The 47,606-nt window shown below is 70.4% G+C and carries 49 protein-coding genes; 14 read left to right on the forward strand and 35 right to left on the reverse strand.

The features are described 5' to 3' along the window. A partial coding sequence (locus E1181_RS22100) for an MmyB family transcriptional regulator (RefSeq protein ID WP_456238799.1) occupies positions 1–254 on the reverse strand: 254 nt, incomplete at its 3' end. Positions 255–584: 330 nt separating this feature from the next. Here E1181_RS22100 and E1181_RS22105 point away from each other — a divergent pair. Next, positions 585–1,037, forward strand: a complete 453-nt coding sequence (locus E1181_RS22105) for a nuclear transport factor 2 family protein (RefSeq protein ID WP_132677567.1) — start codon at positions 585–587, stop codon at positions 1,035–1,037. A gap of 41 nt (positions 1,038–1,078) precedes the next feature. Beyond that, complete coding sequence (locus tag E1181_RS22110) at positions 1,079–1,684, forward strand: TetR/AcrR family transcriptional regulator (protein WP_132677568.1); 606 nt, start codon at positions 1,079–1,081, stop codon at positions 1,682–1,684. On the opposite strand, the gene E1181_RS22115 is transcribed toward E1181_RS22110, so the two are convergent. Together E1181_RS22115 and E1181_RS22120 are read right to left on the reverse strand one after the other, a co-directional pair. Then, a complete protein-coding gene (locus tag E1181_RS22115) occupies positions 1,681–2,496 on the reverse strand; it encodes an SDR family NAD(P)-dependent oxidoreductase (protein ID WP_132677569.1) in 816 nt (271 codons plus the stop codon). The genes E1181_RS22110 and E1181_RS22115 overlap by 4 nt on opposite strands. Before the next feature lie 39 nt (positions 2,497–2,535). Further along, a complete protein-coding gene (locus E1181_RS22120; protein WP_132677570.1) occupies positions 2,536–3,375 on the reverse strand; it encodes a helix-turn-helix transcriptional regulator in 840 nt (279 codons plus the stop codon). 124 nt (positions 3,376–3,499) lie between these two features. Here E1181_RS22120 and E1181_RS22125 point away from each other — a divergent pair, with 124 nt between their 5' ends. From E1181_RS22125 to E1181_RS22135, 3 genes are all read left to right on the forward strand, one after another. Further along, positions 3,500–4,225, forward strand: coding sequence for an alpha/beta hydrolase (locus E1181_RS22125; protein WP_132677571.1), 726 nt, complete (start codon positions 3,500–3,502; stop codon positions 4,223–4,225). Positions 4,226–4,419: 194 nt separating this feature from the next. Further along, positions 4,420–5,073: a maleylpyruvate isomerase family mycothiol-dependent enzyme gene (locus tag E1181_RS22130; RefSeq protein ID WP_207922252.1), complete on the forward strand. Its 654-nt coding sequence runs from the start codon at positions 4,420–4,422 to the stop codon at positions 5,071–5,073. A gap of 449 nt (positions 5,074–5,522) precedes the next feature. After that, positions 5,523–6,404, forward strand: a complete 882-nt coding sequence (locus E1181_RS22135; protein ID WP_207922253.1) for an FkbM family methyltransferase — start codon at positions 5,523–5,525, stop codon at positions 6,402–6,404. Positions 6,405–6,504: 100 nt separating this feature from the next. Here E1181_RS22135 and helR read toward each other — a convergent pair whose 3' ends face one another. Beyond that, positions 6,505–8,658, reverse strand: a complete 2,154-nt coding sequence (gene helR / locus E1181_RS22140; RefSeq protein ID WP_235876947.1) for an RNA polymerase recycling motor ATPase HelR — start codon at positions 8,656–8,658, stop codon at positions 6,505–6,507. A 361-nt stretch (positions 8,659–9,019) separates the two neighbouring features. On the opposite strand from helR, the gene E1181_RS22145 reads away from it, so the two are divergent. Further along, positions 9,020–9,229 (forward strand): hypothetical protein, encoded by a 210-nt coding sequence (locus E1181_RS22145; RefSeq protein WP_132677572.1) that lies wholly within the window; start codon positions 9,020–9,022, stop codon positions 9,227–9,229. Further along, positions 9,220–10,026: a hypothetical protein gene (locus E1181_RS22150; RefSeq protein ID WP_132677573.1), complete on the forward strand. Its 807-nt coding sequence runs from the start codon at positions 9,220–9,222 to the stop codon at positions 10,024–10,026. Before E1181_RS22145 ends, E1181_RS22150 begins: the two co-directional genes overlap by 10 nt. Positions 10,027–10,261: 235 nt before the next feature. On the opposite strand, the gene E1181_RS22155 is transcribed toward E1181_RS22150, so the two are convergent. From E1181_RS22155 to pyrR, 10 genes are all read right to left on the reverse strand, one after another. Continuing rightward, positions 10,262–10,618: a hypothetical protein gene (locus tag E1181_RS22155; RefSeq protein ID WP_132677574.1), complete on the reverse strand. Its 357-nt coding sequence runs from the start codon at positions 10,616–10,618 to the stop codon at positions 10,262–10,264. Next, entirely contained in the window at positions 10,615–11,697 is a 1,083-nt protein-coding gene (locus E1181_RS22160) for a serine/threonine-protein kinase (protein ID WP_132677575.1), read from the reverse strand. Before E1181_RS22160 ends, E1181_RS22155 begins: the two co-directional genes overlap by 4 nt. Before the next feature lie 289 nt (positions 11,698–11,986). Beyond that, positions 11,987–12,721, reverse strand: coding sequence for a hypothetical protein (locus E1181_RS22165; protein WP_132677576.1), 735 nt, complete (start codon positions 12,719–12,721; stop codon positions 11,987–11,989). A 183-nt stretch (positions 12,722–12,904) separates the two neighbouring features. Beyond that, positions 12,905–13,756 carry an orotidine-5'-phosphate decarboxylase gene (gene pyrF, locus E1181_RS22170; protein ID WP_132677577.1) on the reverse strand — a complete coding sequence of 284 codons (852 nt, stop codon included), beginning with the start codon at positions 13,754–13,756 and terminating at the stop codon, positions 12,905–12,907. Between the two features lie 6 nt (positions 13,757–13,762). Further along, the gene (gene carB, locus E1181_RS22175) at positions 13,763–17,074 is read right to left on the reverse strand and encodes a carbamoyl-phosphate synthase large subunit (protein WP_132677578.1); all 3,312 of its coding nucleotides are present in this window, start codon (positions 17,072–17,074) and stop codon (positions 13,763–13,765) included. Between the two features lies 1 nt (position 17,075). Further along, a complete protein-coding gene (gene carA / locus E1181_RS22180; RefSeq protein ID WP_132677579.1) occupies positions 17,076–18,197 on the reverse strand; it encodes a glutamine-hydrolyzing carbamoyl-phosphate synthase small subunit in 1,122 nt (373 codons plus the stop codon). 71 nt (positions 18,198–18,268) lie between these two features. After that, entirely contained in the window at positions 18,269–18,790 is a 522-nt protein-coding gene (locus E1181_RS22185; protein ID WP_132677580.1) for a PH-like domain-containing protein, read from the reverse strand. Then, the gene (locus E1181_RS22190) at positions 18,790–20,088 is read right to left on the reverse strand and encodes a dihydroorotase (RefSeq protein ID WP_132677581.1); all 1,299 of its coding nucleotides are present in this window, start codon (positions 20,086–20,088) and stop codon (positions 18,790–18,792) included. The genes E1181_RS22185 and E1181_RS22190 overlap by 1 nt, the downstream gene beginning before the upstream one ends. After that, complete coding sequence (locus tag E1181_RS22195) at positions 20,085–21,017, reverse strand: aspartate carbamoyltransferase catalytic subunit (RefSeq protein WP_132677582.1); 933 nt, start codon at positions 21,015–21,017, stop codon at positions 20,085–20,087. Before E1181_RS22195 ends, E1181_RS22190 begins: the two co-directional genes overlap by 4 nt. Further along, positions 21,017–21,607 (reverse strand): bifunctional pyr operon transcriptional regulator/uracil phosphoribosyltransferase PyrR, encoded by a 591-nt coding sequence (gene pyrR, locus E1181_RS22200; RefSeq protein ID WP_132677583.1) that lies wholly within the window; start codon positions 21,605–21,607, stop codon positions 21,017–21,019. Before pyrR ends, E1181_RS22195 begins: the two co-directional genes overlap by 1 nt. A gap of 288 nt (positions 21,608–21,895) precedes the next feature. Between pyrR and bldD the strand changes: the two genes are divergently transcribed. Beyond that, positions 21,896–22,384, forward strand: coding sequence for a transcriptional regulator BldD (gene bldD, locus E1181_RS22205; protein WP_010311046.1), 489 nt, complete (start codon positions 21,896–21,898; stop codon positions 22,382–22,384). Between the two features lie 393 nt (positions 22,385–22,777). Here bldD and nusB read toward each other — a convergent pair whose 3' ends face one another. The 3 genes from nusB to E1181_RS22220 all read right to left on the reverse strand — a co-directional run bounded on the left by nusB (position 22,778) and on the right by E1181_RS22220 (position 24,986). Then, the gene (nusB, locus tag E1181_RS22210; protein ID WP_132677584.1) at positions 22,778–23,230 is read right to left on the reverse strand and encodes a transcription antitermination factor NusB; all 453 of its coding nucleotides are present in this window, start codon (positions 23,228–23,230) and stop codon (positions 22,778–22,780) included. Further along, a complete protein-coding gene (efp, locus tag E1181_RS22215; RefSeq protein ID WP_132677585.1) occupies positions 23,227–23,793 on the reverse strand; it encodes an elongation factor P in 567 nt (188 codons plus the stop codon). Before efp ends, nusB begins: the two co-directional genes overlap by 4 nt. A gap of 83 nt (positions 23,794–23,876) precedes the next feature. Continuing rightward, a complete protein-coding gene (locus tag E1181_RS22220; protein ID WP_132677586.1) occupies positions 23,877–24,986 on the reverse strand; it encodes a M24 family metallopeptidase in 1,110 nt (369 codons plus the stop codon). 180 nt (positions 24,987–25,166) lie between these two features. Between E1181_RS22220 and E1181_RS22225 the strand changes: the two genes are divergently transcribed. Continuing rightward, complete coding sequence (locus E1181_RS22225) at positions 25,167–25,685, forward strand: methylated-DNA--[protein]-cysteine S-methyltransferase (RefSeq protein ID WP_132677587.1); 519 nt, start codon at positions 25,167–25,169, stop codon at positions 25,683–25,685. Here E1181_RS22225 and E1181_RS22230 read toward each other — a convergent pair. Then, on the reverse strand, positions 25,629–26,324 hold the full coding sequence (locus E1181_RS22230; RefSeq protein WP_132677588.1) for a spermidine synthase: 696 nt from the start codon (positions 26,322–26,324) through the stop codon (positions 25,629–25,631). The two genes, E1181_RS22225 and E1181_RS22230, sit on opposite strands and share 57 nt — an antisense overlap. Positions 26,325–26,536: 212 nt before the next feature. Next, a complete protein-coding gene (locus E1181_RS22235) occupies positions 26,537–27,826 on the reverse strand; it encodes an MFS transporter (protein WP_132677607.1) in 1,290 nt (429 codons plus the stop codon). Positions 27,827–27,906: 80 nt separating this feature from the next. Between E1181_RS22235 and E1181_RS22240 the strand changes: the two genes are divergently transcribed. Together E1181_RS22240 and E1181_RS22245 are read left to right on the forward strand one after the other, a co-directional pair. Continuing rightward, positions 27,907–28,854, forward strand: a complete 948-nt coding sequence (locus tag E1181_RS22240; RefSeq protein ID WP_207922255.1) for a GlxA family transcriptional regulator — start codon at positions 27,907–27,909, stop codon at positions 28,852–28,854. Positions 28,855–28,937: 83 nt separating this feature from the next. Then, positions 28,938–29,594 (forward strand): DUF4232 domain-containing protein, encoded by a 657-nt coding sequence (locus tag E1181_RS22245; protein WP_132677590.1) that lies wholly within the window; start codon positions 28,938–28,940, stop codon positions 29,592–29,594. 85 nt (positions 29,595–29,679) lie between these two features. Here E1181_RS22245 and E1181_RS22250 read toward each other — a convergent pair whose 3' ends face one another. The 8 genes from E1181_RS22250 to E1181_RS22285 all read right to left on the reverse strand — a co-directional run bounded on the left by E1181_RS22250 (position 29,680) and on the right by E1181_RS22285 (position 36,080). Then, complete coding sequence (locus E1181_RS22250) at positions 29,680–31,128, reverse strand: glycoside hydrolase family protein (protein WP_235876949.1); 1,449 nt, start codon at positions 31,126–31,128, stop codon at positions 29,680–29,682. Continuing rightward, positions 31,128–31,562 (reverse strand): type II 3-dehydroquinate dehydratase, encoded by a 435-nt coding sequence (gene aroQ / locus E1181_RS22255; RefSeq protein ID WP_132677591.1) that lies wholly within the window; start codon positions 31,560–31,562, stop codon positions 31,128–31,130. The genes E1181_RS22250 and aroQ overlap by 1 nt, the downstream gene beginning before the upstream one ends. Next, positions 31,559–32,668 (reverse strand): 3-dehydroquinate synthase, encoded by a 1,110-nt coding sequence (gene aroB / locus E1181_RS22260; protein ID WP_132677592.1) that lies wholly within the window; start codon positions 32,666–32,668, stop codon positions 31,559–31,561. Before aroB ends, aroQ begins: the two co-directional genes overlap by 4 nt. 212 nt (positions 32,669–32,880) lie before the next feature. After that, a complete protein-coding gene (locus E1181_RS22265; protein WP_235876950.1) occupies positions 32,881–33,396 on the reverse strand; it encodes a shikimate kinase in 516 nt (171 codons plus the stop codon). Next, entirely contained in the window at positions 33,396–34,601 is a 1,206-nt protein-coding gene (aroC, locus tag E1181_RS22270; RefSeq protein ID WP_132677594.1) for a chorismate synthase, read from the reverse strand. Before aroC ends, E1181_RS22265 begins: the two co-directional genes overlap by 1 nt. Before the next feature lie 48 nt (positions 34,602–34,649). Beyond that, a complete protein-coding gene (locus E1181_RS22275; protein WP_132677595.1) occupies positions 34,650–35,231 on the reverse strand; it encodes a prepilin peptidase in 582 nt (193 codons plus the stop codon). A 160-nt stretch (positions 35,232–35,391) separates the two neighbouring features. After that, entirely contained in the window at positions 35,392–35,847 is a 456-nt protein-coding gene (locus tag E1181_RS22280) for a PTS sugar transporter subunit IIA (protein WP_132677596.1), read from the reverse strand. Then, on the reverse strand, positions 35,844–36,080 hold the full coding sequence (locus E1181_RS22285; RefSeq protein WP_132677597.1) for a glucose PTS transporter subunit EIIB: 237 nt from the start codon (positions 36,078–36,080) through the stop codon (positions 35,844–35,846). Before E1181_RS22285 ends, E1181_RS22280 begins: the two co-directional genes overlap by 4 nt. Positions 36,081–36,324: 244 nt before the next feature. Between E1181_RS22285 and E1181_RS22290 the strand changes: the two genes are divergently transcribed. The 3 genes from E1181_RS22290 to E1181_RS22300 all read left to right on the forward strand — a co-directional run bounded on the left by E1181_RS22290 (position 36,325) and on the right by E1181_RS22300 (position 38,743). Further along, positions 36,325–37,092 carry a GntR family transcriptional regulator gene (locus tag E1181_RS22290; protein ID WP_132677598.1) on the forward strand — a complete coding sequence of 256 codons (768 nt, stop codon included), beginning with the start codon at positions 36,325–36,327 and terminating at the stop codon, positions 37,090–37,092. 88 nt (positions 37,093–37,180) lie between these two features. Then, positions 37,181–38,437 (forward strand): PTS transporter subunit EIIC, encoded by a 1,257-nt coding sequence (locus E1181_RS22295; RefSeq protein WP_132677599.1) that lies wholly within the window; start codon positions 37,181–37,183, stop codon positions 38,435–38,437. A gap of 42 nt (positions 38,438–38,479) precedes the next feature. Beyond that, positions 38,480–38,743, forward strand: coding sequence for an HPr family phosphocarrier protein (locus E1181_RS22300; protein WP_132677600.1), 264 nt, complete (start codon positions 38,480–38,482; stop codon positions 38,741–38,743). 151 nt (positions 38,744–38,894) lie between these two features. Here E1181_RS22300 and E1181_RS22305 read toward each other — a convergent pair whose 3' ends face one another. The 8 genes from E1181_RS22305 to E1181_RS22340 all read right to left on the reverse strand — a co-directional run bounded on the left by E1181_RS22305 (position 38,895) and on the right by E1181_RS22340 (position 47,595). Continuing rightward, positions 38,895–39,710 (reverse strand): shikimate dehydrogenase, encoded by an 816-nt coding sequence (locus E1181_RS22305; protein ID WP_235876953.1) that lies wholly within the window; start codon positions 39,708–39,710, stop codon positions 38,895–38,897. Positions 39,711–39,741: 31 nt separating this feature from the next. Further along, positions 39,742–40,944 (reverse strand): endolytic transglycosylase MltG, encoded by a 1,203-nt coding sequence (gene mltG / locus E1181_RS22310; protein WP_165944716.1) that lies wholly within the window; start codon positions 40,942–40,944, stop codon positions 39,742–39,744. Continuing rightward, entirely contained in the window at positions 40,941–41,414 is a 474-nt protein-coding gene (ruvX, locus tag E1181_RS22315; RefSeq protein WP_132677601.1) for a Holliday junction resolvase RuvX, read from the reverse strand. Before ruvX ends, mltG begins: the two co-directional genes overlap by 4 nt. After that, on the reverse strand, positions 41,411–44,083 hold the full coding sequence (gene alaS, locus E1181_RS22320; RefSeq protein WP_132677602.1) for an alanine--tRNA ligase: 2,673 nt from the start codon (positions 44,081–44,083) through the stop codon (positions 41,411–41,413). Before alaS ends, ruvX begins: the two co-directional genes overlap by 4 nt. A gap of 83 nt (positions 44,084–44,166) precedes the next feature. Beyond that, the gene (locus E1181_RS22325; protein ID WP_132677603.1) at positions 44,167–44,451 is read right to left on the reverse strand and encodes a hypothetical protein; all 285 of its coding nucleotides are present in this window, start codon (positions 44,449–44,451) and stop codon (positions 44,167–44,169) included. Then, positions 44,448–44,855 (reverse strand): DUF948 domain-containing protein, encoded by a 408-nt coding sequence (locus E1181_RS22330; protein ID WP_132627088.1) that lies wholly within the window; start codon positions 44,853–44,855, stop codon positions 44,448–44,450. The genes E1181_RS22325 and E1181_RS22330 overlap by 4 nt, the downstream gene beginning before the upstream one ends. Before the next feature lie 194 nt (positions 44,856–45,049). Continuing rightward, positions 45,050–46,012 (reverse strand): 2-hydroxyacid dehydrogenase, encoded by a 963-nt coding sequence (locus E1181_RS22335; RefSeq protein ID WP_235876951.1) that lies wholly within the window; start codon positions 46,010–46,012, stop codon positions 45,050–45,052. A 227-nt stretch (positions 46,013–46,239) separates the two neighbouring features. After that, positions 46,240–47,595: a replication-associated recombination protein A gene (locus E1181_RS22340; RefSeq protein ID WP_132677612.1), complete on the reverse strand. Its 1,356-nt coding sequence runs from the start codon at positions 47,593–47,595 to the stop codon at positions 46,240–46,242. Between the last annotated feature and the right edge of the window lie 11 nt (positions 47,596–47,606).

The raw sequence follows: 47,606 nt of genomic DNA on the forward strand, positions 1-47,606 counted from the left end.
AGCTTCTCGGCGCTGTCCGTTCCGGGGTCGGGGTGGAAGATGACCAGGGCTTGGCCCGGGCTGCCTTCGACGCCGAGGCGTTCCCGGTTGAGCACCAGCTCCCCGACCTGCGGGTGGTCCACGCGCATCGGCGCCGCCGCGCACACGAGAACGTCGTGCCTCGCCCAGATCTTGCTGAACCGGATGCTGGCGAGGCTGAGCTCCCCGACGATCTCGACGTAGCGGGGATCGTCGGTGTCCGGTGACGTCTTCACCCCGGACGACGCCCTGCTCGGCGTGGTGCTCAACTACGCGCTGGCCGCGTTGATCTGGTTCATCGTCGGACAGATCATCATCAAGATCATGCGCAGGTAGTCGCCTGGGTCGGCCGCTCGGACGGCGGCCAAGGCACTCGGCTTCGCGAGAGCGGTGACCACGGGGCGGTTTTGGTCCGAACCGTCCATGATCAATGCCCGTTTTGTGCCCGGTCAGTTCGGACCAAAACCACCACTTGTCGTCCCGCCCGGTCCTTCGTCCTGGATTTTCGCGACAGTTCGTCGTATTCTTTGCGACGCATCGTCGTGAAGAGCGAGAGGTTGGGGCCCATGGACGTCACGAGTGATCGAGCCGAGCTCGTCGAGCTGCTCGGGCGGTACGCCGACATCGCCGATCTCAAGGAGTTCACCGAGCTCCCCTGGCGGGTGCACACCGACCCGTTCACGCTCGACTTCTCGTCGGTGGCCGGAATCCCACCGATGACCGCGTCGCTGAGCGAGTACACCGAGGCCATCCGCGCCGCGTTCGCGCCCTACACCGCCACGCACCACACCATCACCGGACACGTCATCGACATCGACGACGACCGGGCGACCATCCACGCGCACGTCCGCGCCGAGCACTGGGTTCCGGGCGAGATCGCAGGTGAAGGCCCCCGCTGCTGGTTGGTGGTCGGCTTCTACGACAACGAGGCGGTGCGCACGGCCGACGGTTGGCGCCTCAGCCGCGTCACGCTCACCGCCACGCACCAGGACAACCAGCACCTCTCGAGTGCCTCGTAGCCCGGGTCGGCGAAACGCCGCGACGCGAGGACAATGATCGGATGCCGCGGATCCGGGGAGCCAGCATCGAGGAGCACCACGACATGGTGTGGGCCGATCTCGCCGACGCGACGCGACAGCTGCTGAGCGAACGCGACTACGACTCGATCAACGTGGGGCACATCGCCGCTCGGGCAGGCCTCGCGCGCAACACGCTGTACAACTACGCGCCGGACAAGAACGCGCTGATCGTGGCGTTGACCGAGCGGGCAGGACGACCCGCGGTGGAGAAGGTGGCCGCGATCGCCGAGCGCACCGACGAGCCGGCCGCCGACCGGATCCGGGTGATCGTCGAAGCAGTCCTGGACGCGTGCTCGGACCAGATCCTGCAGCTCATGTTCCGGCCGGGCGCCAGCGACTCGCTAACCGAGAAGGGACCCGACGCCCCGTTGCACGCGATCGTGGTCGCGGTGGAGGACCTGATCCGCGAAGGCGCAGCGCGCGGTGAGTTCCGCGAGGTCGGGGACGTACGGCTCACCGTGGAACTGCTGTCGGGGGTCATGCGGGCAGGTGCCGAACGCATCGGTCGGGACCCGGACGCATTCTCCGCAACGGTCGGCGCAGCTCAGGAGATCATCCTCGCCTCGCTGGCCGACTCGCCGCGCTAGACGAGAGCGAGGGTGCGGGCGCGGAGCGTGGACCTGGCCTCGGCGTCGTAGGCCTGGGCGTGGGCCCGAGCGGGCCGGAGGCGATCGAAGAACTGGCCGGTGACGCCTTCGGCGGACTCGTCAACGGCGAGCCTGCGGGTCGCCTCCACTCCGGTTTCCAGCGAGTCCGAACTCCTGCCGACCTCCGAAAGGACGATCTTGGTCGGCATGAAGGTGGCCGGGTGCAGGCAGGTCGCCGCCAGCTCGTTCGGCGCGAACCGCTCGGCGAGGTCGAAGCTGTGCATGATCTGCGCGAGCTTGCTCTGACCGTAGGCGCGGGAGCCCGAGTAGTCCCGTTCGAGCATGAGGTCGTCGAAGTCGAGCGGGTCCTGCGCCAGCGACGCCACGTGCACCACCCGGGCAGCACGTCCATCCCCCGCCGAGGAGCGCAGGAGCGGCAGCAGGTTCTCGGTGAGCGCGAAGGTGGCCAGGTAGTTCACCGCGAAGCGCAGCTCGTGACCGTCCGCGCTGGTCCGGCGCTCGCGCCCGTCCGGCTCGCCCGAGCCGATGCCCGCGTTGTTGACCAGCACGTCGAGCCTGTCGACGCTGCTGCCGATCGTGTCGGCCAGCATCGAGACCTGGGCGAGTTCGGCGAGGTCGGCGGTCGCGGTGACGGCAGCGGCACCGCGGGCCCGGACCTCGGCTGCGACCTGATCGACCTTGCCCGCGTCACGGCCGTGCAGGACGAGCCGGACGTCCTCGCTCGCCAGACGCAGCGCCAAGGCCCGGCCGAGCCCGTCGGTGGCACCGGTGATCGCGATCGTGCGGGGCATGTGGTCCTCCCATCGTTCGGCAGCTCTTCGCTCAGGAGATCAGCTAGCGCGCTCGGAGGCGTCGCGGGTGACCGAGGTGGTGGCGAGCAGGGTCAGCTTCTCGGCGCTGTCCGTTCCGGGGTCGGGGTGGAAGATGACCAGGGCTTGGCCCGGGCTGCCTTCGACGCCGAGGCGTTCCCGGTTGAGCACCAGCTCCCCGACCTGCGGGTGGTCCACGCGCATCGGCGCCGCCGCGCACACGAGAACGTCGTGCCTCGCCCAAATCTTGCTGAACCGGATGCTGGCGAGGCTGAGCTCCCCGACGATCTCGACGTAGCGGGGATCGTCGGTGTCCGTGCCGACCGCCTTCCGGAAACCCGCGACCGCGCTCACCGAATCGGACTCCCAATCCGGGTAGAGCGCTCGCTCGGCGGGGTCGAGGAACATGTCGCGCAGGCGGTTGGTCCCGGGCACCAGGCGTGGTGACAGCGCGGTCGCCAGGGGGTTGGCGGCGAGGACGTCCATGTAGCGGCTCTCGACGAACGCCGGAAGTGCCAGTGAATCGAGGAGTTTCGCCGTGCTCGGCCGGAGCTTCTGCACCGGTTTCGGGCGGCGGCGCTTGGGTTTGGCGGCGCCCAGGCGCAGCAGGTGGTCCGTCGCGGCCTCGTCGAGCAGCAGCACGCGCGCGAGCGACTCCAGCACCTGAACCGACGGGTTGCGGTCGCGGCCCTGCTCCAAACGCAGGTAGTAGTCGGCGCTGATGCCGGCGAGCATCGCGACCTCCTCCCTGCGCAGCCCTGGCACTCGCCGCACGCCTGTCACGGGGATCCCGGCCTGCTCAGGCGTGACCAGCTCACGGCGTGCGCGCACGAACTCGCCCAGCAGGTTCTGCTCACCCATAGCTCCAGCGTAGGCGCGCGGATGGGGGCGTGCCTGGTCCTGCGAGCCCCAGGGTCGCGGGGACTCTGGTTGAGGTGGCGGGGCAGCGGCAACGTGATCGGCACAACGACGAAGGAGTGCACGAATGTCCACGTTTCTGCTGGTGCACGGCGCTTGGCACAGCGGTCGGGCGTGGGACCGGGTGGTTCCGCTGCTCCACGACCACCGGGTGCTCACCCCGACCCTGACCGGCTACGGCGACACCACCCACCTGCTGAGCCCGGAGGTGGGGCTGCACACCCACTCCGCCGATGTCGTCCGGCTGATCCTCGCCGAGGACCTGCACGACGTCGTGCTCGTCGGGCACAGCTACGCCGGGCTCGTCATCTCCGACGCCGCCAACCAGGTCCCCGACAGGATCGCGCAGCTGGTCTACCTCGACGCGATGGTCCCCATCGACGGCGAGACCGCGGCCGACGTCATGCCGCAAGCGCGGAAGGCCATCGACCTCGCGCTCGACTCCGACAGCGGTTTCCGCGTGCCACCACCGCCCGAAACCCCGGAGGGCCTGTTCGGCGTCACCGACCCCGCCGACCTGGCCTGGCTGCGGACGATGCTGTCCGACCAGCCCGTCGGGGCGCTCCGCGAACCCGTTCGCCTGGACAACCCCGCGGTGCGGACGATCTCCCGAGTCCACATCCACTGCACCGATGTCCCCGCGGGCTTCGCCCGGCGCCCGGTCCCAGCCGTGCAACCCAACGGGAGTCCCGAAGTCGTCTGGGAACTCCCCACCGGCCACGACTGCATGATCACCACCCCGCACGAGCTGGCAGAACTCCTGCTACGCCTCGTTCCGGACAACCCGAACTGACTCAACCCGCACCCTGGTCCCGTCGCGGGAACCGGAATACGGCGGTAATCGGGTCCCCGATTACGGCGGTAATCCGGGTTCCCGCCGCGGACGCGGATGGGGTTTGGGGTGAGGACTGCGGGGTTCGCCCCGGGAGGGTTGGGGAGTTGGTGAAGTGGGGGTTCGGTGTCGGTGGGGTGTCGTACGGTCGACGCGTGAAATCGGACTTCGAGGAGCTCTTCCGGATTGCGGAGGAGAATCGTCGGCTGGCGGCCGACATGTTCGCATCGTTGACGCCGGAGCAGTGGACGACGCCGAGTCTGTGCGCGGGGTGGACCGTGCGGGAGGTGGCCGCGCACCTGCTCGCTCCGCTCGAAACCCGGTTCAGCTGGTTTCGCGTGCTGCGCACGGTCGTTCGCTACCGCGGTGACCTCGACCGGTACGTCGACGAGCAGACCCGCGAATGGGCCGAGCGTCCCACCGACGAGCTCGTGGCCGGTCTGCGCCGGCTGGCCGGGCGGCAGTTGAACGTGCCGTTCGTCGGGCCCTTCGGTCCGATGGCCGACACGTGCATCCACCTGCGCGACGCCGCCCGGCCGCTCGGCCTCGACGTCAACCCGCCGCCGAGCTCGTGGCGACCGGCGCTGGACTTCCTCACCACCACGAACGGCGCCCGCGCCTTCCTGCCCGCCAGCCGCCTCACAGGCCTGCGACTCATCGCCACGGACCAGGACTGGGCCTGGGGCGAAGGTGGCGAGATCCGCGGCCCGAGCGAGGCGTTGACGCTGGCCGTCACCGGACGAGCGGTCGCCCTGCCCGACCTGCGAGGCCCGGGCGTCGAGACCCTCGGGAACCGGATCACGAGTTGAGCTCGGACCGCACTCCCAGGATCGTCCACTTCGGACGGAAATCACGGACGTTCCTGCCGTCCGCCCGAGGAGGCGGGCTCAATCGTGCAGCCCCATGTGGTGCATCCGCGGCCACAGCTGCGACCAGGGCTGCTTCGGTCCTTCCACGATCCACACGACCTCGCCGTCGAATTGCGTCTCCGCAGGAACCGGGTGTCGATGACGCCCCACGGGCGGACGCTGTCGAAGTACCGCTCCAGCTCCGCGCGATCCGACCCCAGGTAGAGCGCACGCCTGGTGTCCTCCGGTGGGTGGCCGAAGCACCAGAAGCCGCGACCCGGGGCTGAAGTCCGGGGAAGACCGGCGGTCTTCCCCGGAATGGTCACCACCGTAAGGCCGGCACGGACGCGAAGATCGTCGATCGGGAAAGAACGCACCGGCCCTTAAGGGAAACTCAGGGCCTGTACCGCATGTCGACGCGCACCCCGCTCGTTAGACTTCGATCGTCTGAAACGACCTCGGAAATCGACAATCCCGGCGCAGTTCCCAGCGATCACCGAAGGATGAGCATCGTGCACACCACCACCGCGTCCACGACTCTGTCTCCCAGTTCACCGCGCAAGCGGCTCTCCGCAATTGCGGGCACGCTGCGCGCTGCGGCGTCGGTTTCGCTGGCGGAACCGGAATTGCAGGGGTTGTCGCAGCTGGTGCGCGCGGGTGATGTCTGCTTCGACATCGGTGCCGCGTACGGGATGTACAGCTTCAGCCTGGCGCAGCTGGTCGGACCGTCCGGTGCGGTGCACTCGTTCGAACCCCAGCCAAAACCTCGGCGAATTCTGCGTACCGGCGTCCGCGCTTCGAACCTGGAGAACGTGCACGTCATCGATGCCGCGGTCGGTGAACGATCGGGTGAACTGGAGATGTCGCTGCCGGTGAAGTTCGGTTTCGCCCCGATTCACGGGCATGCGCACGTCAACGACGGGATGCGGCAGAGCCGACCGAATTCCACTTTCACCCGCACCCGCAGCTGGTCCACCCCGATTCGATCGGTCGACGAGTTCTGCGCGGAGAAGTCGATCTCGCGCGTGGACTTCATGAAGATCGACGTGGAAGGCTTCGAACCGACCGTCATCTCCGGTGCGCGGGAGATCATCGGGGCGAACCGGCCGACCTTACTGCTGGAGATCGAAGACCGCCATCTGTCCCGGTATTCCACCACCGCCGCTGAATTCACCACCACGCTGCGGGATCTGGGATACCGAATGCACGTGTGGAATCGGCAGGAATGGGTTCCCGCCGAAACCGTCACCTCGGATCGGCGCAACTACCTGTTCATCTCCGAGCCCCTCTGACCGCGGTTGCGGCCGGGGTGATGCCGCGGCGCTGGACCGCAACGGGATTCACCTGCTACCACCAATCGCCCCGGTCGCTCACCCGCTTAACGTGGCCGGATCACGAGCTCAGCGCGGACAGAACCTCGGGGAGCGGTTCGGCGTGCACGACTCCCAACCGCTGCGTCGCCCGGGTCAGGGCGACGTAGAGCTCCGCGACACCTCGGTCGCCCTCGGCGAGGATCCGGCCCGGTTCGACCACGAGAACCGCGTCGAACTCCAAGCCCTTGGTCTCCGCGGGCGGGACCGCACCCGGGAACCCTCGCGGCCCGATGACGACGCTGGTTCCCTCGCGACCCGCCTCCTGCCGGTTGAAATCGTCGATGGCAGAAGCGATTTCGCCCTCCTCGACCTGGCGGTGCCAGGGCGCGACCCCGCATGAGCGGACCGATTCCGGAGGTGCCACGTCGGGGGCGAAGTCGGCCAGCAGCGACGCCGCCACCTGCATGATCTCCGCCGGGGTGCGGTAGTTGACCGTCAGCTCGCGGTACGCCCAGCGGCCGGGGACGTAGCGGTCCAGCATCGCGCCCCACGCCTCGGCACCGGCCGCTGAGCGGCGCTGCGCCAGGTCCCCGACGACGGTGAACGAGCGGCTCGGGCATCGGCGCATCAGAACTCGCCAGTCCATTTCGGACAGTTCTTGGGCCTCGTCGACGACGACGTGCCGGTAGGTCCAGTCCCGGTCGGCGGCAGCGCGCTCGGCGAGATCGCGGGTGTCGTGCTCGACGAATCGCTCGGCCAGATCTTCGGCGTGCAGCATGTCCTGGGCGAGCAAGTGGTCTTCGTCGTCCATCATGTCGTGCCGCTCGGTCTGCATGATCTCCAGGACCCCGGCGGCGTACTCGGCTTCGGCGGCTCGTTCCGAGGCCACCGGGTCGGACGTCTTCACCACGCCCAGCAGGTCGACGAGCTCGTCGAGCAGAGGGACGTCCGACACCGTCCACGCCTGGCCATCAGCGCGGTGCAGCGACTCCGCACCGGCCGCCCGCAACCGCTCTGCCGATGAGTACAGGTCGACCAGGAGCTGCTGCGGGGTGAGGATCGGCCACAGCTCGTCGAGGGCTTCGGTGAACGCCGGGTGCTCGCCCAGCTCGGAGAGCAGATCGGCCCGCAGGTTCTCCCACACCTCCTTGTTGTCCCTGGTCAGCCAGCCCTTCCCAATGCGGCCGATGGCGCGTTCGGTCAGCACGTAGGTGACGATGTCGGTGAACACCGCGCGGGCCTCGTTGTGCGGCAGGCCGCTGTCGCGGGCCTCCTCGCGCGCCCACTCGGCGGTCGCGGCGTCGATGCGGACCGTCACGTCCTCCAGCTCGATGTGCAGCGGCTGCTCCGGCAACCGCTGGCGGTCGGCGACCGCGGCGTTGAGCACGTCGAGGATCTTCAGCGAACCCTTGAGCCGCGCGACCTCCGGCGCGTCCTCGGCCGTGACGTGCAGGCCGGGCACCAGGTCTCCGGTGGTGGCGAACACGACGTCGGACTCCCCCAGCGACGGCAGGACGCGGCCGATGTGGGTGAGGAACGCCGGGTTCGGGCCGACGACCAGCACACCGCTGCGCTCCATCCGCTCGCGCTGCGTGTAGAGCAGGTAGGCGACGCGGTGCAGCGCCACGACGGTCTTGCCGGTTCCCGGACCGCCCTCGATGACCACCACACCCGCGTGGTCGAGCCGGATGATGCGGTCCTGCTCGGCCTGGATGGTGGCGACGATGTCGCGCATCCCCTCCCCGCGCGGAGCGTTGACCGCGGCGAGCAGCGCCGCGTCACCATCGGATTCCCCGTCCGGACGCCCCAGGACCTCGTCGGTGAAGTCGGTGATCTCGCGGCCTCGGGTGTGGAACTGGCGGCGCCGGCGCATGTTCTCCGGACTGGCCGCGGTGGCGATGTAGAACGGACGTGCCGCCGGGGCACGCCAGTCCAGCAGCAGCGGCCGGTAGTCGTCGTCCGAGTCGAACAACCCGATCCTGCCGATGTAGCGGCGCTCTCCGTCGACCGCGTCGAGCCGGCCGAAGCACAGGCCCTGGTCGGCCACGCCGAGCCGCTTGAGCTCCCTGGCCTGCGCCCGCACCTCCACGTCGCGCTCCATCGCCGACGCGCCGGTCCCCCGCAGCGCCTCCTCGTAGCGCGTCTCGACCCGCGCGCGTTCGGCGTCGAGCTGTTCGTAGAGCTCCGCGACGTAGGCGCGTTCGGACGTCAGTTCTTGTTCGTGCTGGGACACGTGTTCCTCGCAAGTGATCGATTCCCCCAGCCGGGCACCGCGTTTTCGCTGGTCTCGGCCCAGGCCGAGCATTGTGCGGCACACCCGGGGCCTTGCCGCAAGTCCCCCCACCCCCTGTAAGATGAGAGCGGGAAGAGGGGATGTGTTCTCTCCCGCTCACCATTCCACCCCAATTCTTCGGCAAGTTCGTCGCGCCTTTTGCCGATCACTCGGTCGCGTCCGATCGTTCCCGCTGATCGCGCAGCCCCGGGTTTGCCCGGAGGTCACGTCGCTGCGGTCCCCGGAACGGGATGTTGCGTGCCCGACCGTCACGCGCGCACATTCGATCCCGTCACTATTTCCACTGTGGAGGGACGAGAACATGTGCGCCAGTTGGCGAATTCCGGCGTGCGAGCGCCACGGCGAGGTCGTGGTGACGCTGCTGGTGCGGGACGAGATCTCCATCGCCCAGGAGGGCGCGGAGGTCGTGGTCGCGCGCAGCCGGCTCACCGACGTCGCCGACAAGCTCTACTTCCTCGACCAGGCGTTCCGCGCCGAGGCTCGCGACGTCGTGGAAGCGCTGTGCGACTGATGACCTGCCTGATGCTGTGGGCGCTGCTGGCGGGCTGCGCGACCGAGGCGCCGGAACGGCCCGAGGACCTGTTCTGGGAGGTCTACCGGCGGCAGGCCACCCAGCCCGTCGTGCACACCCGGCGCGAACGCTTCGACACGCCCGAGGCCGCCGCGACGCGGCGGATGGTGCTGGTCAGCGACGAGATCTTCGACCACCGGTCGGGGCACCACGTCGGGACCAGCATCGAGCACTGGCGCGGCGAGAGCGTCGTGCGGACCAGGTGCGTCGACGGCGTTCGCCACGGCTACCTGCCCTCCCGCAAGACGTGGGACGAACCCGAATCGAGCTCGTTGTGCCAGGTCAGCACACGCCCGCTGCTTGGCGATGGGATCATTCCCGGGGGCCTGTCGGACTCGCAGGCCGACGCGGTGGTGGAGTCGCTGCGCGGCGAGCACCGGTTCCTCACCCCGCTGCCGCCCACCCCGGTCGACGTCGGCGGCAAGCGCTACCTGCGGATTCCGGTGCGGGCGCGTCCCACCGAGCACGACGGCACGGCGTGGGACATGCAGCACTTGCTGTTCGCGCTGCACGACGCGGGCGTGGACCCGAGGACGTACCCGTTCCAGCCCGCGGACAACACCGGGGCCGGCGCGGACCTGACCTACTTCGTCGATCCGGCCACGCTGCTGCCCGCCTTCGTCCACCGCCAGATGCTGCCCTCACCCGGCCCGGTGGTGCGGGTCGAATACGTCCGCCCCGCACGACTTCCCGCTGATCCGCTGGCGGACGTGACCCCGTGGGCGCTGAGCTGGTGACCCCGCCGTCGTCCTCCCCGCCGCCGTCCCGAAGACCCGGATCACCGCAATCAACACCCCGAAACCGCCGTAATCAGGTACCCGGAGAACCGCAGTAATCCGGTCCCCGAAAACTCCCGTAATCCGGCACCCGAGAACTGCGGTATTCCGGGGCCCTGAAAACCGCCGTAATCGGGTGCCTGAAAACCGGGGTAATCCGGAGGTGTTGAGGGGTGGGGTGGGTCGGAGGGGATGGTCAGCCGTCGCCGCCTCGTGACTTCTTGTCCTCGCTGCGGGGTTCCGGCGGGTTGACCGTCACGGTGACCGGGGCCGCACCGGGTGCCGGGATCGTGCGCACGTCCTCGGCGACCCGGTCGGCGGCGGCCATGATGGATCCGGCGCGGTCGGAGTCCAGCGCGCCGTCGGCGACCGCCTCGGCGATCTCGCGATGCAGCGCGGCCAGCGCGGTCTCGGTGTCGAGGCGGTTCTGCGCCAGGGCCGCGGCCTTCACCTCGGCGACGCGGGCGCTCAACCGCGTCCGCACCTGGGGGTCGTCACCGCAGCCGGCCAGCACGAACCCGACCAGGAGCAGGGAGGGCAGCAACCGGTTCATCCGCGCACCAGCCTCTCCAGGTTCGCCAGGTCCTCGGGTAACCGATCGACACCGGGACTTCCGGAAACCGGTGGCAATCCGGGCGTTTCGGACCCATCGGGCCAGAAGGCGACGATGAGCGCGGCCAGGATCACCACCACGAGCAGTCCGGCCGCGACCGGTGCGAGAGGTGGGTGCGAGGGTTGCGGCTGGATCGGCATCGACTGCGTCGGCGGGCGGTGCGCCCGCTGCTGCGGGATGCGCGGTGGCGGCGCCGGCAGCGGCGGCGGGACCGGGGCGATGACCTCGGTGGTGCGGCCGTTGAGCAGGTCACCGGCCTGCTCGGCGGTGATGCGGCGCGCCGGGTCGGCGGCGAGCATCGCCAGCAGGCCGCGCCGCAGGCGGGCGGGGATGCTGAACGGGATCTGCGGCGGGCGGACCAGCCGCGCCACGGCCGCGTCCGGCCCGCCCGGGTACTCCACGCGGCCGGTCACGCACTCCAGCAGCACCAGACCCAGCGCGTACACGTCCGCCGGGAATCCCACGTCACCACCGGAGACCTGCTCCGGAGCCATGTAGGTGGTGGTGCCGACGACCATGCGCGAGTCGGTCAGCCGGCCCGCCGCGTCGGCCAGTCGCGACACCCCGAAGTCAGCCAGGTAGGCGCGGCCGTCGTTGCCGATGAGGACGTTGGTGGGCTTGACGTCGCGATGCACGACGTCGTTGCCGTGCACGTAGGCCAGCACGTCGGCGAGCTTTCCCCCGATGTCGGCGACGTCCTCGGGACGCATCGGACCGGACTCGGTGGCGTCGGCCAGCGTGCCGCCCTCGATCAACTCCATGATCAGGAACAGCTCGTCCTCGTCGGCGCTGAAGTCGTGCACCGTCACCAGACCGGGGTGGCTCAGGCCCGCCAGGATGCGCGCTTCCTCCGCGAAGCGCTTGCGCCCCAGCTCATCGGTCGCCGAGCGGAAGACCTTGGCCGCGACCAACCGCTGCAGGCGGGTGTCCATCGCCCGGTGCACGTCGGCCATCCCGCCGCCACCGAGACGAGACCCCAACCGGTACCGCGCGCCCAGCAGCGGAGCATCGTCGGTCATCGAGCCAACCCTCCGAACCCCTCAACACAGCGACCCTAACGGGTGAAGATCACCCCGCGATCACCAGCTTGCACCCCTCCAACGAGCCGGCTGGACACCGGTGATCACCGAAAGAATCCCCGCTGCTCAGGCGATTCCGGCCACGACGGGGAGGTTCGGAGCATCCACCGAACAGCGGCCAACGCCGATCACCCGAACGGAGCAGTTCACCCAAACTTCGCGCGAAGTTCGAACACCCCCACCGCACCCGCTGCGACGTCGAGGAAGATCGCCTCGGTGGTGGGACCGTCTAGATTCCTGGGAGATCGCGGTCCCGTTTGAGTTCGATAACCGAACCGTCGCGAAAGCGGCCCACGATGGCGTACAGCGATTCCGACCAGCGTCCCCGCCTGACTTCGGTGATGTCGGCCAGCTGATCGCACTGGTATTCCCAGAGCGTCACCAGCGAATCCCCGCCGTGCAGGGACTCAGCCACCGTGCTGACCGCCGAGCGGGCTTTCCCCAGCAGACCACCCAGTCCCGCTGCTTTGCCTTCGCCCTCATCGATATCGGATTTGCTGACCACGGTTTCCTCGACGACCACAGCGATGCGCAGATCGGTCTCGATGAACCAGCCTTCGGTGCCGGCCGCCACCAGCTGGTTCGCGCACGCCACTGCATCGCAGTTCGACGACTCGGCGAGCACCCAGCCCCGAATCGTGGGGTCGTGAACCCACTCATCACCGTGGATCCGACCCTCACGAACCGGGGCAGAAGGCAGCAGGGCGTTCGAGAAGTCCACATCGAGAGTTCGAGCAACAGGGCCCAATGGTGTCATCGGCGCCTTGTACTCGCCGATGACCCCGCCGAGGTGGGCAGCGGTGCGGTCACCGCCGTTGTAGGAGCGAAGCTTCTCGCTCTTCGGCTTGCCCCGCGAGTCCAGCCCTTCCACGTCGAAGCCACAGCTCAGCTGCGTGCTGTGACACCACAGGATCGACTCACCACGCCTGCACCACTGCTGGCGAACCGCAAGAACCTCGATCACTGGAAGCTCTCCCTGATCGACTTCACTGCGGGGACGGTATCCGAGGTGTCGGTGGGGGCGTGGGGGTTTCGGTGAAGGTGTTGTCCGGTCGGCTCGTCGGAGGTGGGCGGCATCGGGAATTCGACGCGAAACACCCGTCCCCGGCGCGAGAACGTCGTGCCGGGGACGGGTGTTGTGATCGGCTCAGTCGTTGAGCTGGTGGTTGATGTCGTCTGCGAGGCGGGTGTGGGTGTCTCGCAGGGACTTGACCTCCGGGCCGTGGCGGAGGACGTCTCGCGACGTGGTCGGGAGGACGTGCGGGAGGGCCCGGCCGAAGACGGCCTTGAGGTCCTTCACCGTGGCGCCCTGGGCGCCGAGACCCGGGGCGAGGATGGGGCCGTTGAGGTCGGAGAAGTCCAGCTCCCCCGCGGGGATGGTGGCGCCTGCCACCACGCCCACGTGCCCCATCGGCTCCTTGCCCAGGTTGCTCTCCGCCGCGGAGTCCACGATGTACTGACCGACCGTGTCGCCGCTGCCGTGGACCGACTGCTGCAGGCCCACGCCCTCCGGGTTGGAGGTGCGGGCCAGCACGAACACGCCCCTGCCGTTCTGCTCGGCCAGGCCGATGGCCGGGGCCAGCGAGCCGTAGCCGAGGTACGGCGAGACCGTGATCGCGTCGACCGCCAGCGGGGCGCGCTCGTCGAGGTAGGCCATCGCGTAGGCCGTCATCGTCGAGCCGATGTCGCCGCGCTTGACGTCCAGCAGCACCAGCGCACCGGCCTGCTGCGACTCCGCGATCACCTTCTCCAACACCGCGATGCCCGCGGACCCGTAGGCCTCGAAGAACGCCGACTGCGGCTTGAGCAGCGCCACCCGGTCGGCCAGCGCCTCCACCACGGTCATCGCGAACCGCTCCAAGGCCTGGGGGCTCTCCCCCAGCTGCCAGGCGTGCAGCAGCGACGGGTGCGGGTCGATGCCCACGCACAGCGGCCCGCGCCGGCTCACCGCTTCGGCGAGCCGGGCGCCGAAGCCGGCGCGCAGCGGAGCATCAGGCATCGCCGCTCACCGCCCCTGCCGCAGCGCGGCCTGCAGGGCCTGCAGCGGGCGGACGCCGATGTTGCCGCCGATCGCGGCCTCGATGCCCTGCACCGCCGCGGCAGCGCCTTGCACCGTCGTGATGCACGGGACGTCGCGGGAGACCGCGGCCGTGCGGATCTCGTAGCCGTCGACCCGCGGACCCGGGTTGCCGTACGGGGTGTTGATGATCATGTCGACCTCGCCCGCCTTGATCAGGTCGACGACATCGCGCTGGCCCTCGACCGACTCGGTGTGCTTGGCGACCACGGTGGAGGTGATGCCGTTGCGCCGCAACACCTCGGCGGTGCCCTCCGTCGCGAGGATCTCGAACCCGAGGTCGGCCAGCCGCTTGACCGGGAACACCAGCGAGCGCTTGTCCCGGTTGGCCACCGAGACGAACACCTTGCCCGACGTCGGCAGCGAGCCGTAGGCACCGGCCTGCGACTTGGCGAACGCCTGGCCGAACGAGGTGTCGATGCCCATGACCTCGCCCGTGGACTTCATCTCCGGCCCGAGCAGCGAGTCGACGCCGATGCCCTCGCGGGTCCGGAAGCGGTGGAACGGCAGGACCGCTTCCTTGACCGCCACCGGGGCGTCGACCGGCAGGTCGGCGCCGTCGCCCTCGTCGGGCAGCATGCCCTCGGAGCGCAGCTCGGAGATCTTGGCGCCCAGCATGATTCGCGCCGCGGCCTTGGCCAGCGGAGCGGCCGTGGCCTTCGAGACGAACGGAACCGTCCGCGACGCGCGCGGGTTGGCCTCCAGCACGTAGAGCACGTCGTCCTTGAGCGCGTACTGCACGTTGAGCAGACCGTGCACGCCCACACCGCGCGCGATGGCCTCAGTGGAGCGGCGGACCATCTCGATGTCCTGGCGCCCCAACGTGATCGGCGGCAGCGCGCACGCCGAGTCGCCGGAGTGGATGCCGGCCTCCTCGATGTGCTCCATCACGCCGCCGAGGTAGATCTCGTTGCCGTCGCACAGCGCGTCGACGTCGATCTCGATCGCGTCGTCGAGGAACTTGTCCACCAGCACCGGGTGCTCCGGCGTCACCTCGGTGGCGCGGGCGATGTAGTTGGCCAGCGACGCCTCGTCGTAGACGATCTCCATGCCCCGGCCGCCGAGCACGTAGGACGGGCGCACCAGCACCGGGTAGCCGATGTCGTCGGCGATCCGCTTGGCGCCCTCAAAGGACGTCGCGGTGCCGTACTGCGGAGCCGGCAGACCGGCCGCGACCAGCACGTCGCCGAATGCGCCGCGCTCCTCGGCCAGGTGGATCGCCTCCGGCGGGGTGCCCACGATCGGCACGCCCGCGTCCGCGAGGCGCTGCGCCAGGCCCAGCGGGGTCTGGCCGCCCAGCTGCACGATCACGCCCGCGACCGTGCCCGACCGCTGCTCGGAGTGCACGACCTCCAGGACATCCTCGAAGGTCAGCGGCTCGAAGTACAGCCGGTCCGAGGTGTCGTAGTCGGTGGAGACCGTCTCCGGGTTGCAGTTGACCATCACCGTCTCGTACCCGGCCTCGCGCAGCGCCATGGCCGCGTGCACGCACGAGTAGTCGAACTCGATGCCCTGACCGATGCGGTTCGGGCCCGAGCCGAGGATGATCACCTTCGGCTTCTCGCGCTGCTCGGCGACCTCCGACTCCGCCGCCGGGTCGGACTCGTAGGCCGAGTAGTGGTACGGGGTGTTGGCCGCGAACTCGGCGGCGCAGGTGTCGACCGTCTTGTACACCGGCCGCACGCCCAGCCGGTGGCGCAGCGCGCGAACGCCGTCCTCACCGGCCAGTTCCGGGCGCAGCGCGGCGATCTGGCGGTCCGACAGGCCCGCGCGCTTGGCCACGCGCAGCAGCGAGGCGTCCAGCACCGGGGCGTCGACGAGCTCGCGGCGCAGCTCCACCCACGCCGAGATCTGGTCGACGAACCACGGGTCGATGCCCGAGGCCTCGTGCACCTGCTCGACGGTGGCGCCGAAGCGCAGCGCGCGCTCGACGGTGTAGATCCGGCCGTCGTGCGCGGTGCGCATCTCCTCCAGAGTGGACTCCAGCGTCGCGCCCTCGGGATCGGGCTTGGTCCAGAAGCCGACGGACTTGGTCTCCATCGACCGCAGCGCCTTGCCCATCGCCTCGGAGAAGCTGCGTCCCACGGCCATCGCCTCGCCGACGCTCTTCATCGTCGTGGTCAGCTCCTGGTCCGCGCCCGGGAACTTCTCGAAGGCGAACCGCGGCACCTTCACGACCACGTAGTCGAGCGTGGGCTCGAACGACGCCGGCGTCTCGCCGGTGATGTCGTTCTGGATCTCGTCGAGGGTGTAGCCGACGGCGAGCTTCGCGGCGATCTTGGCGATCGGGAAACCCGTCGCCTTCGACGCCAGCGCCGACGACCGCGACACGCGCGGGTTCATCTCGATGACGACCATGCGGCCGTTCTCCGGGTGGATGGCGAACTGGATGTTGCAGCCGCCGGTGTCCACGCCGACCTCGCGCAGCACGTCGATGCCGACGTTGCGCATGTGCTGGAACTCGCGGTCGGTCAGCGTCATCGACGGCGCCACCGTCACCGAGTCACCGGTGTGCACGCCCATCGGGTCGACGTTCTCGATGGAGCAGATGACCACCACGTTGTCGGCGTGGTCGCGCATCAGCTCCAGCTCGTACTCCTTCCAGCCGAGCACGCTCTCCTCGATGAGCACCTCGTGCACCGGGGACTCGGACAGGCCGAAGGAGGCCATCCGCTCCAGGTCCTCCTCGGTGTGCGCCATGCCCGAACCCAGACCACCCATGGTGAAGCTGGGCCGGATGACCACCGGCAGACCGGACCCGGCGACGAACGAGCGCACGTCGTCCATCGACTTGCAGACCTTCGACGAGGGCACCTCGCCGCCGACCGAGCGCACGATGTCCTTGAACATCTGCCGGTCCTCGCCGCGCTGGATCGCGTCCACGTCCGCGCCGATGAGCTCCACGCCGTACTTGTCGAGCACGCCGCGCTCGTGCAGCGCGATCGCCGTGTTCAGCGCCGTCTGCCCGCCCAGGGTCGCCAGGATCGCGTCCGGGCGCTCGGCGTCGATGACCTTCTCGACGAACTCGGGCGTGATCGGCTCGATGTAGGTGGCGTCGGCGAACTCCGGGTCGGTCATGATCGTCGCCGGGTTGGAGTTCACCAGCGAGACGCGGATGCCCTCCTCCCGCAGCACCCGGCACGCCTGGGTGCCGGAGTAGTCGAACTCGCACGCCTGACCGATGACGATCGGCCCGGAACCGATCACCAGAACGTGCTTGATGTCAGTACGTTTGGGCATGTCAGCGGGCCTCGCTCATCAGATCAACGAACTTGTCGAACAGGGGCGCCGCGTCGTGCGGACCGGCCGCCGCCTCGGGGTGGTACTGGACGGAGAAGGCCGGGCCGTTGAGCAGCCGCAGACCTTCGACGGCACCGTCGTTGGCGCAGTGGTGGGACACGATCGCGCGGCCGAAGTCGGTGTCGAACTCCTCGCCCGGCTCGCCTTCCACGGCGAAACCGTGGTTCTGCGCGGTGATCGCGACCCTGCCGGTCTCCTGGTCGATGACCGGGATGTTGATGCCGCGGTGGCCGTACTGCAGCTTGTAGGTGCCGCGACCCAGCGCGCGACCGAGGACCTGGTTGCCGAAGCAGATGCCGAACAGCGGCAGCTTCCGGTCCAGGGCCTGGCGGGTCAGCTCGACCTGCGCGTCGGTGGTCGCCGGGTCACCGGGACCGTTGGACAGGAACAGGCCGTCCGGCGCGATCTCCAGGATCTCGTCCATCGTGGACGCCAGCGGCATCACGTGGATCTCGATGCCCCGCTGGGCCATCATCCGCGGCGTGTTCGCCTTGATGCCCATGTCCAGCGCGGCCACCGTGAACCGCTTCTGGCCGTTGGCCGGGATCACGTAGGACTTGCCCGTGGTGACATCGCCCGCCAGGGACGCGCCCACCATCTCCGAGGAGTCCTTCACCGCGGCGACCATCTGCTCGTCCGAGACCAGCTCGGGGCCCGAGAAGATGCCACCGCGCATCGCGCCCAGCTCGCGCACGTGACGGGTCAGGGTGCGGGTGTCGATCCCGGAGATGCCGACGACGCCCTGGTTGGTCAGCTCGTCGTCCAGGCTGCGGGTGGAGCGCCAGTTCGACGGGCGGCGGGCGGGGTCGCGCACGGCGTAGCCGGCGACCCAGATCTTGTCCGACTCGTCGTCCTCGTCGTTCCAGCCGGTGTTGCCGATCTGCGGCGCGGTCTGCACCACGATCTGCCGGTGGTAGGACGGGTCGGTCAGCGTCTCCTGGTAGCCGGTCATGCCCGTGGTGAACACGACCTCCCCGAGGGTGCGGCCCACCTTGCCGTAAGCCTCCCCGCGGAAGATCCGGCCGTCCTCCAGCACCAACGCGGCCGGTGTGTACGCGGTCATTTCTCCTCCTGTGCTGGCGTGGGGATGACCCACGCCCCGGTCGGTCGGATGAACGTCGGCGAGAACGTCGTTCATCCGTCCTCCGACTCGTTCGAAGTCGTGCGAGAGGGCAGCGATCGGATCGCCTCGACCCACTCGGTCTGCGCTTGCTTGTCGTCGCCGCGGAACCCGGTGTCCAGCAGCTGATCGCCGAGACGCCAGGTCACCACCACCAGACCGGCACCGGGCACGACCTTGTTGGCCAGCTTGTGGTCCAGCCGGGCGTCCACCACGGACTCGGCCGGGACCCACACCGCCGAAGCGCCGTCGCGCTCGATCAGCAGGCCGCTGGTGTGCAGGTGCGCGGTCCCGTTGGCGCGGTGCCCGATGTCGCCGACCGCGATGCGGTCCTGCCAGTCATCGGCGCTGGTCGTGCCGATGTACATGCCGGTGGCGGGGGTCAGGGTCTCGGCGCCGGGGTCGGCCGGCCGCTCCGGGAAGGGAGGCAGCGCGGCCGCCTGTCGTCGGGCTCGGGCCAGCCAGCCGCGCCGCATCCCGAAGAACACCAGCGCCGCCAGCGCGGCGAGCGCGAGCACCCACAGCAAGCGTTCCATCAGCGCCTCACCTTGCCTTCGTGCGCGGTCACCGAACCGCGCAGCAGCGTCGCGACGACCCGACCGGGCAGCCGCATTCCCTCGAAGGGCGAGTTCTGCCCCAGGCTGGCCAGCTCCGCGGCGCGCACCGTCCACTCCGCGTCCGGGTCGACCAGCGCGAGGTTGGCGGGTTCGCCGACGGCGATCGGCCGTCCCTGGCCGGTCAGACCGGCGATCTCGGCGGGACGCTCGGAGAGCACCCGCGCGACACCGCGCCAGTCCAGCAGGCCCGAGCGCACCATCGTCCGCGTCACGATGCCCAGCGCGGTCTGCAGTCCGAGCATTCCCGGCTTGGCCGCGGACCACTCGCAGTCCTTGTCCTGGGCGGCGTGCGGGGCGTGGTCGGTGGCCACGCAGTCCACGGTCCCGTCGGCCAGCGCCCGGCGCAGGGCCAGGGCGTCGTCGTCGGTGCGCAGCGGCGGGTTGACCTTGTTGACCGGGTCGTAGGTCTCCAGCCGCTCGTCGGTGAGCAGCAGGTGGTGCGGCGTCACCTCGGCCGAGACGGTGCCGTCGGTCTCGCGGCCCTTGAAGAACCGCAGCAGCTCGGCGGTGCCGGCGGTGGAGACGTGGCAGACGTGCAGGGTTCCGCCGGTGTGCGCGGCCAGCAGGCAGTCGCGCGCCACGATGGACTCCTCCGCCGGAGCGGGCCAGCCCGCCAGGCCCAGCCGGGCCGCGTTCGGGCCCTCGTGCGCCTGCGCGCCGACCGTCAGCCGCGGCTCCTCGGCGTGCTGGGCGACCAGACCGCCGAACGAGCGGGTGTACTCCAGCGCGCGGCGCATGAGCAGCGGGTCGTGCACGCACTTGCCGTCGTCGGAGAAGACCCGCACCTCGGCGGCCGAGTGCCGCATGGTGCCCAGCTCGGCGAGCTTCTCCCCCGCCAGGCCGACGGTGACCGCGCCCACCGGGTGCACGTCGACCAGGCCGACCTCGCGGCCGCGGCGCCACACGTGCTCGACGATCACGGCGTTGTCGGCGACCGGATCGGTGTTGGCCATCGCGAACACGGCGGTGTAGCCGCCCAGCGCGGCGGCCATCGAGCCGGTCTCGATCGTCTCGGCGTCCTCGCGGCCGGGTTCGCGCAGGTGGGTGTGCAGGTCCACGAAGCCCGGCAGCACGACCGCGCCGCCGCCCTGCACGATCTCGTCGGCGTCGACGCTCAGGTCCGCGCCGATCTCGGCGATCGCGGTGCCCTCGACGAGCACGTCGACCGGCTCGCCCTCTCCATAAGGGCGGACGTCCTTCAGCAACACGCGAGTCATGCGGCGAGCTCCTCTCCGGCCAGCAGGTGGTAGAGCACCGCCATCCGCACGTGCACGCCGTTGCCGACCTGCTGGGTGATGGCGGCGCGCGGCGAATCGGCCACCGCCGGCACGATCTCCATGCCGCGCAGCATCGGGCCCGGGTGGAGCACGACCGCGTGCTCGGGCAGCTTCGCCAGCCGCTTCTCGTTGAGCCCGTAGGCGATCGAGTACTCGCGGGCCGACGGGAAGAACCCGCCGTGCATCCGCTCGGCCTGCACCCGCAGCAGCATGACCGCGTCCAGCTTGGGCAGTTCCGGGTCGAGCTCGTGGCGCACCTCGGCGCCCCAGTGCTCGATGCCGGTGGGCACCAGCGTCGGCGGCGCGATGAGCGTCACCTCGGCCCCCAGCGTCCGCAGCAGGTGCACGTTGGACCGCGCGACGCGGCTGTGCAGCAGGTCGCCCACGATGCCGATGCGACGCCCTGAGACGTCCCCCAGGCGCTCCCGCAGGGTCGCCGCGTCCAACAGGGCCTGGGTGGGGTGCTCGTGCATCCCATCGCCCGCGTTGACGACCTGGGTGCCGTCGGCCTCCAGCCAGCCGGCGAGCCGGTGGGCGGCGCCGGAGGCGGGGTGCCGGATGATCACGCAGTCCGCGCCGGCCGCCGCCAGCGTCAGCGCGGTGTCCCGGAGGGACTCGCCCTTGCCGACCGACGAGCTGCTGGCCGACACGTTGATCACGTCGGCGCTCATCCACTTCCCGGCGACCTCGAAGGACACCCGGGTCCGGGTGGAGTTCTCGTAGAACAGGGTCACCACGGTGCGCCCGCGCAACGTGGGGAGCTTCTTCACCTCGCGCCCCAGCAACGTCTGCTTGAGCGTGTCGGCGGTGTCGAGGACGGCGGTCGCGTCGGCGGCGGACAGGCCCTCGGTGGACAGCAGGTGGCGCATCACACCTCCTCCTGTTCCTTGTGGATCACCACGCGGTCCTCGCCGTCCGTTTCGGACAGCTGCACCGCCACGTCCTCGCTGCGGGAGGTCGGGATGTTCTTGCCCACGTAGTCCGCGCGGATCGGCAGTTCCCGGTGACCCCGGTCCACCAGCACGGCCAGCTGGACCGAGCGGGGGCGGCCCTGGTCGCGCAGGGCGTCGAGGGCGGCGCGCACGGTGCGGCCGGAGAAGAGCACGTCGTCGACGAGCACGACCAGCTTGTGGTCGATGCCACCCGGCGGCAGGTTGGTGGGCTCCAGCGGCCGGTTGGGCTGGGAGCGCAGGTCGTCGCGGAAGAGCGTGATGTCCAGGGTGCCGACGGGAACCGTCACGCCGCTGAACTCGCTGATCTTGTCCGCCAACCGCCTGGCCAGCGGCGTTCCCCTCGTGGGAACGCCCAGCAGCACCACGGAGCCGTCGCCGGTGTCCAGCGCGGTCTTCTCGATGATCTGGTGCGCGATTCGGGCTATCGTGCGCGCAACGTCACCGGCCGAGAGCAACTCCCGCTGCCCTGCCGGTTCCGCCGCGCTCGCCTGATGGCGAGACGCCACGGTGCGACCTCCTTCTCCGCCTCACAGGACGGGTCCTTAAAGGATGGTGTGTGAGCTGCCCCGCAATCCGGGTTCGTGATGAACCTGCGCATCACCGGGCTGCCCCGTACGCTATCAGCGACAACGGGTCAATCGACCGGGTGGTGTGTTGGCGCTCGCCACATCGGCACCGAAGACCAACTTGACCTGGTGACGCTCGCGAGCGAACATTACTCTCCGTATCGATCTGAGCTTTGCTCCCCGGTCGCCGTTATCGGCTGACGGGGCGAACGAACGGAGAAACGCCACATGGGCGACTACGCCAAGGCGCTGGGCAGCAAACTCCGCGCTATCCGCCAGCAGCAGGGTCTGTCGCTGCACGGCGTCGAGCAGAAGTCTGGCGGACGGTGGAAGGCCGTGGTCGTCGGGTCCTACGAGCGAGGCGACCGCGCGGTGACCGTGCAGAAGCTGGCCGAACTCGCCGATTTCTACGGCGTGCCGGTCGCGGAGCTGCTGCCCGAGGGCCGCGTGCCTTCTGGAGCCGAACCGGCCACGAAGGTCGTGATCAACCTCGAGCGCCTGCAACAACTGCCTGCCGAGAAGGTGGGTCCGCTGGCCCGTTACGCGGCCACGATCCAGAGCCAGCGCGGTGACTACAACGGCAAGGTGCTGTCCATCCGCACCGAAGACCTGCGGTCCCTGGCGATCATCTACGACATGACGCCGGGCGAGCTCACCGAGCAGCTCATCGACTGGGGTGTGCTTCCCCCGGAGGCGCGCCCTGCCCGCGAGGAGTGAAACAACACCGATAGGCGGACCGGGGCACCCAGCGGCGACGCCGCGACGGGTGCCCCTGGGCTTTCAGGGCCCTCACCCGTTCGGTCGCCGGTCGACCCGCCTGTGCTCGCACAGGGCAACGACACGACACCGCCGTTCGGGTGAGGAACCCCACGAACCGAAGAGGGGCACCTGCCGCGCGGCAGGTGCCCCTCTTCGTGGCTGGAAAGTGCGGCGGAAGGCCGCCGCTTCAAGTGCGGGACTCAACTCGCACCGCCGCGGGTTCTCAGCGGTCCTCTGGGGAGGACGCCGCGACGCCGCGTATTGGCATACTCAAGGAGTGGCGCCCGGACTCAGAGGGCCGCTGAGGTTCCGCCACCCGCACCGCCAAGCCGAGCAACCACGCGGACGCCCCTAGTCGACCGGGGTTTCCTCTTTGGGGAGGGTTTTGCGGAGCCTGTCGCGAATCCCCGCCAGGCGTCCCAGGACGCCGTTGACGAAGCGCGGGGAGTCGTCGGTGGACAGCGCCCTGGCCAGCTCCACCGCCTCGTCCACGGCCACCACCGGCGGCACGTCGCCCTTCGGGCACCACAGCAGCTCGTAGAGGCCCAGCCGCAGCACGGCGCGGTCGACGACCGGCATCCGCGAGAGCGTCCAGCCCTCGATGTGCTGGGTGAGCAGCTCGTCGATCCGCTCCCGGTTCTCGTTCACGCCTTCGACGAGGGTGATCGTGTAGTCCGGGACCGGGGCCGTGTCGGGCGCGCCGATCCGGTCTGACATGAGCGTGACGGCATCGGTCTCGCGCAGATCGGCCTCGTAGAGGAAATCGACCGCGCGCTTACGGGCCTTGCTGCGCGAGCCGCTCATTTGGAGTTGACGCGGCTGAGGTACCGGCCGTCGCGCGGGTCGACCTTGACCTTGTCACCGGTGTTCAGGAACAGCGGGACCTGGACCTCGGCACCGGTCTCCAGCGTCGCCGGCTTGGTGCCACCGGTGGAGCGGTCGCCCTGCACGCCGGGGTCGGTGTGCTCGACGAGGAGCTCGACGGAGGCGGGCAGCTCGACGTACAGCGGAGCGTCCTCGTGCCGGGCGACGACGACCTGGCTGTTCTCCAGCATGAACTTCGCGGCGTCGCCGACGACGTCAGGGGTGACGTTGACCTGCTCGAAGGTCTCCGGCTCCATGAAGACGTAGTCGTTGCCGTCGTAGTACAGGTAGGTCATCTCGCGGCGGTCGACGTTGGCGGTGTCGACCTTCACGCCGGCGTTGAAGGTCTTGTCGACGACCTTGCCGGAGAGCACGTTCTTGAGGGTGGTGCGGACGAAGGCGCCGCCCTTGCCGGGCTTGACGTGCTGGAAGTTGACGACGGACCACAGCTGGCCGTCGAGGTTGAGCACCAGTCCGTTCTTCAGGTCGTTCGTGGAAGCCACGTGGGGGTTCTCCTGTGGTGATGGCTTGGTGTTGCGCCGGGCCGCGACGGGGTGCCGGCGAAATTCCGCGCACTCGTCGTGCGTCAGACTTCGACGAGCTCTTTGGTCGTCAGGGTGAGGAGCTCCGGTGTGCCGGGCCGCACGACCAGCGTGTCCTCGATGCGGACCCCGCCCCGCCCGGCCAGATAGACGCCAGGCTCGACGGTGACCGCCATCCTCTCGGCGATTCTACCGTCCCCGCGCTGCGACAACGTGGGCGCCTCGTGGATCTCCAGCCCCACGCCGTGTCCCAAGCCGTGCAGGAACTGCTCCCCGTACCCCGCGTCGGCGATCACCTGGCGGGCCGCGGAGTCGACGTCGCGGACCTCGGTGTCGATCTTCACGGCCGCCCGGCCGGCGGCCTGCGAGGCGCGTACGAGCTCGTAGATCTCGCGCTGCCAGTCGGCGGCCTTGCCCAGCACGACCGTGCGGGTCATGTCCGAGTGGTAGCCGTCGACCAGCGCGCCGAAGTCCATCTTGACGAAGTCGCCGTGGGCCAGCACCGCGTCGGTGGGCCGGTGGTGCGGGACCGCGGAGTGCGGGCCCGCGGCGATGATCGTCTCGAACGACGGGCCGGCGGCGCCGTTGTCCAGCATCCGGGCTTCCAGCTCGCGGGCGACCTCCAGCTCGGTGCGGCCCGCGCGGAGTCCGCCGTGCTCGATGAGGTCGGCCAGCGCGCGGTCGGCGGCGGCGCAGGCCATCCGCAGCGCCTCGATCTCGGTGGCGTCCTTGATCAGCCGCAGCTGCTCGACGATGCCCGGGGCCCGGACCAGCTCGGACTTGCCCGCGGCGTCGTCGAGCACGTCGCGGTTGTCCACGGTCACGTGCTGGGACTCGAAGCCGACCCGCCGGTAGTCGGTGGCCTCCTCGCCGAGGCGGTGGGCGATGGTCAGGTCGCTCGCCCGGTCGATGACGCGTTCCAGGTCCGCGACCTGCTCCTCGGCCTGCGTCAGGTAGCGGCCGTCGGTGCAGAACACCGTGCGGTCCTCGCCGCCCGGACCGTCGGCGGCGTGCACCACCAGCGCGGCGTTGGAACCGGTGAAGCCGGTCAGGTAGCGGATGTTGAGCAGGTCGGTCACCAGCAGGGCGTCCAGGTCCCGCTCCCGCAGTCGGCTGCGGAGTGCGTCTCGTCGGTGGGCGTGCGTTTCGGACATGTTTCGGAGCCTAACTCGCAGGACACGGGATTGGCCTTCGTCGGACGGCCGTTTGCTGAAAGCCGCCAGGACCTTGCGCCCCGCACCCGCTCCGTGCAACTCGGGGGCGCGGAAATCCGCAGGTGAGCGGATCTTTGCGAGCGCGGCCGGGGTGTCGGTGGCGGGCGCTACGCTGAGCCGGTGGAGCTGACGTGGAGCACCGTGCCGGGACCGGTAGGGGACATCACCGTGGTGGCCTCCGAGACCGGTGTGCGGCACGTCGCCTTCGCCGGTCCCGACGTCGCGCTCGCCGAGTTCGGCTCGGCCGCGCCCGGCGGTCTCGCGGACGAGGCGACGGCGCAGCTCGGCGAGTACTTCTCCGGCGAGCGCCGGGAGTTCCGGCTCGCGATCGACTGGGCCGAGCTCGACGGCCTGCGCGCGCACGTGCTGCGGACGCTGCAGGAGCTGGTGCCCTTCGGCGAGACCGTCAGCTACAAGGGCCTCGCGGAGCTCTCCGGCAGACCGGAGGCGTCGCGCGCGGTCGGGTCGATCATGGGTTCCAACCCGGTGCCGCTGATCGTGCCGTGCCACCGGGTGCTGGCCTCCGGCGGCGGGCTCGGCGGATTCGGCCCCGGCCTGGAGGCCAAGCGGAAACTGCTGGTGCTAGAGGGAGTTCTGGAGCCCAGCCTGCTCGAGCTCGACCTGGTGCGAGACGAATAGGTGGTAGGTCGTCCCGCGCTGCCCGAGGGTGACCGGGATGACCAGTTCGGTGCAGTCGCCGAAGACGTCCCGCATCGCGCCGAGCAGTTCGGGCGAGGCGTCGGCCGACCACACCGCCAGCGTGCCGCCGGGGGCGAGCTTGTCCTTGCAGCGCCGGAGGAAACCCGGTCCGTAGAGGGCCGAGTTCTCCTCGTAGACCAGGAAGTCCGGGCCGTTGTCGACGTCGAGCAGCAGCACGTCGCACGCACCGTCGGGCTGCTCGCCCAGGACGGCGGCGATGTCGCCGACGCTGATGCGCACCCGCTCGTCGGCCAGCGCGTTCGCGGTGTCCGTGACCAGCCCGTCGCGGTGCCAGGCGACGAGGTCGGGTTCGATCTCCACCACGTGCGCCTCGCGCACGCGCTCGTCGGCCAGCACCTCGCGCAGGGTGAACCCGAGGCCGAGCCCGCCGATGAGCACCCGGAGCCCGCCGGAGCGCGCGAGGTGGCCGAGGGTGGCGGTGGCCAGCATGCGTTCGGTCTCGGTGTGCGCGGTGTCCATCACGAAAACGCCGTTGACCCGCAGTTCCAGCGCGTCGTCGCGGCGCATCAGCACGAGCTCACCGCGCTCGCCGACCGCACGGGCGAGAAGCTCAGACATGACCCCGGAGGTTACCCCGCCGTTCCCACCGCGCGACGACAACTGGCAATTTCGCAGGTCAGCCGATCTGAAACGATTCTCACCCGACCGACGCGGTGAACCCGCTGGTCACGCGGCCGGAAACCGATTCGCTGCACCATCCGGCCCACACCCCGCTGATCCCCTCGGCCTATTTTCCGATCTTGGGAGCGCTCTGAAGAATGGGCCGCGCCTCAGGCACCCGTCCGGGCCGGATTCGCGCCCCGGTCTGCGGCGGGTCGCCTGGGGGCGTTTCTCCGGATCGATACGGAGAAGGCCGTCGCCAGCAGGCAGAGCAATCCCGATCCGTACCAGGCCAGCGCGTAGTCGCCGAAGTGGTCGCGGATCAGCCCGGCCCCGCCGGCGACGGCCGCCGCACCCACCTGGTGCGAGGCGAACACCCAGCCGAACACCACCGAGGCCTTCGGCCCGAAGTGCTCGCGGCACAGCGCCATCGTCGGCGGCACCGTGGCGACCCAGTCCAGGCCGTAGAAGACGACGAACATCACCATCTCCACCCCCGGTGTCGGGGCGAACAGCTGCGGCAGCACGAACAGCGAGGCGCCGCGCAGCGTGTAGTAGACGGCCAGCAGCACGCGCGGGTTGATCTTGTCGGTGAGGTAGCCCGACGCCACGGTGCCGAGCACGTCGAAGACGCCGATGAGCGCGAGCAGCCCGGCGGCCATCGCGGTGGGCATCCCGTGGTCGTGCGCAGCGGGCACGAAGTGGGTGTTGACCAGGCCGTTGGTGCTGGCTCCGCAGATCGCGAAACCGCCTGCCAGCAACCAGAAGGCGGGCGTGCGGGCCGCTTCCGCGAGCGTCCTGATGGCGAGCACCGCGGGATTTCCCCTGTCCTGCGCGGGTTCCGGCTCCTCCCCGGTGGCTCCGTAGGCGGAAACCCCGAGATCGCGCGGGTGTTCGCGCATCACGAGCCAGACGACGACGGCGACCAGCAGCGCGGCGGCGGTGATGGTCAGCGAGGCCGCGCGCCAGCCCCAGCTCTCCACCAGCATCGCCTCCACCGGCAGGAAGACCAGCTGACCGGTCGCGCTGCCGGCCGTGAGCACGCCGCTGACCAGGCCGCGCCGGGCCACGAACCACCGGTCGACCACCGTGGACACGAACGCCAGCGCCATCGAGCCGGTGCCCAGCCCCACCAGCAGGCCCCAGCACAGGATCAGCTGCCACGGCTCGGTCATGAACACCGTCAGCCCGCTGCCCACCCCCACGAGCAGCAGAGCCGAGGCGGTGACGCGCCGGACGCCGAAGCGCACCATCAGCGCCGCGGCGAACGGCGCGGTCAGCCCGAACAGCAGCAGGTTCAGCGACACCGCTGCCGAGATCAGCCCGTGCGGCCAGCCGAACTCCCGGTGCAGCGGATCCATCAGCACCCCGGGCGCCGACCGGAAGGCGGCGGCCCCCACCAGAGCGATGAACGCGACGACGGCGATCGACCAGGCGGGGTGAACCCGCGCGGGCAGCATGCGAACCATGCTGACCAGCGTGATCGAGCGCTGGAAGCCGAACCAGTGGCCGGAGGGACACAATGTGGGAAGATTCGGCCATGAGGCCGCATCGGATCGCCGTGCTCGGCGTGGAGACCGTCGTCGGGTTCGACCTGGCGATACCGCCGCAGATCTTCGCGGGCGCCACCGGGCCGGACGGACCGCTCTACGAGGTGCGCGTGTGCAGCATCGACGGCGGGCCGCTGGCCACGAACAGGGGCTTCACGGTCCTGCCCGAGTGCGGCACCGACGCGCTGCGCGGGCCGGACACCGTCATCGTGCCCGGCGTCGACACCGAGACCTTCACCGAGGACCCCAAGGTCACCGACTACCTGCGGAACCTGCCCGCGGGCACCCGGATCATGTCGATCTGCACCGGCGCGTTCGTGCTCGCCGCCGCGGGCCTGCTCGACGGCCGCCCGGCGACCACGCACTGGGCGCACGCCGACCGGTTCCGCGAGATGTTCCCGCACGTCGAGCTGCGCCCGGACGTGCTGTTCGTCGACGACGGCGACCTGCTGACCTCCGCTGGAGTCGCCGCCGGGATCGACCTGTGCCTGCACGTCATCCGCAACGACCACGGCAGCGAGATCGCCAACCGGGCGGCGAGGCGCAACGTCGTCCCGCCCTGGCGCGACGGCGGGCAGTCCCAGTTCATCGAACGACCTCTGCCCTCCCCCGGCGCCACCGGCACCGCACCCACCCGCGAATGGCTGCTGCACCGGCTCGCCGAACCGCTGACGCTGGAGGCGATCGCCGCGCACGCGGGCATGAGCGTGCGGACCTTCACCCGGCGGTTCCGCGAGGAGACCGGCACCTCGCCGCTGGACTGGCTGCTGGGACAGCGCATCGAGCACGCGCGGCACCTGCTGGAGCACACCGACCTGCCGATCGAGGAAGTCGCGGTCGCCTCCGGGCTCAACACCGCCACCTCGCTGCGCAAGCACCTGCGCGCCCGGCTGGGCATCGGTCCGGCCGCCTACCGGCGAACCTTCCACTCCGACTAGTTACCTCCGCTCACGAGTCGAGCAACCTCCCCGACCGATGCGCGTCTTCTCAAGTGAGTGATCGGTACGGAGAGGCGGAGAACATGACTCGCAAGCGAATCATCCTGGCGGCCACCGCCGCACTGCTCACCGTCGGTCTCAGCGCCTGCGAGGAGGACGGTGCGACGTCATCCAGCAGGGTCGTCGGCGGCTCCTCCCCGGAGCCGCCGACGCACTCCGAGGCGACCGGCAGCACCCCGGCCGCCGAGGTGCCACCACCGGCCGAGACCACGACCTCGAAGACCGAGGCCGACCCGGCACCGCAGACGCGGCTGTGCGAGGTGGGGGACCTCGCCGCGACGGTCGAGTACGTCGACGCGGGCGCGGGAACGGTGCACCACGCGCTGCGGTTCACCAACTCCGGCAGCAGCACCTGCGAGATCCAGGGCTTCGCCGGGGTGTCCTACGTCGGCGGCGACGACGGTCACCAGATCGGCCGGCCCGCGTACCGCGAGGGCAGCAAGGGCCCGGCCGTCATCCTGCAACCCGGCGGGCAGGCGTGGGCGCCGCTGGCGGCCCCGCGCACGGAGAACTACGACTCGGCCACCTGCCGCCCGGAGGAAGCCCGCGGCCTGCGCATCTACCCGCCCCAGGAGTACGACTCGATGTTCGTTCCGCTGACCGGGACGGCCTGCGCCAACCCGGACCTCCCGGGCGAGCAGCTCAAGATCAAGACCCTCCAGCCGGGCTCACCGTACTGAGCACCCCCGTCACAATTTCGCGCGAAATTCGAATCCCCGGAGTCGGGCTCGAATTTCGCGCGAAATTGTGACGGCCGGGCGAGGGTCAGGGCCGGAGGTCGCCTCGGGCGGAGTGGGATCGCCACTGCGCCTCGGTGACGTCGGCGATGGGCGAGGCGTTGGCCCGCGCGGTTTCCGGGGTGACCCGCCAGAGACCGCCGCGGGTGTCGAGGAGACCGACCTCGCCGGTCGGGGAGCGCAGGGCTGGCGCGCCGGAGGCGATCTCGGCGACCACCGGGAGATCGTCCACGGGATCCGGGCGGTCGTCGAGGACCTTCACCGCGACGGTCTCGGCCACCGAGCGGCGTTCGAGCCGGACCCTGGCGCCGTCGTGGACCAGGTCGACCGTGCGGACCGGTGAGGGAACCGCGAAGCCGTCCAGCGCCCGGGCCGCTCGCGGAGCGGTGCCGCAGCCGTCGGCGTCGGTGATGTCGATGCCGAAGTGCCGGATGTCGGTGGGGGCCGGGGCGAGCGCGGTGGCGCGCAGGACGTCGACCGGCACCGTCTCGCACGGGTCCGATGTGGAGGGACGAATCCACCCCTCGCCGTCGCGGACGATTCCCGGACCTTCCTGCCACGGACCGGGAATCGTCACCGGCTCGTACGGGTGGCGGGTGAATTCCGCGTCCCAGAAGGTGATCTGGGTTCCGCCGGTGATCTGATGCGCGATGGCGAAGGCGTCCAGCGTCGGCGAGTAGGCCCAGTCCGCGCTGAACGCGTCGACGACCGACCGGCCGCGCTCCCCACCGGCGGGCCGGAATCCGCGCTCGGTCAACGCCTGAACATCCTTGCCGAACAACGGGTCTCGCGATCGCAGCACGAACTGCCCGGCGCCGTTCCAGCCCGCGCCCTTGGCCGTGGTGTCGGTGAACAGCAGGTAGAACCAGCCGTCCACGAACACCGCCGAGGGCTGCCCGGCGCCGTAGACGTTGCCGCGCGGGACCTCGCCCGCCGCGGTCACGATCGGCGCGGCACCGCGCGTCCACGCCATGCCGTCCGCGCTGGTCGCGACCCCGATGGCGTTGCCGTGCGCGTGATCGCCCGCCGCGCCCGTGTAGTAGAGGTAATAGCGGTCGCCCACGTGCAGCACGGACGGATCGCAGGTGTGCATCCCGTCGAAACGCCCCGGCTCACCGGCGAAGACCGGAACCGCCGGCGCCGCGCCTTCGGCGAACGGACCGTCCGGCGAGGCCGCCGAGGCGTGCAGGACGTCGTCGCCCGCGGGCCCCACCCCCGGCAGCTGGCTGCACCACCACGCGCGGTACCGGCCGTCCTCGGCCAGCACCGACGGCCCGTAGTTGTACGGCGCGGGCAGCCCGCCCGCCGCCACCACACCGGGGCTCCCGCGCTCGGCGGCGGTCCGCAGCTCCACCGGCTGCGGCACCGGAACCGGCCGCTGCCGCTGCACCACCTGCGTCACCGGGCTGCCGGCGACCTGCGTGCAGCCCGCCAGCAGCGCGACAGCGACCAGGCATAACGGCAGCCGGCCGCGCACTACTCCCCCGCGTTCTCGGCCAGCCAGCGGATCGCCAGCGGATACCCGGCCACGCCCAGACCCGCCATCACCGCGGTCGCGATGTCGGACAGGTAGCTGGTGTGCCGGAACGGTTCCCGCTTGTGCACGTTGGAGATGTGCAGCTCGACCAGATCAGCGTTCAGCTGCGAGGCGGCGTCGCGCACCGCCACCGAGTAGTGCGTCCACGCGCCCGCGTTGAGCACCACCGGCCAGGACGCGTCGGCGGCCTCGTGCAGCCAGCCGACCATCTCGCCCTCGTGGTCGGTCTGCCGGACCTCGACCTCGACGCCGAGGTCCTGTCCCGCCTTCTCGCACATCGACACCAGGTCGGCGTAGGTGGTGCTGCCGTAGACGGTGGGCTCGCGCTTGCCGAGCCGGCCGAGGTTGGGTCCGTTGAGGACGAGGACCTTCACAGCAGAACCTCCGTGCTGGACTTGCTCTCACCACCGGTGATCACCGAGTACGCGGCGGCGATCAGCGACGGGTCCGGGCCTTCCAGCCGTTCCGGCTTGGCCAGACCGTCGAGCACCACGAACCGCAGGACACCGGAGCGGTTCTTCTTGTCGGCCTTCATGCCCTCCATCAGCGAGCCCAGCGCGTCCGGGTCGTAGGTGGTCGGCAGGCCGAGCAGGTCGAGGATGCGCTTGTGCCGGTCGGCGGTCTCGTCGTCGAGACGTCCCGCCAGTCGCGCCAGTTCGGCGGCGAAGACCAGGCCGACGCTGACCGCGGCCCCGTGGCGCCAGCGGTAGCGCTCGCGGCGCTCGATGGCGTGGGCCAGCGTGTGCCCGTAGTTGAGCACCTCGCGCAGGTGCGACTCCTTGAGGTCCGACGAGACGACGTCGGCCTTGACCTGGATGGAGCGGCGGACCAGCTCGGCGAGCACGTCACCGCTCGGGTCGGTGGCGGTGTCCGGGTCTTCCTCGATGAGCCGCAGGATCTCCGGGTCGGCGATGAAACCGGCCTTGACGACCTCGGCCATGCCCGCCAGGAGTTCGTTGCGCGGCAGGCCTTCCAGCGTCGCCAGGTCGCACAGCACCAGGCTCGGCTCGTGGAACAGGCCCACCAGGTTCTTGCCCGCGTCGGTGTTGATGCCGGCCTTGCCGCCCACCGCGGCGTCGACCATGCCCAGCAGGGTGGTGGGCACGTGCACGGCCTTCACACCGCGCATCCAGGTGCCCGCGACGAACCCGCCGAGGTCGGTGACCGCGCCGCCGCCGAAGGACACCACGACGCCGTCGCGGTCCATGCCGATCTTGCCCAGCACCTCCCAGCAGAACCCCGCGACCTGCAGGCTCTTGCCGTCCTCGGCGTCGGGGATCTCGACCCGGTGCGCGTCGATGCCGGCCTCGGTCAGCTCCTCGCGGACCGCCTCGATGGTGGCGGTGATCGTGGGCTGGTGCACCAGCGCGACGCTCGACGCCCCGCTCAGGAATTCCACCAGCTCACCGAGCAGACCCCGGCCGACGACCACGTCGTAGGGCTGCTGGCCGTTCACGCTGATCCGAACCGGCTCGGTCATCGTCGTCCCTTCGGCAATCGGGCTATCTAGAGTATCGGGGTCGTTGTGCTTAGCGGTGCGGGTAGGAGAACCTGAGGGACTCCGTGGACTCCGCGCGCCACATACACGGCGTCGCGGCGTGCTCGCCACGAAGCCCCTCAGAACCTCCGGCGGTGCCAGTTGCTTGCCCACTCACCGAAAGAGAAAGTGGCTCCGCCACTTCGAAACACCCCCTAGCTGGCCAGCGCGGCGAGGTCGTCGATGACCTGGTCGACGACCTGCGCCGGTTCGAGCTCGTCGGTGGTGACCTCCACGGCGGCCACCGAGCGGTAGATCGGCAGGCGCGCGTCCAGCAGCGCCTTGAACGTGGCGCGCGGGTTGATCCCGGCCAGCAGCGGGCGCGCGGCGGAGAGCCCCACGCGGCGCGCGCCTTCGGCGAGACCGACCGACAGGAACACCACCGGGTGCCCGGCGAGCCGCTCGCGGGTCAGCTCGGACAGCACCGCGCCGCCGCCGAGCGCCAGCACGCCGTCGTGCTCGCGCAGCGCGGTGTCGACGGCCCGCTCCTCCAGCGCGCGGAAGGCGGGCTCGCCGTCGTTGGCGAAGATGTCGGCGATCTCGCGGCCGGTGCTCTCGACGACGTCGGCGTCGGTGTCGCGGAACTTCACACCGAGGCGTTCGGCCAGCAGCCTGCCGATGGTGGTCTTGCCCGCGCCGGGCGGGCCGATCACGATCGCGCGCGGCGACATCACCGCACCTGCCGCTTCTCCGCGCGCTCGCGCAGCGAGGCGAGGTAGCCCTCGACGTTGCGGCGGGTCTCCGGCAGCGAGTCGCCGCCGAACTTCTCCAGCGCGGCCTCGGCCAGCACCAGCGCCACCATCGTCTCGGCGACCACCGCGGCGCGCGGCACGGCGGTGATGTCGGAGCGCTGGTGCATCGCCTGCGCGGGCTCGCCGGTCACCATGTCCACAGTGGCCAGTGCGCGCGGCAGGCTGGAGATGGGCTTCTTGGCGGCGCGCACGATCAGCGGCTCGCCGTTGGTGATGCCGCCTTCGAGACCGCCCGCGCGGTTGCTGTCGCGGCGGACCCAGTTGACGCCCTGGTCGGGGTAGATCTCGTCGTGCGCGGCGCTGCCCCGGCGGTGGGCGTTGGCGAAGCCCTCGCCGATCTCCACGCCCTTGATCGCCTGGATGCTCATCAGCGCACCGGCCAGGCGGGCGTCGAGCTTGCGGTCCCAGTGCACGTGCGAGCCGATGCCCGGGGGCAGGTTGTAGGCGATGACCTCGACGACGCCGCCGAGGGTGTCGCCGTCCTTCTTCGCGGCGTCGACCTCGGCCATCATCCGCTCGGTGGCCGTGTCGCCGAAGGCGCGGACCGGGTTCTCGTCGATCGCCGCCAGGTCGTCGGGGCCGGGCAGCACCTCGCCGGTGGCGTCCACGCCGCCGAGGCTGACCACGTGGCTGACGATCTCGACGCCGAACAGCTGGCGCAGGAACTGCCGGGCGACGGTGCCGACGGCCACGCGCGCGGCGGTCTCGCGGGCGCTGGCGCGCTCCAGGACCGGGCGGGCCTCGTCGAAGCCGTACTTCTGCATGCCGGCGATGTCGGCGTGGCCGGGCCGCGGGCGGGTCAGCGGCTCGTTGCGGGCCAGGTTGGCCAACACGTCCTCGTCGACCGGGTCGGCGGCCATGACCTGTTCCCACTTGGGCCACTCGGTGTTGCCGATGCGCACCGCGATCGGGCCGCCCTGGGTGCGGCCGTGCCGGACGCCGCCGATGATCTCCAGCTCGTCGGCCTCGAAGTTCATCCGGGGGCTGCGCCCGAAGCCGAGCTTGCGGCGCTCCAGCTGGGTCGCGATCTCGGTCGAGGTCACCTCGACCCCGGCCACCATGCCTTCCAGCACCGCGACGAGGGCGGGGCCGTGCGATTCTCCAGCGGTCATCCAGCGCAACACACCACAGATCCTGCCACGCTCTGCCCTGGGGGAACCCGCCCGGGTGGGTCACGGCCAGCTCAGCGTCACCAGCCAGGACGGAACCAGCACCGCCGGACCGTGCGCGACCGCCCCCGCGCGCCTCCACAGCGCACCGACCAGGGTGAACGCCGCCCCGGCTGCGACGACCCCGGCGACGGCGGGAACGGACACCGCACCCACCACCGCGCCCAGGACTCCGGCGAGCTTGACGTCCCCCGCACCCATCGAGGGCGGGGATATGACCCTGGCCACCAGGTACGTCCCACCGAGCAGGACGAGCCCGGCCGCCGAACCGAGCGCGACGCCCGGCCGGTGCGCCGCGACGACGCTCAGCAGCGCGACGGCGACCGGGTAGGCGGGCAGGGTCAGGGCGTCGGGCAGCCGATGAACCCGCAGGTCGCAAGCGCTGAGGACGACCGCGAGCCAGCCCAGGGCGAGCGGGATCGGCAACCACCACCCGGGTGGCTGCCGGAGGGCCACCAGGGCCCACGCCAGCGACACCCCCGCCTCGCACCAGCCGGGCGGCACGGCTGCGCCCCGGCGGAGCCGGCCCAGCAGGTGGCGTCCGGCCCATCCGGCGAGGGCTCCGGCCGCGATCAACGCGCTCATCCCGACGACGGTGCCGGGACTCCCGCACCGCGCGGCGGACGAACGGCCCGAAGAGTCGCGTGTCGGCACTCGCCTCGGGGCAGTGGTCGGTTTCGGTCCGAACCGCCCGTGATCGAAATCCGTTCTGCCCGGTCGGTTCGGACCAAAACCGCCCGCTACCTCACCCCTCGAGGGTGAACAGCACGTCTCCCGGCAGGACCTGGGTGTCCTCGCGGAGGTCCGCCAGGGACTCCGCCGGGGCGTCCAGGGCCACCACCGGGCAGATCGAGGAGTAGCCCTGCGCCTCGATCTCCGTCGGGTTCCAGGTGATGATCTTCTGCCCGGCCTCGACCGCATCGCCCTTGCCGACGTGCAGCGTGAAGCCCTCGCCCTTGAGCTTGACCGTGTCGATGCCCAGGTGCACCAGCACCGCGCCGCCCGAGGACGCCGCGATCACGAACGCGTGCGGGTGCAGCGTCACGACCTGGCCCGCGACCGGGGCGACCGCGTCGCCCTCGCCTCCGGAGGGTTTCACCGCGACACCGGGACCCACCATGGCCTGCGAGAACACCGGGTCCGGGACGTCGCTGAGCGACGTGGTCAGACCCGCTACCGGACTGCCGACCTCGGTGCTCACATCAGGTCCTCGATGTCGCCGGCCAGCGTGTCCGCCTCCGGTCCGACCACGACCTGGACGACCGTGCCCTGCACCATCACGCCGTGCGCGCCCGCGGCCTTGAGGCCCGCCTCGTCGATCTTCGAGCCGTCCTCGACCTCGCAGCGCAGCCGCGTGATGCACGGCTCGATCTCGACGATGTTGTCCCCGCCGCCCAGCGCGGAGAGGATCGCCTCGGCCTTGTCCTGAGCCACCACGTGCTCCCTTCGTGCTCTCGCCACCGCGGCCAGCGGACCGCGACGCGACGATCTTGCGCCAGGTGATGTCGATGCGGCAACGAAAGCAGAGCCTTGTTGACACCTGATCGCATGACGGCGCATTCTTCGCAACCAACTGGTTTAGACCGGACAGTACCAACGACCGATCGCGGTTCTCATCCGAACCGGCGGCGAGTTCACGACAGCGAACTCACGCCAGGGTGGCACGACAGGAGGCGGCATGGGAGAAGAACCGAGTTCTCTCCAGCACGCGTCCGCTCGCGGGCTGCCCGACGGGCCGATGCCGAAACACGTGCAACTGCGGGAGATCCTGCGCGAGCTGGCCGGCGACGAGCTCCCGCACGGCGCCGCGGTGCCGTCGGAGCGCGAACTGGCGCTGCGCTACGGGGTCTCCCGGCTGACGGTGCGCGAGGCGATCGGCCAGCTGGTCACCGAAGGCCTGCTGGTCCGGGTGCGCGGCAAGGGCACGTTCACCACGCGCCCGCGCATCGACTGGCAGGTGCACCTGGCGTCGTTCACCGAGGACATGCGCCGCCGCGGCATGCACCCGGAGACCGTGCTGCTCGACGCCGCCGAAGCCGTCCCGCCCCCGGCCACCGCGCAGGCGCTCGGCCTGGCACCGCAGCAGACCGCGTTCTGGCTGTTCCGGCTGCGCAAGGCCGACGGGATGCCGATGGCCGTCGAACGCGGTTGGTACCACCCGGACTCGGTCCCCGACCTGCTCGACCAGGACCTCACCGCCTCGCTGTACACGCTGCTGTCCCAGCGGTACCGGCTCCAGCTGGAGTCGGGCACGCAGACGGTGCTGGCCGACGACGCCGACGCCGAAACCGCGCGCCTGCTGGGCATCCGTCCCGGGCGCTCGCTGCTGGTGTTCCGGCGGATCTCCACCGCGCGCGGACGACCGGTGGAGGACATGACCTCCTGGTACCGCGGTGATCGATATCAGGTGACCATGCAGCTCGACCGCGAACCGGGCGAGCCGTGAGGCGAGAACCGGACAAGACGAACCAGCGCACCACCGACATCGTTTGCAATGATCTCCCAACCCCGGTGAACCAAGCAGGAGGTATCCGATGAGTTCCACCGCCGCCAAGGCGAAGGGGAGCAACAGAGGACTCGCGCAACTGCAGCGCATCGGCCGCAGCCTCATGCTGCCGATCGCGGTGCTGCCCGCCGCCGCGCTGCTGCAGCGGCTCGGCCAGGACGACCTGCTCGGCGCGGAAGGCCTCGGAGCCTCCCTGACCTGGTTGCAGACGGTCGCCGGTGTCATCGGCGCTGCCGGTGGCGCGCTGTTCGACAACCTGCCGCTGCTGTTCGCCATCGGTGTCGCGATCGGCTTCGCGAAGAAGGCCGACGGCTCGACGGCCCTGTCCGGCGCGGTCGGCTACCTGGTGCTGCACGGCGTGCTGACCCAGATCGCCGGGACCGAGGAGGGGACCTCGCTCAACAAGAGCCCCTACGGCGTGCTCGGCGGCATCGTCGCCGGTCTGGTGGCGGCCTGGCTGTGGCAGCGCTACCACCGCATCAAGCTGCCGGACTACCTGGGCTTCTTCGGCGGCCGGCGGTTCGTGCCGATCGTGACCGCGGTGGCGATGCTGATCATCGGCGTGGTCATGGGCCTGCTGTTCCCGCTGTTCGACGCCCTGCTCACCGCCTTCTCGGACGCGGTCACCCAGCAGGCGGTCATCGGTGGCGGGCTCTACGGCCTGATCAACCGGCTGCTGCTGCCGTTCGGGCTGCACCACATCCCGAACAACGTGGTCTGGTTCCTCTTCGGCGACTACCACGGCGAGAAGGGCGACATCGCGCGCTTCTTCGCGGGCGACCCCACTGCCGGGACGTTCATGACCGGCTTCTTCCCGATCTTCATGTTCGCGCTGCCCGCCGCGGCGCTGGCGATCTGGCAGTCGGCCAAGCCGGAGCAGCGCAAGGTCGTCGGCGGCGTGATGATCTCGGTCGCGCTGACCTCGTTCCTGACCGGTGTCACCGAGCCGCTGGAGTTCTCGTTCATCTTCGTCGCGTGGCCGCTGCTGCTGATCCACGCGGTGCTGACCGGAACCTCGCTGGCGCTGGTCAACGCGCTGGACATCCACTCCGGCTTCGGGTTCTCCGCCGGTGCGATCGACTACCTGCTCAACTTCGGCATCTCCCAGGGCTCGATCTGGCTGATCCCGATCGGGCTGGGCTACGCGGTCGTCTACTACGTGGTGTTCCGGTTCGTCATCACCAAGTGGAACCTGCGCACCCCGGGTCGCGAGGAGGACGACAGCGCCTCGGCCGATGCGGATAATGCCGGTGGGGGCGCTGCGCCGGCCACCGAGAAGAAGTGAGGCGGCGCGGGTCGGTGCCCCCGCCCCCGACGAAGGAGAGACATGTCTGAACGACGGGTCACCGTAGCGAGCAAGGTCGGGATTCACGCGCGGCCCGCGGCCCTGCTGGCCAAGACGGCCGCGGCCCAACCCGTGGTGATCACCATCCGCAAGGAGGGCAACGAACCCGTCGAGGCGGGCAGCATCCTCGGTCTGATGACCCTGGGCGCCTCCCACGGCGACGAGGTGATCCTGGCGGCCGAGGGCGAGGGCGCCGAGGCGGCCCTCGACGAGGTCGCCAAGCTCGTGGCGACCGACATGGACTGATCCCGGACCGACACGACGGCGGCGCTTCCCTCCCCGGGAGCGCCGCCGTTTTTCGTCTAAGACCGGTTCACGAGGAGCGGCGCGCGGAGTCCACGGAACCGCTCAGGTTCCGCCACCCGCACCGCCGAGCAAAGCAACCCCTCGACAGCCCCTACAGGGGCAGGGCGTGGCCGGTGGCTGCGGCGAGGGCGTCCCGCATGGTGGTGCGCGGAGCCTCCTGCCCGGTGAAGTGCTCGACCTGGCCGAACGCCTGGTGCAGCAGCATGTCCAATCCGGTCGCCAACCGGCCTCCGACAGCGCCGACGGCCTCTGCCAGCGGCGTCGGCCAGGGGTGGTAGACGACGTCGAGCACGCACGCGGCCTTCGCGAGATCCGCCGCGTGGGCGTCCACCGCGCCCGCCGGGAGCGTGGAGACGACCACGTCGTGGCTGGTCGCAGCGTCGGCGAGGTTGATCGAGTCGAGCCGTTCGACCCGGACCCGCAGCCCGATCCGCTCGGCGGCCTCCAGCGCCTCGGCCGCCCGGGAGGGCTCGCGCACCGCCAACGTCGCCTCGGACAGGCCCAGATCGGCGAACGCCGCCAGCGTCGCCACCGCCGTGCCGCCCGCGCCGAGGATCAGACCCGCGTGACCGCCGGTGAAACCACCCGCCACCCGCAGGGCCCCGACGACGCCGTCCACGTCTGTGCAGTCGGCGAACCAGCTCCCGTCCGGCCGGTGGACCAGCGTGTTCGCCGCCCCCACCGCCTCGGCGCGGTCGGCGACCTCATCGGCCACCCGCAGCGCCGCGCGCTTGCCCGGCATCGTCACCGACAGCCCGGCCCACTCCGGGCCGAGACCGCCGACGAACTGCACCAGCCGCTCGGCGTCCGCCTCGACGCGCTCGTAGGTCCAGGGCAGACCGAGCGCGCCGTAGGCGGCACCGTGCAGGACCGGGGACAGCGAGTGCTCGACAGGTTTGCCCAGCACCGCAGCCCGGCGCACCGCTGCCTCCTGCTGATCAGAAAGCGCCACGTTCCTGCGCTTCCTTGATGAAGGCGTCGTGCTCCTGCTGGTTCTTCGCGAAGCAGGAGGTCCCGTCCGGGTAGCACTTCACGAAGTAGCGCCACTCGCCCTCGGCCGGCCGCTCGGCCGCCCGCAGCGCCTCCTTGCTGAACGCCGAGATCGGCGTCGGCGGCAGCCCGTAGTTCATGTAGGTGTTGTACGGGCCGGGGCGCTGCCGGTCGGAGCTGTTGGTCAGCAGCGTCGGCTTGTCCAGCGGGTAGTTGATCGTGGAGTCCAGGCCCAGCTTCATCGCGGGCTGGCCGATCCGGTTCTCGATCACCCGCGCGATCTTCGGGAAGTCCTTCTCCAGCCCCTCGCTCTGCGTCAGCGAAGCGATGATCATCAGCTCGTACGGCGAATGACCGCTGCCCTCAGCGAGCTTCGGCAGACCGGCCGCTTCCAGCTGCGCCGCCGACTTGGTGACCACGTCGCGCAGCACGTTCTCGGCGGACTCACCGGGCTTGACGTCGTAGATGCCCGGCATGATCAGGCCTTCCAGCCGCCGCCGGGGCTCGGCCTTGGACGCGTCGGCCACGGCCCACTCCGGCACGCCCAGCGCGGCCAGGTCCGCGGTCTCGGCCGCGGCGTGCATCTCCTCGGAGGTGGTGCACTTCTCGTTCTTGTTCGCGCAGGTCGCCTCGGCGAGCCTGGTGAGGATGCCCGGCGTGTTGCCGCCGTTGGGCGCGGCCTGGTCCTCCAGCCGCATGCCGCCGCGGATGTCGACCCGGCCCACCTTCGCGTCGGCCGACAGGATGTGGCTGACCGCGGCCTTGCCCGACATCTTGCTGCGCATCAGGTAGTAACCGGGCTGGATCGAGTTGATCCGCTTGTTCTCCGCCGACGCGGAGGTGAACGCCTTGGTGCTGGCCACCACGTCCTTCTCGGACAGCGTCTTGCCGATGTCACCCACGGTGTCGCCGGAGGCGACCTCGATGACGACGCTGCCGGTGCCCTCGCCGTCGTAGTCCTCGTAGCCGCCGATCCGCATGATCTGCAGCGCTCCGTACCCCACACCGCCGCCGACCAGCACCAGCACGAACAGGCCGGCCAGGGCGGTCACCCATCGGCGCCTCTTGCGACGTCGGAAGCGTTCCGGATCGGGGCGCCGTCGCCGGTGGTCCCCGGGCTCGTCCGCGAACAGTCCGAGATCATCGGTCACGGGAGTTCCTCTCGTGTTCTCTGCCCCCGGCCGTCCAGGTACGCCTGCAAGATCTCCACCGCTGCCGCCTGGTCAACGACGGCGCGCTGCTTCTTCCCCCGCACGCCGCGTTTCGACAGCTTCCGGCTGGCCGTCACCGTGGTCAACCGCTCGTCGTGAAACCGCACCGGAACCGGCGCGACCTTCTCCACCAGCGCAGCCCCGTAGGACTGCGCGATCTCCGCGGCGGAACCGTGCCTGCCCGCCAACGTCTTCGGCAGGCCGATCACGATCTCCACCACGTCGTGCTCGGAGACGAGGTCGGCGATCTTGGCGAGATCGCTGCCGCCTTCCTCGTCCCGTCGCAACGTCTCCAACGGGGTCGCCAGCATCGGAGCGGGATCGCTCAGCGCGATTCCGACCCGGACCGCCCCGACGTCGACACCGAGCCGACGTCCCGGGCCGGGATCCGCCTGCTGGTGCTCGTTCACCCGCCTGCCACCACCCGGTCGACGCCGGTGCGCAGCGCACCGATGGCCGCGGTGATGCCCGCGGGGTTCGAGCCGCCGCCCTGGGCCATGTCCGGCTTGCCGCCCCCGCGACCGCCGACCTCGGCGGCGAAGCTGGGAACGAGCTTGCCCGCCGCGATGCCCTTGTCGCGGGCCGCGTCGTTGACGCCGACCACGAAGCTGACCTTGCCCTCCTCGGCGGAGAACAGCGCCACCACCGAGGGGCGCGAGCCCAGCCGGCCGCGGATCTCACCGGCCAGCGCGCGCAGCGCGTTGCCGTCCACGCCGTCCGGGACCTGCTCGGCCACCAGCGTCACGCCGTGCACGTCGGTGCCCTTGTCGGCGAGCTCTCCGGCGGAGTTGAGCACCTGGGAGATGCGCAGCTGCGCGAGCTCCTTCTCGGCGCTGCGCAGCTTGCTGACCACGCCCTGGATGCGCTCGGGCAGCTCCTCGGCCGGAACCTTGAACTGCTCGGCGAGCTGGGTGACCAGCAGGTGCTCCTTGCTGATGTGGCGCATCGCGTCCATGCCCACCAGCGCCTCGACGCGGTGCACGCCGGAACCGACCGAGGAGTCCGACACCAGCTTGACCAGGCCGAGGTGGCCGATGCGCGGCACGTGGGTGCCACCGCACAGCTCGCGGGAGTAGTCGCCCATGTCGACCACGCGGACCTGGTCGCCGTACTTCTCGCCGAACAGCGCCATCGCACCGAGCTCCATGGCCCGGTCCATGCTGGTCGTGTAGGCGTTGACCTCGACGTCGGTCTGCAGGTAGTCGTTGACCTCCTCCTCGACCCCGGCCAGCACGTCGGCCGACACCGACGAGGGCACGGTGAAGTCGAAGCGCATCCGGCCCGGCGAGTTCAGCGAACCGGCCTGCGCGGCGCGCTTGCCGTAGGCGCTGCGCACGGCCGCGTGCACCAGGTGCGTCGCGGAGTGCGAGCGCTCGATGGACTGGCGGCGGTGGGCGTCGACGGCGGCCTCCAGCGTGGTGTCCACGCCGAGCTCGCCTTCCAGGACCTTCGCGCGGTGCACGAACAGGCCGGGCACGCTGCGCTGCACGTCGAGCACCTCGACCGCGACGCCCGGGCCGACCAGCTTGCCGGTGTCGGCGATCTGGCCACCGCCCTCGGCGTAGAACGGGGTGCGGTCGAGCACCAGCTCCACCTCGGTCCCGGCCGAGGCGCGGGACGCGGGCTGACCGTCGACGAGCAGGCCCAGCACGCGGCTGTGCGACTGCAGGTCGGTGTAGCCGATGAACTCGGTGGTGCCGTGCTGGTCGAGCAGCGTGCGGTAGGTCGACAGGTCCCCGTGACCGGTCTTGCGGGCCTTGGCGTCGGCCTTGGCGCGGTTGCGCTGCTCGGCCATCAGGTCGCGGAAGCCCTGCTCGTCGACCGTCAGGCCCTGCTCGGAGGCCATTTCCAGGGTCAGGTCGATCGGGAAGCCGTAGGTGTCGTGCAGCTGGAAGGCCTTGTCGCCCGCGAGGGTCTGGCCGCCGGTCTTCTTCAGGTCGGTGACGGCCAGGTCGAAGATCTTCGAACCGGCGGTCAGCGTCGACAGGAACGCCTCTTCCTCGTTGCGCATCACCGAGTCGATGCGGTCGAACTCGGTGACCAGCTCGGGGTAGCTCGGCGACATCGCGTCGCGCACGATCTGGGCGAACTCGCCCAGCACCGGCTCCTGCACGCCCAGCAGGCGGGTCGAGCGCACGATGCGGCGCAGCAGGCGGCGCAGCACGTAGCCGCGGGCCTCGTTGCCGGGGGTGACGCCGTCGCCGATGAGCATCACGCCGGAGCGGGCGTGGTCGGCGATGACGCGGAACCGCACGTCGTCCTCGTGGCTCGCGCCGTAGCGGCGGCCGGAGAGCTCCTCGGCCTTGGCGATCACCGGGCGGACCAGGTCGGTCTCGTAGACGTTCTCCACGCCCTGCAGCAGGCAGGCCACGCGCTCGACGCCCATGCCGGTGTCGATGTTCTTGGTGGGCAGCTCGCCGATCGGCGGGTGACCGTCCTTGGGCGGCAGCTCACCCCTGATGTCCTGCATGAACACCAGGTTCCAGATCTCGATGTAGCGGTCCTCGTCGACGACGGGACCGCCCTCCTTGCCGTAGGCGGGCCCGCGGTCGTAGTAGATCTCCGAGCAGGGACCGCCGGGGCCGGGCACGCCCATGTCCCAGTAGTTGTCCTTGGCGTCGCGGGTCTGGATCCGCTCGGCCGGGATCCCGCAGACCTTCTGCCACAGCCCGGCGGCCTCGTCGTCCTTCTCGAAGACCGTCACCCACAGGCGGGCCGGGTCGATGCCGTAGCCGCCGTCGGCCACCGACTTGGTCAGCAGCTCCCACGCGTTCTCCATGGCGCCTTCTTTGAAGTAGTCGCCGAAGGAGAAGTTGCCGGCCATCTGGAAGAACGTGTTGTGCCGGGTGGTCTTGCCGACCTCGTCGATGTCACCGGTGCGCACGCACTTCTGGATGCTCGTCGCCCGCGGGTAGGGGGCCGGGGCCTCGCCCAGGAAGTAGGGCTTGAACTGGACCATGCCCGCGTTGACGAACAGCAGCGTCGGGTCGTCGAGGATCAGCGACGCGCTGGGCACCACGGTGTGGCCGCGGCCCTTGAAGTGCTCGGTGAACCGGTGGTTGATGTCGTGGGTCTGCACTGGGAGTCCTTGGGAATTGGGTCAGGTCACGGACACGGCTGTCGGTGTCGGCGAGCGGCCGGCGGCGCGGTGCGGCGCCTGCGTCAGCGGCCCGCCCGACGAGCTCGCCGCTCGGCGTCGTGCTCAGCGGCTATCCGCCGGACCTGGTCCGCGTTCACGACCACATCCTGCAGCTGGTCTTCCCGCTCCTGCATCCCGGCGCGCACGTCGGCCCCGAACGAGCCGACCGCTCCGGCCAGTTCGCGCATGGCGCCGCCGACCTGCTCGGCCATCCCCGTGGGGGTCGCCTTCCGAGCGGTCTCGTTGACCTTGCGGCTCAGCGCGACTCCGGCTGCGATGCCCGCGCCGAACCAGAAAAGGCGCCTCACTTGCGCCCCCCTTTGTTCTTGCGGCGGAAGTGCCGTCCGGTCGGTTCCTGCTTGCGCTTCCGGCGGGCCTTCAGCGCCTTGCTCACGCCGTAGGAGAACGCCGCCGTCTTCACCAACGGACCACCCAGTGTAGCCGTGAACAGCGACGACAACGCCGAGACGTTACCGCTGATGGTCTTGGCGTTGGAGGTGATGCCGTCGACTCGCTCCAGCTGCGTGTTCACGTGCGTGATCGTCGTGTTCGCGCCGGTGAAGATGGGGTCGCTGTTCTCCTGCGCCTTCTTGATGGCGGTGCTCGCCTCGTCCAAGGTCTTGCCGAGCTTGATCAGCGGCACCGCCAGCAGCAGGACCAGCAGCACGAACGCTCCGGCGACGATCAGCGCGGCGATCTGCGTGGGCGTCACGTGCCCTCCCGTATGTCCACGTCATGTCCTTGTCGAACCCGGCGACCTGCGCCGGTTCGTTGATCGTGCGCCAGGTTACCGGTGTATCCGCCAGCTACAAGCACCCGGGCCGCCGGGTCGAACCGCAGGTCCGCGGCTTTTCGCGTCGGACCCGACGGGGGCGCGCTGGAGGTATCGATGCGGTGACCGGTTGATCACGCGGTGACGGGTGTGAGCGGTTGCTGACCACTCAGGACGGCGGCGACGTTCCGCGCGGCGAGCTCGGCCATCGCGGTGCGCGTCTCGGTGGTCGCCGAGCCCAGGTGCGGGGCGATCGCGACGTTGTCCAGCTCCAGCAGGCCTGGGTCGACCTCGGGCTCGTTCTCGAAGACGTCCAGCGCCGCCCCGCCGATGCGGCCTTCCTTGAGCGCCGCGGCCAGGGCCTTCTCGTCCACGATCGGGCCGCGGCTGGTGTTGACGACGATCGCGGTGGACTTCATCGCCTCCAGCGCGGCGTCGTCGATGAGGTGGCGGGTGCTCTCGGTGAGCGGGCAGTGCAGGGAGATGACGTCGGCGGTGCGCAGCAGCTCGTCCTGCGGCAGGTACCGGGCGTCGAGCTCGGCCTCGATCTCCTGCGCCGCGCGGCGACGGCCGGTGTAGGCGATGTGCATGCCGAAGGCACGGGCGCGGCGGGCCACGGCCTGGCCGATGCCGCCGAGGCCGACGATGCCCAGCGTCTTGCCCTGCAGTCCGGTGCCGAGCATGAAGCCGAGGTGGAAGTTCCAGGGCGTGCGCGAGCGCAGCAGCCGCTCGGCCTCGCCGAGGCGGCGGGTGACCGACAGCAGCAGCCCGAAGGCGAGGTCGGCGGTGGCATCGGTGAGCACGCCGGGCGTGTTGGTGACGGTGACGCCGCGTCCGGTGAGGGCGGGGACGTCGACGTTGTCGTAGCCGACGGCCACGTTCGCCACGACCTTCAGCTGCGAACCCGCGGCCTCGACGAACTCCGCGTCGATGCGGTCGTGCAGCATCGCCACGACGCCGTCGGCACCTTCGACCGCGGCGCGGAGCTCGTCGGGGGTCAGCGGCCGGTCCTGGTCGCAGACCCGCACCTCAGCGACCTCGCGCAGCACCGCCACGGCGGACTCCGGAACCGTCCTGGTGACCACGACCTTGCTCACATCAACCTCCACACGTCGGCCTTCCCAGCGCAACGTATCCCCCGACGACGTCGAGCCGCACCCGAGCCCCGCGCACCCACCACCCAGCGGATTCGAATTTCGCGCGAAATTCGAGGGCCGAAGTTCCCGTTCAAATTTCGCGCGAAATTCGAAAACTCCCTGACCGGGCACTGCACGGCTGGGCGCGTGGACGGGCGGGTCCGGGGCCGCAGGTGGGTGTGTCCTGGCTAGTCCTCGTCGCGGATGATGTTGCGCAGCTTCGGGACCCGGTCGTGCAGGGCGCGTTCGGCGCCGCGCGGTGTCGGGTTGTAGTAGTCGCGCCCCATCAGCGAATCCGGCGGGTACTGCTGGGCGAGCACACCTTCGGGCTTGTCGTGCGGGTAGCGGTAGCCCTTGGCGTTGCCGAGCTTCTGCGCCCCCGCGTAGTGCCCGTCGCGCAGGTGCGGCGGGACCGGACCGCCCTTGCCGGCCCGCACGTCGCCCATCGCCTCGTTGATCGCGGCGATGACCGCGTTGGACTTCGGCGCGGTGGCCAGGTGGATGGTGGCCTGGGCCAGCGCCAGCCGCCCCTCGGGCATGCCGATGAACTGCACCGCCTGGGCCGCGGCGACGGCGGTCTGCAGCGCGGTCGGATCGGCCATGCCGATGTCCTCGCTGGCGTGCACGACCAGGCGGCGCGCGATGAACCGCGGGTCCTCCCCCGCCTCGACCATCCGCGCCAGGTAGTGCAGCGCGGCGTCGACGTCGGAGCCCCGGATGGACTTGATGAACGCGCTGGTGATGTCGTAGTGCTGATCGCCGCCGCGGTCGTAGAGCACGGCCGCTCGGTCCACCGTGGATTCGACGGTGCCCAGGTCGATCTCGTCGGCCCCGTTGGACACCGCTGATTCCGCCGCTGCCTCCAACGCCGTCAGCGCGCGGCGGGCGTCGCCTTCGGCCAGCGCGACCAGGTGTTGCTCGGCGTCCTCGGCCAGTCCGACCGATCCGCCCAGTCCTCGTTCTTCGCTGACCGCCCGCCGCAGCAACGAGCGGATGTCCTCGTCCTCCAGGCTGCGCAGCTGCAGCACCAGCGACCGCGACAGCAGCGGCGCCACCACCGAGAAGTAGGGGTTCTCGGTCGTCGCGGCCACCAGCAGCACGGTCCGGTCCTCCACCGCGCCGAGCAGCGCGTCCTGCTGGGTCTTGGAGAAGCGGTGCACCTCGTCGATGAACAGCACGGTCGCCTCGCCGGAGCGCCCGAGGCGGCGGCGGGCCTCCTCGATGACGGCCCGGACCTCCTTCACCCCCGACGACAGCGCCGACAGCGCCGCGAACCGGCGTCCGGTCGCCTTCGACACGAGGTTCGCCAGGGTCGTCTTCCCGGTCCCGGGCGGGCCGTAGAGCAGCACCGACGCCGGAGCAGCCCCCTCGACCAGCCGCCGCAGAGGAGCACCGGCGACCAGGAGGTGCTGCTGCCCGACGACCTCGTCCAGGGACCGAGGCCGCATCCGCACCGCCAACGGCGCGTTCTCGGCCAGCTTCTCCCCGGCCTTCTGCTCGGTCTCGGCCCCGAACAACCCCTCGTCGAACAACCCCTCGCTCACACGCAAAACGC

This window comes from Saccharopolyspora terrae, assembly GCF_004348435.1.
Classification (GTDB): Bacteria; Actinomycetota; Actinomycetes; order Mycobacteriales; family Pseudonocardiaceae; genus Saccharopolyspora; species Saccharopolyspora endophytica.

Bases quoted from the DNA above. Each gene is read 5' to 3' on its own strand.
- E1181_RS22105 (WP_132677567.1), top strand. From the start codon at position 585: ATGGACGTCACGAGTGATCGAGCCGAGCTCGTCGAGCTGCTCGGGCGG.
- E1181_RS22110 (WP_132677568.1), top strand. From the start codon at position 1,079: ATGCCGCGGATCCGGGGAGCCAGCATCGAGGAGCACCACGACATGGTG.
- E1181_RS22115 (WP_132677569.1), bottom strand. From the start codon at position 2,496: ATGCCCCGCACGATCGCGATCACCGGTGCCACCGACGGGCTCGGCCGG.
- E1181_RS22120 (WP_132677570.1), bottom strand. From the start codon at position 3,375: ATGGGTGAGCAGAACCTGCTGGGCGAGTTCGTGCGCGCACGCCGTGAG.
- E1181_RS22125 (WP_132677571.1), top strand. From the start codon at position 3,500: ATGTCCACGTTTCTGCTGGTGCACGGCGCTTGGCACAGCGGTCGGGCG.
- E1181_RS22135 (WP_207922253.1), top strand. From the start codon at position 5,523: ATGTCGACGCGCACCCCGCTCGTTAGACTTCGATCGTCTGAAACGACC.
- E1181_RS22145 (WP_132677572.1), top strand. From the start codon at position 9,020: ATGTGCGCCAGTTGGCGAATTCCGGCGTGCGAGCGCCACGGCGAGGTC.
- E1181_RS22155 (WP_132677574.1), bottom strand. From the start codon at position 10,618: ATGAACCGGTTGCTGCCCTCCCTGCTCCTGGTCGGGTTCGTGCTGGCC.
- E1181_RS22160 (WP_132677575.1), bottom strand. From the start codon at position 11,697: ATGACCGACGATGCTCCGCTGCTGGGCGCGCGGTACCGGTTGGGGTCT.
- pyrF (WP_132677577.1), bottom strand. From the start codon at position 13,756: ATGCCTGATGCTCCGCTGCGCGCCGGCTTCGGCGCCCGGCTCGCCGAA.
- carB (WP_132677578.1), bottom strand. From the start codon at position 17,074: ATGCCCAAACGTACTGACATCAAGCACGTTCTGGTGATCGGTTCCGGG.
- carA (WP_132677579.1), bottom strand. From the start codon at position 18,197: ATGACCGCGTACACACCGGCCGCGTTGGTGCTGGAGGACGGCCGGATC.
- E1181_RS22185 (WP_132677580.1), bottom strand. From the start codon at position 18,790: ATGGAACGCTTGCTGTGGGTGCTCGCGCTCGCCGCGCTGGCGGCGCTG.
- E1181_RS22190 (WP_132677581.1), bottom strand. From the start codon at position 20,088: ATGACTCGCGTGTTGCTGAAGGACGTCCGCCCTTATGGAGAGGGCGAG.
- E1181_RS22195 (WP_132677582.1), bottom strand. From the start codon at position 21,017: ATGCGCCACCTGCTGTCCACCGAGGGCCTGTCCGCCGCCGACGCGACC.
- bldD (WP_010311046.1), top strand. From the start codon at position 21,896: ATGGGCGACTACGCCAAGGCGCTGGGCAGCAAACTCCGCGCTATCCGC.
- nusB (WP_132677584.1), bottom strand. From the start codon at position 23,230: ATGAGCGGCTCGCGCAGCAAGGCCCGTAAGCGCGCGGTCGATTTCCTC.
- E1181_RS22220 (WP_132677586.1), bottom strand. From the start codon at position 24,986: ATGTCCGAAACGCACGCCCACCGACGAGACGCACTCCGCAGCCGACTG.
- E1181_RS22230 (WP_132677588.1), bottom strand. From the start codon at position 26,324: ATGTCTGAGCTTCTCGCCCGTGCGGTCGGCGAGCGCGGTGAGCTCGTG.
- E1181_RS22235 (WP_132677607.1), bottom strand. From the start codon at position 27,826: ATGCTGCCCGCGCGGGTTCACCCCGCCTGGTCGATCGCCGTCGTCGCG.
- E1181_RS22240 (WP_207922255.1), top strand. From the start codon at position 27,907: ATGAGGCCGCATCGGATCGCCGTGCTCGGCGTGGAGACCGTCGTCGGG.
- E1181_RS22245 (WP_132677590.1), top strand. From the start codon at position 28,938: ATGACTCGCAAGCGAATCATCCTGGCGGCCACCGCCGCACTGCTCACC.
- aroB (WP_132677592.1), bottom strand. From the start codon at position 32,668: ATGACCGAGCCGGTTCGGATCAGCGTGAACGGCCAGCAGCCCTACGAC.
- E1181_RS22265 (WP_235876950.1), bottom strand. From the start codon at position 33,396: ATGTCGCCGCGCGCGATCGTGATCGGCCCGCCCGGCGCGGGCAAGACC.
- E1181_RS22275 (WP_132677595.1), bottom strand. From the start codon at position 35,231: ATGAGCGCGTTGATCGCGGCCGGAGCCCTCGCCGGATGGGCCGGACGC.
- E1181_RS22290 (WP_132677598.1), top strand. From the start codon at position 36,325: ATGGGAGAAGAACCGAGTTCTCTCCAGCACGCGTCCGCTCGCGGGCTG.
- E1181_RS22295 (WP_132677599.1), top strand. From the start codon at position 37,181: ATGAGTTCCACCGCCGCCAAGGCGAAGGGGAGCAACAGAGGACTCGCG.
- E1181_RS22300 (WP_132677600.1), top strand. From the start codon at position 38,480: ATGTCTGAACGACGGGTCACCGTAGCGAGCAAGGTCGGGATTCACGCG.